Source organism: Acinetobacter sp. CIP 102529, assembly GCF_000368325.1.
Taxonomy (GTDB): domain Bacteria; phylum Pseudomonadota; class Gammaproteobacteria; order Pseudomonadales; family Moraxellaceae; genus Acinetobacter; species Acinetobacter parvus.
Window position 1 is genome coordinate 814,840 of record NZ_KB849355.1, and the last position, 49,558, is coordinate 864,397.

Annotated in this window: 44 protein-coding genes and 3 pseudogenes; 21 read left to right on the forward strand and 26 right to left on the reverse strand. The window is 40.3% G+C overall.

What is annotated here, in order from left to right; all coding sequences use genetic code 11:
* The 3 genes from tolA to pal form a co-directional block, all read left to right on the forward strand.
* The coding region (tolA, locus tag F972_RS16295) for a cell envelope integrity protein TolA (protein WP_004682680.1) at positions 1 to 411 on the forward strand (411 nt) is incomplete at its 5' end.
* Between the two features lie 99 nt (positions 412 to 510).
* A complete protein-coding gene (gene tolB / locus F972_RS09165) occupies positions 511 to 1,794 on the forward strand; it encodes a Tol-Pal system beta propeller repeat protein TolB (RefSeq protein ID WP_010589505.1) in 1,284 nt (427 codons plus the stop codon).
* A 22-nt stretch (positions 1,795 to 1,816) separates the two neighbouring features.
* Positions 1,817 to 2,383 (forward strand): peptidoglycan-associated lipoprotein Pal, encoded by a 567-nt coding sequence (gene pal / locus F972_RS09170; RefSeq protein WP_004676838.1) that lies wholly within the window; start codon positions 1,817 to 1,819, stop codon positions 2,381 to 2,383.
* A gap of 38 nt (positions 2,384 to 2,421) precedes the next feature.
* Here pal and F972_RS09175 read toward each other — a convergent pair whose 3' ends face one another.
* Entirely contained in the window at positions 2,422 to 2,616 is a 195-nt protein-coding gene (locus tag F972_RS09175) for an NF038105 family protein (RefSeq protein WP_004682682.1), read from the reverse strand.
* 173 nt (positions 2,617 to 2,789) lie between these two features.
* On the opposite strand from F972_RS09175, the gene F972_RS09180 reads away from it, so the two are divergent.
* The 5 genes from F972_RS09180 to F972_RS09200 all read left to right on the forward strand — a co-directional run bounded on the left by F972_RS09180 (position 2,790) and on the right by F972_RS09200 (position 6,061).
* On the forward strand, positions 2,790 to 3,764 hold the full coding sequence (locus tag F972_RS09180; RefSeq protein WP_004682684.1) for a class 1 fructose-bisphosphatase: 975 nt from the start codon (positions 2,790 to 2,792) through the stop codon (positions 3,762 to 3,764).
* A 56-nt stretch (positions 3,765 to 3,820) separates the two neighbouring features.
* Positions 3,821 to 4,597: a TrmH family RNA methyltransferase gene (locus F972_RS09185; RefSeq protein WP_004757656.1), complete on the forward strand. Its 777-nt coding sequence runs from the start codon at positions 3,821 to 3,823 to the stop codon at positions 4,595 to 4,597.
* A 157-nt stretch (positions 4,598 to 4,754) separates the two neighbouring features.
* Positions 4,755 to 5,372, forward strand: a complete 618-nt coding sequence (locus tag F972_RS09190) for an RNA polymerase sigma factor (RefSeq protein WP_004676830.1) — start codon at positions 4,755 to 4,757, stop codon at positions 5,370 to 5,372.
* Positions 5,359 to 5,682 carry a hypothetical protein gene (locus F972_RS09195; RefSeq protein ID WP_004682686.1) on the forward strand — a complete coding sequence of 108 codons (324 nt, stop codon included), beginning with the start codon at positions 5,359 to 5,361 and terminating at the stop codon, positions 5,680 to 5,682. The genes F972_RS09190 and F972_RS09195 overlap by 14 nt, the downstream gene beginning before the upstream one ends.
* On the forward strand, positions 5,672 to 6,061 hold the full coding sequence (locus F972_RS09200) for a DUF3106 domain-containing protein (protein WP_004682687.1): 390 nt from the start codon (positions 5,672 to 5,674) through the stop codon (positions 6,059 to 6,061). The genes F972_RS09195 and F972_RS09200 overlap by 11 nt, the downstream gene beginning before the upstream one ends.
* 89 nt (positions 6,062 to 6,150) lie before the next feature.
* On the opposite strand, the pseudogene F972_RS09210 reads toward F972_RS09200, so the two are convergent.
* From F972_RS09210 to cxpE, 6 genes and pseudogenes are all read right to left on the reverse strand, one after another.
* A pseudogene (locus tag F972_RS09210) lies at positions 6,151 to 8,708 on the reverse strand (CSLREA domain-containing protein).
* Positions 8,709 to 8,722: 14 nt separating this feature from the next.
* Positions 8,723 to 10,180: pseudogene (gene rbtA, locus F972_RS09215) on the reverse strand (rhombotarget A); the annotation flags it as partial.
* Between the two features lie 10 nt (positions 10,181 to 10,190).
* A complete protein-coding gene (locus F972_RS09220) occupies positions 10,191 to 11,012 on the reverse strand; it encodes an IS5 family transposase (protein WP_004757650.1) in 822 nt (273 codons plus the stop codon).
* Between the two features lie 41 nt (positions 11,013 to 11,053).
* Positions 11,054 to 11,506: pseudogene (locus tag F972_RS09225) on the reverse strand (CSLREA domain-containing protein); the annotation flags it as partial.
* Between the two features lie 438 nt (positions 11,507 to 11,944).
* Positions 11,945 to 12,643 (reverse strand): DnaA regulatory inactivator Hda, encoded by a 699-nt coding sequence (gene hda / locus F972_RS09230; RefSeq protein ID WP_004676821.1) that lies wholly within the window; start codon positions 12,641 to 12,643, stop codon positions 11,945 to 11,947.
* Between the two features lie 20 nt (positions 12,644 to 12,663).
* Positions 12,664 to 13,857: a chloramphenicol efflux transporter CxpE gene (gene cxpE, locus F972_RS09235; RefSeq protein ID WP_004757648.1), complete on the reverse strand. Its 1,194-nt coding sequence runs from the start codon at positions 13,855 to 13,857 to the stop codon at positions 12,664 to 12,666.
* A gap of 133 nt (positions 13,858 to 13,990) precedes the next feature.
* Between cxpE and purM the strand changes: the two genes are divergently transcribed.
* Complete coding sequence (purM, locus tag F972_RS09240; protein WP_004757646.1) at positions 13,991 to 15,061, forward strand: phosphoribosylformylglycinamidine cyclo-ligase; 1,071 nt, start codon at positions 13,991 to 13,993, stop codon at positions 15,059 to 15,061.
* Positions 15,058 to 15,699, forward strand: coding sequence for a phosphoribosylglycinamide formyltransferase (purN, locus tag F972_RS09245; protein WP_171062534.1), 642 nt, complete (start codon positions 15,058 to 15,060; stop codon positions 15,697 to 15,699). The genes purM and purN overlap by 4 nt, the downstream gene beginning before the upstream one ends.
* A 37-nt stretch (positions 15,700 to 15,736) precedes the next feature.
* Here the strand turns inward: purN and F972_RS09250 are convergent, their stop codons facing one another.
* From F972_RS09250 to F972_RS09260, 3 genes are all read right to left on the reverse strand, one after another.
* A complete protein-coding gene (locus tag F972_RS09250) occupies positions 15,737 to 16,528 on the reverse strand; it encodes an alpha/beta fold hydrolase (protein WP_004757643.1) in 792 nt (263 codons plus the stop codon).
* Positions 16,529 to 16,693: 165 nt separating this feature from the next.
* Positions 16,694 to 17,716 carry a signal peptide peptidase SppA gene (sppA, locus tag F972_RS09255; protein ID WP_004757642.1) on the reverse strand — a complete coding sequence of 341 codons (1,023 nt, stop codon included), beginning with the start codon at positions 17,714 to 17,716 and terminating at the stop codon, positions 16,694 to 16,696.
* Between the two features lie 103 nt (positions 17,717 to 17,819).
* Positions 17,820 to 18,848, reverse strand: a complete 1,029-nt coding sequence (locus F972_RS09260) for an IS701 family transposase (RefSeq protein ID WP_081399031.1) — start codon at positions 18,846 to 18,848, stop codon at positions 17,820 to 17,822.
* Positions 18,849 to 18,963: 115 nt separating this feature from the next.
* Between F972_RS09260 and F972_RS09265 the strand changes: the two genes are divergently transcribed.
* Positions 18,964 to 19,920 (forward strand): lysophospholipid acyltransferase family protein, encoded by a 957-nt coding sequence (locus F972_RS09265; protein WP_004757640.1) that lies wholly within the window; start codon positions 18,964 to 18,966, stop codon positions 19,918 to 19,920.
* A gap of 1 nt (position 19,921) precedes the next feature.
* Here F972_RS09265 and F972_RS09270 read toward each other — a convergent pair whose 3' ends face one another.
* The 3 genes from F972_RS09270 to F972_RS09280 form a co-directional block, all read right to left on the reverse strand.
* Positions 19,922 to 22,348 (reverse strand): DNA internalization-related competence protein ComEC/Rec2, encoded by a 2,427-nt coding sequence (locus F972_RS09270; protein ID WP_004757638.1) that lies wholly within the window; start codon positions 22,346 to 22,348, stop codon positions 19,922 to 19,924.
* An 87-nt stretch (positions 22,349 to 22,435) separates the two neighbouring features.
* Positions 22,436 to 23,122 (reverse strand): lipoprotein-releasing ABC transporter ATP-binding protein LolD, encoded by a 687-nt coding sequence (lolD, locus tag F972_RS09275; protein WP_004757636.1) that lies wholly within the window; start codon positions 23,120 to 23,122, stop codon positions 22,436 to 22,438.
* Positions 23,115 to 24,350, reverse strand: coding sequence for a lipoprotein-releasing ABC transporter permease subunit (locus tag F972_RS09280; RefSeq protein WP_004769594.1), 1,236 nt, complete (start codon positions 24,348 to 24,350; stop codon positions 23,115 to 23,117). The genes lolD and F972_RS09280 overlap by 8 nt, the downstream gene beginning before the upstream one ends.
* A gap of 25 nt (positions 24,351 to 24,375) precedes the next feature.
* Here F972_RS09280 and F972_RS09285 point away from each other — a divergent pair, with 25 nt between their 5' ends.
* Positions 24,376 to 24,960 carry a PilZ domain-containing protein gene (locus F972_RS09285; protein ID WP_004682700.1) on the forward strand — a complete coding sequence of 195 codons (585 nt, stop codon included), beginning with the start codon at positions 24,376 to 24,378 and terminating at the stop codon, positions 24,958 to 24,960.
* A 19-nt stretch (positions 24,961 to 24,979) separates the two neighbouring features.
* Here the strand turns inward: F972_RS09285 and F972_RS09290 are convergent, their stop codons facing one another.
* Both F972_RS09290 and F972_RS09295 read right to left on the reverse strand, forming a co-directional pair.
* The gene (locus F972_RS09290; protein WP_004757634.1) at positions 24,980 to 25,873 is read right to left on the reverse strand and encodes a DMT family transporter; all 894 of its coding nucleotides are present in this window, start codon (positions 25,871 to 25,873) and stop codon (positions 24,980 to 24,982) included.
* A gap of 10 nt (positions 25,874 to 25,883) precedes the next feature.
* Positions 25,884 to 26,357 carry a YaiI/YqxD family protein gene (locus F972_RS09295; RefSeq protein WP_004676796.1) on the reverse strand — a complete coding sequence of 158 codons (474 nt, stop codon included), beginning with the start codon at positions 26,355 to 26,357 and terminating at the stop codon, positions 25,884 to 25,886.
* A gap of 200 nt (positions 26,358 to 26,557) precedes the next feature.
* Between F972_RS09295 and F972_RS09300 the strand changes: the two genes are divergently transcribed.
* Positions 26,558 to 27,496, forward strand: coding sequence for a hypothetical protein (locus tag F972_RS09300; protein ID WP_004757633.1), 939 nt, complete (start codon positions 26,558 to 26,560; stop codon positions 27,494 to 27,496).
* 36 nt (positions 27,497 to 27,532) lie between these two features.
* On the forward strand, positions 27,533 to 27,676 hold the full coding sequence (locus tag F972_RS16030) for a hypothetical protein (protein ID WP_004769597.1): 144 nt from the start codon (positions 27,533 to 27,535) through the stop codon (positions 27,674 to 27,676).
* A gap of 74 nt (positions 27,677 to 27,750) precedes the next feature.
* Here F972_RS16030 and serC read toward each other — a convergent pair whose 3' ends face one another.
* Positions 27,751 to 28,830 carry a 3-phosphoserine/phosphohydroxythreonine transaminase gene (gene serC, locus F972_RS09305; RefSeq protein ID WP_004769599.1) on the reverse strand — a complete coding sequence of 360 codons (1,080 nt, stop codon included), beginning with the start codon at positions 28,828 to 28,830 and terminating at the stop codon, positions 27,751 to 27,753.
* A gap of 292 nt (positions 28,831 to 29,122) precedes the next feature.
* Between serC and F972_RS09310 the strand changes: the two genes are divergently transcribed.
* From F972_RS09310 to F972_RS09330, 5 genes are all read left to right on the forward strand, one after another.
* Positions 29,123 to 30,151 (forward strand): IS701 family transposase, encoded by a 1,029-nt coding sequence (locus F972_RS09310; protein WP_081399043.1) that lies wholly within the window; start codon positions 29,123 to 29,125, stop codon positions 30,149 to 30,151.
* Positions 30,152 to 30,249: 98 nt separating this feature from the next.
* Positions 30,250 to 31,746 carry a TolC family protein gene (locus F972_RS09315; protein ID WP_034428158.1) on the forward strand — a complete coding sequence of 499 codons (1,497 nt, stop codon included), beginning with the start codon at positions 30,250 to 30,252 and terminating at the stop codon, positions 31,744 to 31,746.
* 12 nt (positions 31,747 to 31,758) lie between these two features.
* Positions 31,759 to 32,919, forward strand: coding sequence for an HlyD family secretion protein (locus tag F972_RS09320; protein WP_004769606.1), 1,161 nt, complete (start codon positions 31,759 to 31,761; stop codon positions 32,917 to 32,919).
* Between the two features lie 3 nt (positions 32,920 to 32,922).
* The gene (locus F972_RS09325) at positions 32,923 to 34,053 is read left to right on the forward strand and encodes an ABC transporter permease (protein WP_004757624.1); all 1,131 of its coding nucleotides are present in this window, start codon (positions 32,923 to 32,925) and stop codon (positions 34,051 to 34,053) included.
* Entirely contained in the window at positions 34,050 to 35,162 is a 1,113-nt protein-coding gene (locus F972_RS09330; RefSeq protein ID WP_004757623.1) for an ABC transporter permease, read from the forward strand. Before F972_RS09325 ends, F972_RS09330 begins: the two co-directional genes overlap by 4 nt.
* Positions 35,163 to 35,186: 24 nt before the next feature.
* On the opposite strand, the gene gyrA is transcribed toward F972_RS09330, so the two are convergent.
* From gyrA to F972_RS09380, 10 genes are all read right to left on the reverse strand, one after another.
* Positions 35,187 to 37,922 carry a DNA gyrase subunit A gene (gene gyrA, locus F972_RS09335; protein WP_004757621.1) on the reverse strand — a complete coding sequence of 912 codons (2,736 nt, stop codon included), beginning with the start codon at positions 37,920 to 37,922 and terminating at the stop codon, positions 35,187 to 35,189.
* Positions 37,923 to 38,218: 296 nt separating this feature from the next.
* Positions 38,219 to 38,734: a DinB family protein gene (locus F972_RS09340; protein WP_004682708.1), complete on the reverse strand. Its 516-nt coding sequence runs from the start codon at positions 38,732 to 38,734 to the stop codon at positions 38,219 to 38,221.
* Positions 38,735 to 38,819: 85 nt separating this feature from the next.
* A complete protein-coding gene (locus F972_RS09345) occupies positions 38,820 to 39,755 on the reverse strand; it encodes an electron transfer flavoprotein subunit alpha/FixB family protein (protein WP_004682709.1) in 936 nt (311 codons plus the stop codon).
* Positions 39,756 to 39,772: 17 nt separating this feature from the next.
* Complete coding sequence (locus F972_RS09350; protein ID WP_004682710.1) at positions 39,773 to 40,522, reverse strand: electron transfer flavoprotein subunit beta/FixA family protein; 750 nt, start codon at positions 40,520 to 40,522, stop codon at positions 39,773 to 39,775.
* Positions 40,523 to 40,950: 428 nt separating this feature from the next.
* Positions 40,951 to 41,838 carry a site-specific tyrosine recombinase/integron integrase gene (gene xerA / locus F972_RS09355; RefSeq protein ID WP_171062533.1) on the reverse strand — a complete coding sequence of 296 codons (888 nt, stop codon included), beginning with the start codon at positions 41,836 to 41,838 and terminating at the stop codon, positions 40,951 to 40,953.
* A gap of 37 nt (positions 41,839 to 41,875) precedes the next feature.
* Positions 41,876 to 42,478, reverse strand: coding sequence for an alpha/beta fold hydrolase (locus F972_RS09360; RefSeq protein WP_004757616.1), 603 nt, complete (start codon positions 42,476 to 42,478; stop codon positions 41,876 to 41,878).
* Positions 42,479 to 42,553: 75 nt separating this feature from the next.
* Positions 42,554 to 43,408, reverse strand: coding sequence for a diaminopimelate epimerase (gene dapF / locus F972_RS09365; RefSeq protein WP_004676767.1), 855 nt, complete (start codon positions 43,406 to 43,408; stop codon positions 42,554 to 42,556).
* Between the two features lie 6 nt (positions 43,409 to 43,414).
* Positions 43,415 to 44,665, reverse strand: coding sequence for a diaminopimelate decarboxylase (lysA, locus tag F972_RS09370; RefSeq protein WP_004769610.1), 1,251 nt, complete (start codon positions 44,663 to 44,665; stop codon positions 43,415 to 43,417).
* A 22-nt stretch (positions 44,666 to 44,687) separates the two neighbouring features.
* Positions 44,688 to 44,900 carry an LPS translocon maturation chaperone LptM gene (lptM, locus tag F972_RS09375; RefSeq protein WP_004682713.1) on the reverse strand — a complete coding sequence of 71 codons (213 nt, stop codon included), beginning with the start codon at positions 44,898 to 44,900 and terminating at the stop codon, positions 44,688 to 44,690.
* Between the two features lie 121 nt (positions 44,901 to 45,021).
* Positions 45,022 to 46,437, reverse strand: coding sequence for an amino acid permease (locus F972_RS09380; RefSeq protein ID WP_004682714.1), 1,416 nt, complete (start codon positions 46,435 to 46,437; stop codon positions 45,022 to 45,024).
* A gap of 282 nt (positions 46,438 to 46,719) precedes the next feature.
* Here F972_RS09380 and radA point away from each other — a divergent pair, with 282 nt between their 5' ends.
* Positions 46,720 to 48,108 carry a DNA repair protein RadA gene (gene radA / locus F972_RS09385; RefSeq protein WP_004682715.1) on the forward strand — a complete coding sequence of 463 codons (1,389 nt, stop codon included), beginning with the start codon at positions 46,720 to 46,722 and terminating at the stop codon, positions 48,106 to 48,108.
* Positions 48,109 to 48,212: 104 nt separating this feature from the next.
* On the forward strand, positions 48,213 to 49,205 hold the full coding sequence (locus tag F972_RS09390; protein ID WP_004682716.1) for a Tim44 domain-containing protein: 993 nt from the start codon (positions 48,213 to 48,215) through the stop codon (positions 49,203 to 49,205).
* The last annotated feature ends 353 nt before the right edge of the window (positions 49,206 to 49,558 follow it).

A 49,558-nucleotide genomic window follows, 5' to 3' on the forward strand; every position in this document is an offset into this window, starting at 1 on the left:
GATGCTAAGGCAAAAGCAGAGGCAGACGCAAAACGTAAAGCCGATGCCGACGCTAAAGCAAAAGCGGATGCAGAAGAAGCCAAAGCTGCTGCCGCTAAAAAAGCTGAACAAGAAGCTGCTCAGAAAAAAGCGGAAAGTAAAAAAATCGCTGATTCAACTAAAGCAGCTTTTAAAAATAAGATTACCAGAGCTTGGGAAGTCCCTTTAGCCTCTCGAGGAAAATCTATTAATGTTAATATTACACTTGATGCTAATGGGAACGTAAAATCTGTGGTTGCCAATAGTAGTGATTCTGATTTGAAAGCAAGCGTAGAGGATGCTGTTAAACGAGCGTCACCTTTACCAATGCCTGATGACCCTGATATTGTGAGTCAACTTCGCCGAATTTCCATCACATTTATTGCACAATAGTAATTTATCGTGAATAGTTACATGCCTGTCATAGCACAAAGCATGTAACTATGTTAAATAATCAACAGCCACAACAATACTATGCAAATTATTGTAATTATGGACAAGACTCGTAAACATCTCATCTCCTTAGCAGTTTTTACTGCCATTAGCACCGTTGTTCCAGCAACAACTTTTGCACAACTCCATCTTGAAATTGCCAAAGCCCCTGAACAGGCTCCTAAAATTGCGATTGTGCCATTTACCAATGACAAGGCGATTTATCCAATTGTTGAAAGCGATTTAAACCGTTCAGGTCGTTTTACCAGTGCATCACAAAATTTACCTGCCACTGCAAGTATTGATCAGATTCAGGCTGGCGACTGGCAAAATGCTGGCGTTCCCTATGTCGTTGTCGGACAAATGAAAGCTGTTGATGCCAATACATTTGAAATTCAATACCAGTTGTATGATGTACAAAAACAGCAATACCTACTCAATGAGGTCCTGACTGTACCAAGTTCACGCATCCGTCAGGCGGGACATATGATCAGTGATGCGATTTATCAGGCACTGACAGGTATTGCAGGTGACTTTAGTGGGCGTATTGCCTATGTACTGCGAAATCAGGCAACCCCAGCTCAACGTTATACCCTACAGGTTGCTGATACCGATGGCGAACAACCTAAAACCGTCCTTTCGTCACGTGATCCAATCCTTTCTCCTGCCTGGACCCCAGACGCAAAGAAAATCGCTTACGTTTCTTTTGAAACCAAACGTCCTGCAATCTATCTTCAGGACTTGGCTTCAGGACAGCGTGAAGTTTTAGCAAGCTTCAGGGGCTTGAATGGCGCACCAAGCTTTTCACCAGATGGCAAGTCCATGCTCTTTACCGCTTCAATGCATGGTAACCCTGAAATCTATCAAATGGACTTAGCTAGCCGCCAAGTCAAGCGGATGACCAACGATTCAGCGATTGATACCGAAGCACGTTATGCACCAGATGGCAAGTCATTTATCTTCACTTCTGACCGTGGTGGTTCTCCACAAATTTATAGCTATCGTTTTGATGATGGCTCGGTTAAACGCCTAACATTCAAGGGTGCGTTCAATGCCCGTGGCACCTTAAGTGCGGATGGTAAAAAAATTGCATTAGTTCATCGTCCAAGTGGAAGCAATTATAAAGTTGCCATTCAGGATATTAATACAGGCATTACCAATATCCTGACACCAACCAGTCTGGACGAATCACCGAGCTTCTCACCCAATGGGCAAATGGTGGTTTATGCGACACGTGAGGGAGAGCGCGGCTTACTCTCTATCATGTCAACAGATGGTCGTTTCCGTATGAACTTACCAAGTGAGCAAGGTGAAGTTCGCGAACCAGCTTGGGCACCCAAATAAATTTGATTGATTGGAGAAACATATGAATATTAAATATCTGACACTCCCCCTACTCGCAGCGACCTTGGTTTTTACAGGCTGTGCCAGCCGTAAACCTGCTGCTGAAATTACCGCAGGCAATACACCAAACAGTGCAACAACGGTAAGTACCGATGGTCTCAGTGAAGATGCTGCATTAAATGCACAAAACTTGGCAGGTGCGTCCTCAAAAGGCGTAACCGCAGCGAATAAAGCATTTTTAGCAAAACGTGTTGTACATTTTGACTATGACAGCAGCGACTTATCCCAAGAAGATTATCTAACATTACAGGCACATGCTCAATTTCTTGTTGCAAATGCCAATTCAAAAGTTGCTTTAACAGGCCATACCGATGAACGCGGTACACGTGAATATAATATGGCACTTGGCGAACGCCGTGCTAAAGCGGTAGAAAGCTTTTTAATCACCAATGGTGTAAACCCACAGCAGCTTGAAGCTGTAAGCTATGGTAAGGAGGCTCCTGTCAATCAGGGCCATAATGAAGCTGCATGGAAAGAAAACCGCCGTGTGGAAATCAACTATGAAGCCGTTCCGCCATTATTAAGATAATACTTTAAGAAAAAATGCTCACATGATGTGAGCATTTTTTATAGCTGTTGTTGGATATTATCATCCTGTTTAGATGACTGCATCGACTCAATCATATCGTGCTTATTAAAATTCTTATACTCAGGCTTGGCTTCATAATCTTTCCAGGCATCTTTCACATTTTCCTTGGAAATTTCATCCAAACTAATTGGTTCACTTGGGGTTGGGGTTGCTTCAAAATTCTTGATTGACATTTTATTCTCCAAACATCCTGTCTAATATGCATCCAACATAGCATGTAAATGAAGACTTGTAATCATAAAAGCAACATAAATAAAGTAAGATAATTTTTATTTTTTGGCATTCTCATCTAGAATAGCGGCATTCTTTTATCAATTTTGATGCAGCAAAATCGGAGCTATTCAATATGTCGTCAAACCTTACTTTGTCCCAATATTTACAACAACAAAATGGGAATTTGACACCAGAGTTGGCTCAGGTCATTGAAACAATTGCAGACACATGCAAGACCATTGATCAGGCTCTGCAAAAAGGTGCTTTGGCAGGTATTTTAGGCAGTGCGGGTAATGAAAATATTCAGGGCGAAACACAAAAGAAACTGGATGTCATTTCAAATGATTACCTGATTGATGCCCTCAAAGTTCATCCACAGGTGGGTGGCTTGGCTTCTGAAGAGCTGGATGACTTTACGCCTGCACAGGAAAATGGTAAATATCTGGTTTTGTTTGACCCACTTGATGGTTCGAGCAATATTGACATCAATATGTGTGTGGGTACGATTTTCTCAATTTTACCTGCTAAAAATGCCGTAACCCAATCTACTGACTTTATGCAGGCAGGCACAGCACAGGTCGCTGCGGGTTATGTACTGTATGGGCCATCCACCATGCTGGTTCTTACTGTAGGTGCAGGTGTTACTTTCTTCACATTTGATCCAACGACACAAACTTTCCTGCTTACGACTGAACAAGTTCAGGTTTCAGTAGATACTCAGGAATTCGCTATCAACTCATCAAATCAACGCCACTGGGAAAATCCTGTAAAACGTTATATTGATGAACTACTTGCTGGAAAAACCTCAGTCCGTGAAAAAGATTTCAATATGCGTTGGGTAGCCTGTATGGTGGGTGATATTCATCGTATCCTGTGCCGTGGTGGTATCTTCCTTTACCCTTACGATTTAAAAGATCCGAAAAAAGCTGGACGTTTACGTCTGATGTATGAAGCAAACCCGATGAGCATGCTGATTGAACAGGCTGGTGGTGCATGTACAACAGGCCGTGTTCGCATTATGGACATCCAGCCAACTGAGTTACACCAACGTGTGCCTGTAATTATCGGTTCTAAAAATGAAGTGGAACGCGTAACAAGTTATCATTAATTATTTTTAATAATCAGGGCATTATAAATTGTAATGCCCTTTTGGATATTTACCCTATGGCGGTTATTTTTTTAGAATCAAAAGACAATGCAAAAATCAAACATTTGCGTGGACTCATCGAACTCAACAGTGCCCGAAAAAAACATCAACAAACGGTACTCGAAGGAACACATTTGTGCCTAACATGGTTACAACAACAAAAGAAAATCTTTTCCTTATTTACCACTGAACAGGCCTTAGCCCATCCAGATTTGCAAAAGATAATTGAATTGCACAAGGGGCATATCTTTGTGATCAGTGAGGTTTTATATAAAGACCTTAGTACACTGGGTACAACTCTACCCTGTTTGGCCATTATTGACTTACCCTCAAATATTCAAACTATTGATTTTAGCAAAGACACCCTAATTCTTGAAAATGTTCAGGATCCAGGTAATGTGGGTACATTATTACGCTCAGCAGCAGCAGCCAATGTTAAACAGGTCATTTGTACCCAGGGTTCAGCATTACTTTGGTCTCCTCGGGTGCTACGTGCAGGCATGGGCGCACATTTTAGTTTAAATTGTTTTGAGAATTATCAACTTACAGATATTTTACCAAAATTTAATATTCCCGTGTTTGTCACCAGCTCCCACCGTTCCACCAGTTTATATGGTAAGGATTTAACCCAGCCCTGTGTCTGGATTCTAGGTAACGAAGGCCAAGGTGCAAGTGACTATGCCCTTGAACATGCCCAGGCTGTCACCATTCCCCAACCTGGTGGTCAGGAGTCCTTGAACGTTGCAATTGCGGGATCAATCTGTCTGTTTGAGATGGTTCGCCAACGTCAGTAAAAGGTTAAATTATTTTAAATACACTTTCTCTGCTGAGAAAATCCATTACACTACTAAAAATAATTGCTTGAGTTGTCAACGCATCCACCCTTTTCAACGTTATAGAATTAATGAATTGAAATAATGGTGGGTATCCATGACAGGATTTTCCATCTCTATGGATTTAGCACCGAAACAGGCCCGAACCGATAATGGTACTGACCGCAGTACTGTTGAACAACGTCTGCGTTTTTTTATGCAAGACGTGACAGGTCGTGCGCTTGTGATGATGGAAAGTGCAACCCAGGGACAACAAGGCATTGCAATGGATCTGGTTCAGGAAGCCTTTATCTCATTGCATAAATCATATTCAGATAAAAGTACCGAAGAATGGTATCCGCTATTCTATACCATTTTAAATAACAAACTTCAGGACTGGCGGCGCAAAGAAGCACGCCGTGCAAACCCATTTTCATTATTTAAAAAAATTAATTTGGATGATGACGAAGAAATTATTGATGTTGTAGATGAATCCACCCCTAATCCATTCGATTTTCTAGATCAGGAAGTCACAATGGAAGAAATTCAGGCTGCAATCAATCAATTACCAGTACGTCAACAACAGGCATTTATGCTAAGAGCGTGGGAGGGTTTTGATACCATGACCACAGCTCAAATCATGGATTGCAGTGAAGGCAGTGTGAAAACACATTATCACCGTGCAATTCAGGGACTCAGAATCGCTTTAGAGCATTTAAACCCACATACGGGAGGATCATCAAATGAAAAAAGATGAATTCACCAAACAAGTGACTTCCAAGCTTGATCAACTCGCAAGAGAACAACATCACAATAAAATGTTGGTGATGAATCATGTTCTCGATTCTGTTCAAAAGAAACATACGTCTTTTTACAGTATCTGGAAAATGACTGGTTTTGCATTTGCCGCTGCAATTATGGGTATTGTGGTTCTTCCAAGTTCTTTGCAACTTACAGATAAACCACAAAATCAGGTCATCGTAAATCCAAAGCTTTCGCCACAAATGGTTGAAGATATGGAAATGTTAATGGTCTTGGGTGAGGGTAAAGTTCCACATGGCAGCTAGAAAGTTAGCACTTGTTGTGTGTACATTGGGTTTATTACAAACCAGTTTTGCTGGTTCAGAACGGTTTTGGGTTTTCTCTAAACTCAGCAAACCGACAACTGAAGAAGCATGGGATGATTTATCCCCTGAAGAACAGCGTATCTTAATTAAACGCTACCAAACATTGAAAGAAATTCCAACAGACCAAGGTTCACAACTCCAGCAAAGAATGGAATGGTTTACGCAATTACCAGATGATGAAAAACAAAAAATGCGTGACATCTGGCAGAAAATGAGCACTCAGGAGCGAAATAACTTACGTAAACGCATGCAAAATGCAAGTTTGGAAGAACGTGTAACAATTAGAGATGAATATCTAAGTAAATATTCTGAGCACTGACTATAATTTAAACTTAAGCTTATCCCTAGAGGATTACTCAGAATATAAAAAATAGCGCTACTTTAGCGCTATTTTTTGATTCATTGTTTCTACTTTCTGAATCGGCGATAAGCCAGTAAACTTAATAACCCAAATATTGAGAAAATACCCATACTGCCACCACCGCTACCCGCAGGACGAGTATCATCAGTTGTTGTGGCTGTACTAATGACACTCACTGTTGCAGTATTTGAAGCAGTACCATCTGCGTCATACACTTGATAATTGAATGAGAAATTAAATGGGTTAAGTGTATTTACTTCCTGAACATAAATATTACCGCCATAACAGATTTCTTTATCATCTGGTTCAGGACAAGCCCCTTTACGATCTGCTGTTATGGTCAAATCTCTGTTTGGTATATTAGTTAAACGAATTGGTAACTCAACTCCATCTGCATTTTTCCAGAAAGCAGGTTTATTTGGATTGCTGTCAGGTCCTTTGCCCCCCTCACCTGTATCACCGTCATCATTGGCAAAACTTAATAAATTTAAAGTCGCTTTTTCATGCTGTCTGTACTTTAAAGTTACTGATGTATCTTTAGCCAAAGGAGCCATATTAACAAATGCAGCTTGAATCAAACCAGAAGACTTTACGCTTTCGTCATTTTTAGATTGAATCGTATATTTACAAAAAGCTTTATCACCAGCTTGAGTAATTGCATCATCAGTTCGGCTTTGTTGCACAAAGATTTCATAACTATATGATTTTAAAAGTTTTGATTATTTTTTGATCTAAAATTAAATTTATTTAAATCAGATGCTTACATATTTATGCAACAAAGCCCATCAGTTCTATAAACAAGAATTTGCTCTAGGTCCTCATTCCATTCACAATGTAGTTTTGGATCAGGTTTTACTGTTTCACCAGTATCATTGATTTGTCCAATCCCCAATGCTTCAACAGTTACTTTGTAATTTTCTGGACTAAAGAAATTTAATTGATGATTACCATCCGTTAATTCAACTTCTTGTGGCAATGGAAGCTTATATTTCTTTAAATCTATATAAATTCCACGATATTTTAAATTTCCCTTAGTTTTTTCTAATAAATCTTTGTATTCTTGCAAACGAATTTTATAATAAGTTAAAAAATCAGGGTTATTAGGCTTTTCAACTAAATTTTCGAAAAAGTCATATTCTTGTTGATAACCAGCAATAAGGCTTAATAATGAACCATTAGATAAATCCGCTAGATCTCCAGCAGTAAGCTCCATTAACTCAATTGAACCAATATCACAACTATTTCGTGCATCTGGATCATAATATAAAGTCCCATCCGTAATACGTGCAATACCACGTTGATCTGTAGAACTACAGCCTATTGCCCCCGTATTAATCATATCTGTCTGAGTATTATTGTTTTTAGGATAATATAAAGGTAGGAATGCCGTATATTCAGAAGCATTCTGTAGAGGACTGAGTAATGTTCGGATATCATTTGTATTACTAATATCAATATTCGTTTTATTATCACTTAAGGATTGATCTGGAACATCGCACTTATTATCACCTTTAAGAGACAAGATATTATAAACTATGTTAAAACCAACTTTTTCTTCTTTAGCTGCATCACCCAATAAATAACGACAAGCATAACTTCCATTATTATAGGCCAGCACATTAAAGCCAAGTAGTTTTGTTCCCAACTTATCATATAATAATGCTGTATTTACCGTATTCTCGACAATCGTATTATTCAATAATTCCAAACTACTGCTATTACTTAATACACTAGAGTTATTATTTGGCGTATCACTTGCTTTGGTATTTCCTGAAAATTGAATTAAATTACCGATTGCTATATCTGCAATATTTTTAGCAATTGTATTGGTTGATAAAGTAACTTTGGGCTCCCCACAGAAATCCAACACGCTCTTTGAACTATTAGAACCATTACTAATTAAACTACTTCCAGTAATACTAATATCACGCTTTGAATAAACATTATCATTAAAGCAACTCATAGCCAGTACACTACCAATTGGTGACTGGTTATCCTGAATTAAGCTATTTGTTATAGAAAGTGAGGCTGTAGGTCCCGCCAAAAATATGGCTCCTCCGCCCAGACCAGCCTGTGAATTTAAGATTTTAGTATTTTGCAATGTAACATTGGCGCCTGCATAGATTGCCCCTCCCCGATCTGGAGTTTTACCATTTCTTAAGATAATATTGCTTAAGGCTAAAGCTTTATTAGCTAAAGTCGTATTGAAAATACGACTATTATTTTTGACTTCAATCGTAGTTTTTAGGTCAGTTTGAGCTGGATAATCATTAGTAAGAACACTCTTTTTCTGCCAATCTACAGGACTTTCCCCCCATATTGACACATCAGCTTTTGGAGTCAGCTCTGTATTTAACACATATGTTCCAGCCTTAAGCTGAATCACTTTCTGAGTAGTTGAAAGTATATCAGTAACTTCACATCCACCAAACGACTTACGTGTTTCTGCAGTTTTCAATGCTTCCCTTAAAGAACAAGCATTTAGGTTATCACCATCCTCATCATCGAAAGTTGTAACATTAATTGGGGTATTACTTGTTGCAGCCAAAAGGGGCATAGCAGCAATTACCATAGTTGCTAATAGAGCTTTTTTATAATTTTTCATCTCATCATCCTTGATTATGATTTAAAACGGCGTATTCCAACTAAACCTAACAACATAAATATTGCACCAAAACCCATACTTCCCCCAGAAACATTCACGGTTTTACTTTTAAAGTTATTTGGTGGATCTTGTACAATCGTTGTTGGGATTTCAATATAATAATTAGAAACATCATTTAAACGTGTTGTTGTAGTCATTACACGTAAATTAAACTTATCCGCCCCATGCCAATTACTGTCTGGCACATAAGTAATGTTGCCATCTTGATCCAAAGTCAGTTTACCTTTAGATGGAGTGGCAGTTTGTTTTATTTCTAAACATCCCCACTGCCATGCTTGCCCATCAGAACGTTTACCCAAGACTTGTTCACAGGAAGCTGGATCTAATAATTCACCATCCAATAAACTGTCTGCAATACTAAACTTCGCAATCTCACCGTACAGAATATCTTGACCAACAATTGGGATATCCCCTCGGTTAATGACCAATTCAATTGCCCCTAAATCGCATAATTCATCATAACCACTACGATTCTTTCCACGCTGATCACTTCCTTCGCAACTTGCTAAACCAACAGCACCACCATCACTATAAATTCGGCCTTTATTAACAATTAAAGAGTCTGACAATTGATTATAAGCCATTAATAAACGTGGTTTAAAGAATCCAAGCATTTGATCTTTAGGTGTATAATACGGACATAACAGACCACTTGCAGGTGGGGCGTCACATTTCTGATCTACAATATTATTCCCTGCAATCAGTTTATTGTCTCCCACACTAAAGTTTCTACGATCAAGTAACTTATCAAATTTGCTAAAATCGCAAGTTGAGTCTATTAAATTACTCTGTACAATTGTTGAGTCTTCTGGATCTGTTTTCAAACCACATGTGTTCTCACCATTTCCAACAATAATGCTATTTGAAATAGAAGCACTCACTAAATCAGTATTTGTTTCTTTTTTCTCATCATTTTCATCTGTTGTTGTGGTTTTAACGATCCATTTAGGTGCTTGCAGATATAGACCAGCATCGTTTCTGATCATGGTCACATTATTTAAAACCATCCCCTCACGAATATTGGCAACATATCCACCTGTATTATTAAATATAGTTGAATTACGCAAACCAGAAGCGCCATTGTATAAAATATTTACTCCAATGGTTGGATCTTTAAAACCTATATTTGTATACAACAATGAACCATTTTTTGTCGTAATGGTATTATCTCTAATTACAGATTGAGTGATACGGTAATATGGCATATCTGTATAAAGTGCAGCACCTTGATCAGCCTTATTATTCTGAAGAATACTATTACTAATTGCTACGGTTCCTACAGTTTTCTGTGTATCAGATAAAACACCTGCATTATAAATTGCACCACCATTATTAGCATTACCGCCAGTCAGACGAGAATATTGAATTGTTAATGCTTCACGATTTAGAATTAAACCACCATTAGACCTCTTGCGAAAGTCGTTATTGCAAGTTCATCCGGTTTACCAGTGCGGCAATTAAGTTAATGCGCAAACCGAATCTTTTCCGTCTATTTCGATAGCGTTCACTGAGTATTCTAAATCTTTTCAATTGACTATTAATGTGTTCGATCACAACTCGTATTTTTTCAATCATTTTATTGTACTTTTTCTCAACTTTAAATAATGGAAATTTTTTCTTTTTTTTGATTGGCATCAACAATTTAAAGCCATCTTGCTCTAATCCGTAATACCCTAAATCGGTCATAACATATTCACAATTTTTGAATTTCTTAACTGTTTTTCTTGCCAATTTAATATCATGCTGACTGCCAGAAGATATATCTACTCCTATGATTTGTTTGCTCTTCGGATGATAGATCACTTGGGCTTTTAGCGTATGTTTCTTCTTTTTACCACTGTAGAACTTACTCTGATTTTTTTTGGGACGTTCTATTGAACATTCTGTAGCATCAATAATGACCCAGTTAAATTGTTCGTCTGCTGTTGTAATGCTTCGTTTTGGCAGGGTAAAACGCCTTGATTTCATTAATGCATCTTCAACCTTTTTAATGGTTCGATTCACATTACTTTCAGCGATATGGTAATTTGCAGCCAATTCCAATTGAGTGCTGTAATTCCGTAAGTAATTGAGTGTTAATAATAATTGATCCTCTATAGCTAAAGTATGAGGACGCCCAGATTTCTTTTTAAGTGATTCTGCTTCTTTTAAAACTTCGACCATTTCACTAAAAACTGGTCGAGGTACGCCAACCAAGCGCTTGAATTCAGAATCTGAAAAACGGTTTAATTTCTGATATTTCATGGAATCTATATTGAGGCAGTTTTTACTTTCGCAAGAGGTCTATTATTTACTTTGGTGGATGAACCTTGTAAATTTAACTCAATAAGACTAACCGCTAGCAAACTATTTTCGACACTTTCATCATCAACCGTAAATAAGCGTTCTGTACCAACCATTTTAATAGTTGCATTATTTAATCCTTTCTTATCATTATTAAAATCCCCACTGGCAGCAGTACTAATGGTCATAGATGTTTTAATTTGTAGAGCCTTATTTAATATATATTCTTTATCACGCCCCAATAAAATAGTAGAGGAAGCTTCCTTGTTACCACAACCATGGTAACCATTCTCAAAAGCTGTCTGGCTACGTTTATTTAAAAATTCTACGGCTTCTCGTAATGAACAAACGGTATCATCCTTGTCTTCATCAACCAACGTTGTGACTTGAATATCCGCAGAATAAACATGCCCAGTAACCGCAAATAAAGCGCAGGCAAGCGTCCGTTTGAGCATACCGATCTCCTTCTATTTTTCATTTTTCTTGGTATTGCAAAATTTAAATTTGCAACCACATCCTTTGTGCGTACTTTGTCATAGCTCTCACAATTTCTCAAGAAATTTTATCCGAATAGCCGTAAAACCTCGGGGTTTAGCCCGAGGATATAAGGCTGCAATCCGCTAGTCCCCCTTGTGGGGATTAGCTAGGATTGCTAAAAACATTTGGATCTAGTAATCCATGTGCTATGATAATTATGTTGTATATTTTTAGTCAGCAGACTGATACAACACGAAAAAAACAGTTTTCCCCATTGTAATCCGTGCGCTCTTTGCAATCCGAAAGGTAGGACTACATTGGAATAAGAAGCAGAGAACTATAGTATCTGTTTCGTGGCAGGACATTGCCATCTAGCAGTAGGAATCCCCCTCCTTTAGGTCGGGGAGGATGTCAAATTATTGACGATATTCATCAATCAATGCATAGATTTGCTTGAGTGTCATATTGGAAAGCCTGGTTTTTTCGCCTTTTAGCATTTTTTCAAGTTGGGCCAGCGTTTGTAACAATACTGACGCTTGATGCGGGCCATTATTCAATAAATAGTCAACGATTTGCTGATCAAAATGAATACCCCGTCTTATCATAACAGACTGAAGTAAGGCTTGTCGGTCTGCATATGAACTTCCATTTGGAACTTTTACGCTTACCGCCTGCGTTAGTCTGGACTGCAAATCAGGTAGTTCAAGTTTTAATTCAATAGGTGCCACACGGGAAGAAAATACCAGTTGCCCTTCATGATTATTGATTAAATGGAAAACTGCTTTCTGCCAATGAGGGACCCCACTGATTGCATCAATATCATCTAAAGCAACCAATTCGTAAAACTCTAAAGAGGTAATGGCCTCTATAGGCGCATCCAATAGTTCCAGCAAAGATACTTTTATTGCTCGGCGGCCTAATTCCAGATATGAATCACAAATTGCAGACAGCAAATGGCTCTTGCCTGTTCCAGCTCCGCCATAGACATAAAATCGGCTGACCAAGCCTGCATGTAACTGTCGGACCGCATCAACCACATTTCCCCAGCCTGGACCTGAAAAATCGCTGATTCGGGCATCCAGTTGTGGTTCTATATCCAGTTGCAGTTGACGCATATCGTTAATGTGTTCCCCAATTACTTAAAGTCATTTGAATTTGAAGTGCCTGTATCTTGAGAGTTTTTAATTTCAATATCAATTTCTACATCACCCGCATCAACATTGATGTGCTGAATTCCACCCTGGGAAATACTCATCTCAATCGGTAACCCATAAAAACGGCTTTTTTCGTAATTATCACGCGCATGCTTTAACAACACCACAATCACTGCTGCGACAGGCAATGCAATCAACATCCCAAGGAAACCACCCAGTTGTGCGCCAGCTAATACTGCAAACACCACCGCAACTGGAGATAAACCAATTTTATCGCCCAACAAGAAAGGTTGCAGAATATATCCTTCAACCATTTGTCCAATCATGAACACAACACCCACCAAGAGAAGCTGTGTCCAGTCCAATCCAAATTGGAACAAGGTGGCAACAACCGCTGCAATAATACCAACCGCAAAACCTAGATAAGGAATGATACTCGCCAAACCAGCGATCATCCCAATAATCAGGCCAACCTCCAGCCCAATCAACTGCAATCCAACAGCATATACAATTCCCAGTAATAACATCACCAGAAACTGCCCTTTCACAAATGCACCCAATACACTGTGACATTCACCCACAATTCTCAAGGTCGATGCTTCGTAAGGCCGAGGAATCAAGCGTCTAAAGCTTTGCAACATTCTTTCCCAATCAAGAAGGAAATAGAATGAAATTATTGGAATTAAAATCACCACCCCGCCCAGTTGAATAAAATTCAGACCTGATTGAGCTAGACGTAGCAACATGGTTTGAATACTATCCGCACTATAATTGGTCTGGACATATTCCATGATCGTTTTGGAAATTTGTTCGGTATCCAGTTCCATTGGAATAACATTAAAGGTTTTGGATACCCAAGGCAGAAAGGTTGAGTTAATCCAATGAATCCCTGCTGGAATACTGTCTCGCGCATACATGAGCTGTTTCCAGACCAAAGGCACAAGAAACCATAACACCACAGTTAAAGTGGTACCAATCCCAACAAATACAATACTAATGGCCAGCCAGCGTGGCAGCCTAAACTTTACAAGGGTATCGACAAGCGGACTAAACAGGTAGGCAATAAAGAATGCCCCTACAAATGGCAATACCACTGGCTTCAACAGATATAATACCCAGAGTAGTAATGCGAGTCCCGCGAGAATAAAGATACGACGCAATACCTGATCTTGCATAAAATCTAGCCTTTCTTGGTGTAATCGTTATAAATAGAAAAAATTTTTAATAAAGATAGCATTTTCGGGCATAAATAACAGAAGAGTTTCGTATATTCGGGTTATAATCTGCCGCCAATGCGGAGACTTCACTATGAGCAACTCAACTTCTACCCCAAATACTGGTTTAAGCTATAAAGATGCGGGGGTCGACATTGAAGCGGGCGACGCACTGGTCGATCGTATCAAATCTGTCGCTAAGCGTACTACTCGTCCTGAAGTCATGGGCGGTTTAGGTGGCTTTGGTGCCCTATGCAAAATTCCAAAAGGCTATGAAGAACCTGTATTGGTTTCAGGAACAGATGGCGTAGGGACTAAATTACGTTTGGCACTGAATCTCAATCGTCACGATACCATTGGTCAAGATTTGGTGGCAATGTGTGTCAATGACCTGCTGGTGTGTGGTGCTGAACCATTGTTCTTCCTGGACTATTATGCAACGGGTCATTTGAATGTTGATGTGGCTACAAATGTAGTGACAGGTATTGGTAAAGGTTGTGAGCTTGCTGGCTGTGCATTGGTCGGTGGTGAAACTGCCGAAATGCCAGGCATGTATGAGGGCGAAGATTACGATCTCGCTGGTTTTGCAGTGGGTGTGGTTGAACAGAGCAAAATTATTGATGGTTCCAAAGTAAGATCTGGTGACGTGTTGATTGGCGTTGCTTCAAGTGGTGCCCATTCAAATGGTTACTCATTGCTACGCAAAATTTTAGATGTTAAGAATGTAGACTTAACTCAAATTGTTGATGGTCGTCCACTTGTAGATGTTGCAATGGAACCAACCCGTATTTATGTAAAACCAGTGTTAGAGCTTTGCAAACAAGTCGATGTTCATGCTATGGCTCATATCACGGGTGGTGGTTTACCTGGCAATTTACCGCGTGTACTTCCGAATGGCGCTCAAGCAGTTATCAATGAATCTAGCTGGGAATGGTCAGAGTTATTCCAGTTGTTACAACGTGAAGGTAATGTAGAACGCTTTGAAATGTATCGTACCTTTAACTGTGGCGTTGGTATGGTGATTGCTGTTGATGCAAGCGAAGCGGATAAAACCATTGAAGTATTAACAGCTCAAGGCGAAAAAGCCTGGAAAATTGGTCACATTCAGGAAAATGCTGAATCAGTTGAGGGTGCAGACGAAAAAATTCGTGTGATCTTTGCATAATGAGAATTGCGGTACTTGTTTCTGGTAATGGTAGCAACTTACAAGCCCTGATAAATGCCCAACTTGGTAAACAGTTGTCAGGGCAAATCGTTGGTGTTCTCTCCAACAAAGCTGATGCCTATGCATTACGACGTGCCGAGGACGCCAATATTGCCACCGCTGTGATTTCCCATCAAAACTTTCCCAATCGGGAAAGTTTTGATGTAGCCATGCATCAGCAACTGTTGGCATGGCAAGTTGATCTTGTGATTCTTGCGGGTTTTATGCGGATTTTAACACCAGAATTTGTCAGTAAATGGCAAGGCAAGATGTTAAATATCCATCCATCCCTGCTTCCTTTTTATAAAGGGATGAATACACATCAACGTGTGTTAAATACAGGAGATCGATTGCATGGTTGTACGGTTCATTTTGTAACAGCCGAACTGGATGCGGGACAAAGTATTGCCCAGTCTGTGATTCAGGTGAGTTTACAGGATACAGCAGAAAGTTTGGCACAACGTGTACATCAGCTTGAGCATTTTATTTATCCTCAAGTAGCACAATGGTTATGTAATGGTCAGCTCACCTGGGAAAATGGTCAGGCTTATTTCAACCAGAAACTATTAGAAAAACCAATTCAGTTTGCCCAGTTTTAAAAATAAAACGCATCTTCGGATGCGTTTTTTATTTGCGTTAAATAACCAGATTTTTAATTTTTTCGGCAGTTTCCACAGGATGCTCAAGAGGAAACATATGCCCCCCCTGCTCAATTGAAAATGGAATGCCTAGTTTTCTTTTTGCCACTTGCGGAAATTTTCCCTTTAAAAACACACTGTCGCTTCCAACCACCAGATGTACAGGAACAGGCGGTTTTGGCATTGGTAACCACCACATTGACGGTGTGGTTCTAAACATCGCCACTTCATCATCTTTTGGAATGGTTAAAGTCACACCACCACGCTGTGGATCATTGGTCAACGCATGATCAATGTAGGCTTGAAAACAGTCTGCATCAAAATGTTGATAAAACCCTCTCGAACCTAGTAGCTCAGCCGCTTGCTCACGGGATTCCCAGTGATCGCGTCGGCGTACCGACAACCCTGCTGGCGTAATTTTATCGACCAGCTTCGGTTTGAAGATTTTTGCAAGATGAAAAAATAACGAGGCCTTGCCAATAATCAGGGGTGGATCCAGCATAATCACTTGTGAAAAAAGTTCAGGTCGGCGATACGCTGCCATCAGCGTCAATACCGACCCCAGGGAATGTCCCAGACCAATGACTTTTCGTCCCTGGGCCTGCCTCACAATGCTATCAATGATCTGGTCAACCAAATATGCCCAGCCATGTGTAATTGGATAACGCTTATCTGTTCCAATTTCTGCCACATAAATAATGTCATATTGATCTTTGAGCTGATCAAACAGTTTTTGATAGACTTTTGATGGAACACCATTAGCATGGGCAAAATGAATCAAAGGTTTCATAAGCTTGTCTTTTATTTTCACTGATTGGTCAATTATCTCGTTCTACACATGTATTGCAAATAAAAGGGAGAACTGTACAGTTATTTTTACAATAAAAAGGCTGTGATATACACAGCCTGATTAAGATCAACACAGCGCTTTTATCGAAGCGATGCATCAGATATGTTATTGTATTTTCGCGTTTTGCTGAGTTTCCAGTTGTGCTGCAAGAGAGCTACTAATCCCCTCGCCAATCTTTGCACCCATACGCCCCAAAACAGACTCTAAAGGATTACGTTGAACGGTATAATCCACTTTTTGATCAACCTTTAACTCACGCATCAGGGTGGTAATGCTACCACTACGATCTGCAACACCAAGTGCAATTGCCTGTTCACCCGTCCAGAATAAACCAGAGAAAACCGCTGGATCATTCGATTTTAAACGTTTGCCACGTCCCTCTTTAACCGCATTGATAAAGTGACCATGAACATTATCCAGCAACGCCTGAACGTGCGCACGCTGTTCAGGATTAATCGGTTTGGTCATACTCAGGATATCTTTGTTGTTGCCCGATGTTAAGGTACGGTCTTCTACACCCAATTTCTGTGCTAAACCACTTAAACCATAGTTCGGCATGATCACACCAATTGACCCGACCAAGCTTGATGGATTTACAATGATTTCATCCGCAGCCGAGGCAATATAGTAGGCACCAGAAGCCCCCATATCGCCAATGACAGCATAGACCTTTTTATTCGGATGCTGTTTTTTCTGATAACGAATTTCTTGCCAGATTTCATCCGACTGCACAGGTGATCCACCAGGTGAGTTGATATTGAGGACAATTGCCTTGCTGCCACTTGCTTCAAATGCCCGTTTTAAAGCCTTGTTGGTATCTTCACTGTTCACTGTAGACTGACCCGCAGAGGAATCAATGGTGCCAACAATATCAACAATTGCCAAATGACTGCTGCCAATGCTGCTGGTTGATTTTTCTGTGCTGGTCGAACATCCCTTACTCATTGCAATCAGCACAATCAGTAAATAAGCAAAACCCAAACATTTAAAAAAGATACTCCAACGGCGGCTACGGCGTTGTTCTTCGACAGAAGCCAAGACAGCTTTTTCTAAAATCTGCCATTCTTTGCCTGTCACATTATTTAAATTTGTGGATTCATTTTGTGGTTTTGGTGGCCAATCGGACATAAGATTCCAATCCAATGTATTTTAAAAGTGGCCTTATTATATACGCTGATGGGCACAAAACTGTTTAATAACTTGTTTGAACTTATATAGGACTTACGCACTGTTATTTATAGACTCTCTGTGGTAGCAGATGATTTTTATCGAGAATAAAGTCATCAATGAAGTTTTTGATCATTGGTCTAAATAATTTCTTCTGCCAATGATATACATTTTCAAAGATCCCCTCAAACTGGTTCTTTTGTATCTCAACGTAGGCCATCAAGGCTGAAAAAATATGATTCAAAATCAGTTTAGACCGTCTTACTTGAAACTTTTCAATATGACAAACCTGTTTAATCACTCGGTGATATTGTTCTATTTTCCAATGACTTGAATGTAATTCATGAAAACCCTCAAAGGACAATAAATCATCTTCATCTTGATACACAATATAAAACCTCTGCTGTTCTTTTAACTGAGTCTTAAATAATTGTACAAAGCCAAAATCTTTGAGCCAGACCACTTGACCCTGATGGAAATTCGGCAATAAACGCAGTTGAAACCATTGTCCTTTCTCTGGGGAAACCTTACGGTTACAGTCGATACCAAACATAAATCGAATACCATGTTTTCTTATGGTTTTTAGATTTCCAGTCGATGAATACCAACTATCACCTGTAATAAATTGAATCTTTGCACCCCAACTGAGTACTTCACTTAACATATCCATAAAGTAATCATTCTTGGTTTTACCCTCAGATTTGTCATAAATTCGGAAATTAATTGGAATATTTTGACCATTCTGATCTGTCGCATACAAGGTAATGAGATTAATCCCCTTGACGGATCGGTGGTGTTTGCCTGACCAAAAATAGCTAACTAAGTCCATATGTTGACTATATGGTTTATCTAAAACAGTATCATCAATACTGACTATAAGTTTATTATTATCAATATGTTGAATTGCTTCTTGATATAGGTCGTGAGGTGTGTAGTCTTCACGCTCTAGAAAGCGATTTACACTATCATGCGAGATATTATAAGTCTCGGCAAGTTGTGTGCAGCTAATAGAGTTCGGTTCTGTCATGAGAAAGCCCATATAAATGGGTAATGTACAAGTTGCTGTAGAAGCATGTTTAGTTCGTCTGATCACAGATACTTTATAAACTATTTTAATACTTTTTTGAATCCGTCAATGCGTAAGTCCTATTATAATTATTTTTTGCATTATACTGGTCTCTTGTAATTTTCCAATCTGCAATAAATAAATGACTCAGCCAAATTCAAACCATTCAAGTTATCGCCTACTCAAGCTCATTAGTCGCCAGCCGATTCAGTTAGGACGTTTTTTTGCACGTTTGGTTGCAGTCTTACTTACCACATTTCAGCTTTCCAAACTTTCAAAAATCATTCGACTCAACATCCAGATTGTGTTTCCTGACTTGGCTGAACCAGAGAGAGAACAACTGACCAAACAGGCAATTCGCAATGAATTGACCTCTTATTTTGAGTTTGTCAGTATTTGGGGAGCTTCCAGTCAAAAGAATATTCAACAAATTCACAAGATTCATGGTGAACATTATTTCCATGCAGCATTGGCAGAACAAAAAGGTCTGGTTTTGATTATTCCTCACTTTGGAACTTGGGAAGCGATGAATTCATGGCTCTCAAAATATACACAGATGACCATCCTGTATAAACCTGTCAAAAATCCTGATGCTGACCAATTTGTCCGTGACGCGCGCAGTCGTGAACAGGCTCATCTTGTCCCTACTGATGAAAGCGGTGTTCGGCAGATTTTTAAGGCCTTGAAACAAGGTGGGACAACTATTATTTTGCCTGATCACACACCTGATCATGGCGGTGAAATGATCAACTATTTTGGTATTCCACTCGCCTCAAGCAGTCTGAGTGCAAAACTCATTCAAAAAACCAAGGCCAAAGCGCTCCTACTCTATACCATGAGAAATAAGCAAGATGGTTTTGACATGCATATTGAACCGATCAATCCGCAGATTTATGAGGGAAGTGCTGAAGATGGCACGCTGATCATTCACCAGACTCTGGAGCAACTGATTCAACGTTACCCTATGCATTACCATTGGAGTTATAAACGTTTTAGTGCCAACCCCGCCCTCAAGAAAATTTATGATATTGACGAGAATGAAGCTTTGGTTAAAGTTGCAGAAGTTCGTCAACAAAACCTATCTCAGGAAAATGCTTAGGCTATTTTCTTTCCAGCCATTTCACCTGTTGACGTTGTTGTCTTAGCTCCATTTTGCCATTTTCAAATACAAAACTGATGGTTCCTGCCTGTACTGTCGTAAGCAAAGGAATATTTAACGCCTGCAAACGGTTTTGTAGTTCCTGAGTCGGATGCCCATAACGGTTATTAAAACCAGCCGAAGCAATCGCAAGTTTCGGTTTTAATGTTGCCAGAAAATCATAGGCTGAACTGTGTTTACTGCCATGATGCCCAAGTAGCAAGACATCCACTTTCAAATCAGGATATTGTTGCAACAATTTATATTCAGTTTCCCAGCCTGCATCGCCCATAATGAGGAAGTTTTGATACGGCTGGGCATCTAAAAACTGTAGATACACCACACAAGACTGTTCATTTTGCTGATCTTTTGCATAAACCAATTCTTCAGGGCGTGGAAATAGAATTTCAACTTTTACATTTGCATATGACCAGTTTTGACCCTGCTGACAAAATGAAAAATTATCCTTAAACGGCATTTTGTCACTGCGTTCATTGGACTGAACCTGGGTGATTGCAAAGGCATTTTGAATCGCAGGAAATGCGCCACTATGGTCTTGATCGAGATGCGATAGAATCACATGATCCAGATGTCGAACACCCTGTTGGCGTAAGAATGGAATCACCACCCGTTCACCTAAACTAAACTTGCTCTCATCATATGACCCACCTGTATCAATCATTAATATCTGCTGAGGATGCTGTAAAAGAACCGATTGTCCTTGCCCCACGTCCAGAATATTTAAAATCGTGGGTTGTGATTTTACCCCCCATACAATAGGTAAAAAGCAAACCAAAGCCCAGGCTTTTGGCAGCGTCCCTTTGGGCATAAATAAAATGATTAAACCCAAAATCAAACTGACCATCATTAATGGTGTGCAACTGACACCATACATATCAGGAGAAATTTGCTGTAATCCATTTAAAATCCATATTAACAAAGATAATAAAATATCATTGAGCTGAAAAAATAATTGCCCCAATGCTGGAATGATCAGCCAGACACAAGCGGCAATAATATCCAAAGGCACAACCAAGCCACTTAAGACTGGAATGGCGATCAGATTAGTGAGTGGTGCAATCCATGAAACTTGCTGAAAGAAAATCAAGACCAAAGGCAATAAGGCAACGAATATTTTCCATTGAGACTCGATCAAAACTTTTATTGCAAAAATAGCTTTTTGTTTTTTTGTTGCCACCTGATCTTTGGGTAAGCTATTGATGGTTTGATAAACCCTGAGCAGAATAAAACATGCGCCATAAGACAACCAAAAAGCTGCCGATAAAATGCTAAATGGATCATAAATTAATAACAAACTTGCGCTATACACCAGCAATGCAAAAGGTTGAATCTCTTGCCGAAATAAAATAAAAAGGCTGGCAACGATGACAGTTAACAAAGTTCTAATTGCTGGAATTTCAAAACCGACAAAAGCGACATATAACAGAACACTTAACCCAAATGGCAGTAGCACTAAAATCTGTCGTGGTTGCCACAAATACAACTTCGGATAATAACGTTGCACCAATCTTTGCAAAATCCAAGTCAACATTAAGGCAAAAATCAATACATGAGGCCCTGAAATCGCCAATAAGTGAGAGATGCCGATCAGTTGAAACTGTTGTTTTAAAGTATTGGATAATAGACTTTCATCACCTGTCAGCAACGCCAAAAGCAGACCTTTGTGCTGTAGGTTTGAATTTTCTAGCATCTGCCGAAATGCCAAACGTTTTGTTTCAACATTTAACAGTAACTTAGCCCGAAAGCCCTGTTGCTGCTTTAAGTGCTGCTGATAACCCAAGGCATAAATCTCGTCAGGGCTTAAAGGCTGAATCTGCTGTACGGAAAATGCAGACATCACATTTTGCTGTAAAAACCATTTTTCCTGATCAAATGCGCCTGCAACTGCATAACTATGTGCTGGCTTAATCTTGCCGTAGACTCGGTAATAATGACCAAGCTGTAAGGATTGAGACTGAACAGTTTGATCTTTATTTTTCTTTAAATACAGAAACCAATTTACGGGTTGAGCATGCCGATTGAGCACCTCCGCAATTTGTTTGTGTCCATCTTCTGTCAGTTCATCTAGGTTTTTAATATAAACAATGGCCTCAAATGGCTGTGGTTCAAGCTCCCTGAGTTGCAACCGATGTTCTAAAGCCGTATCTGCAAAATGATATCCACCGCAAAAGAGTGCCCAACTGGCACTGATCAGGATAAGAAATTTATATAAAGTCTGATTCAGATAGAATCGTTTTGCATATAAGCCAAAACTGAATATTGCGATTGCCAAAAGCAGCCAGATCCACCATGTCTGGTCCACAAAAGGCAGACTTTTGCCCATGATTGCAATACCAGCAATCCAGCCCAATAAAATAATTTTTAACATGTGATTTTTTAATTAAGTTTTTGATTTTTCTGAACGCAAAATTAAAGCCCGTTTTCAGGGCTTTAACAAGAGATTAAGCAAAATAAATTATTTTGGATTAATCCATAAACCATCCTGCATATGCAGAATTGAATCGGCTGACTGTGCCAACTGCTCATCATGCGTCACAATCAACATTGCCATATTCAGCTCTTTTTTCAAGTCAGTCAGTAACTCAAAAATACTCAAGGCTGTTTTACGGTCAAGGTTGCCTGTTGGTTCATCCGCAAGCACTACAGCAGGCTTGGTCACCAAGGCACGAGCTAAAGCCACACGCTGGCGTTCACCTCCTGAAAGCTCACCAGGTTTATGGTCCATGCGGTGTGACAAGCCCACACGATCAAGCAAGTATTCAGCCTGTTTCTTAACATCCTTGAAATTACTTTCACGACGCAACATTAACGGCATTGCCACATTTTCCAGCGCCGAAAACTCAGGCAGTAAATGATGGAACTGATAAACGAAACCCAGATATTGATTACGCTTATAGCCACGCTCCGCTTCACCTAGATTATCAAAACGTTGTCCTTGTAAAAAGACCTGTCCCTGTGAGGGTTGTTCCAAGCCACCTAACACATGCAGCAGTGTACTTTTACCTGAACCACTCGAACCGACAATAGAGACGAACTCACCCGCGTTCACTTGCAGTGACAAGCCTTTGATCACTTCAACCTTAGTTTTGCCATCATCAAAATGTTTATAGATGTCTTTGGCTTCTAAAACAATCTTACTCATAACGCAACGCCTCGGCTGGTTGAACTTTGGCTGCACGCAATGCAGGGTAAATAGTGGCAAGGAAGCTTAACAATAATGAAACTGTGACAATCACCACCACATCCTGCCATCTGAGATAGGATGGTAGGTAATGCACAAAATAGGCATCAAACAGGTTCAAGCCTAAAGCAGTATTGAACCATGAAATAATATCACTGATGGTCAAGGCCAAGGTCACACCTAAAATTGTCCCTGCAATCGTTCCAATAACCCCAATCACTGTCCCCTGCACCATAAAGATTTTGGTAATCATGGAAGGTGAGGCACCCAGGGTACGCAGGATTGCAATGTCAGATTTTTTATCAGTCACGACCATGACTAACGATGAAACGATGTTAAATGCGGCCACTACAATAATCAGCACCAATAATAAACCGACTAGAGTCTTTTCCATCTGGATCGCATTGAACAAATTGCCATGCGTATAGGTCCAGTTGGATGCATAGAAGTTGCTTGGCAACTGGTTCACAATATCATTGGCCACTCTAGGGGCAGCAAAAATATCATCCAGTTTTAAGCGCACGCCCTGCGCACCATCTGGCAGACGCAACAAGGTTGAGGCATCATTCAGGGCGATATAGCCGACCATTGAATCCACCTCTGCCCCCACACTAAAAATACCCACGACCTTAAAACGTTTAAAACGCGGCACCACACCTGCTGGGGATGGTGTCGCCTCTGGCAGAACCAAAGTCACGTTGTCATTTAGGCACAAGCCCAGTGCATCAGTCATATCCTTACCAAGGACAATACCGAACTCACCTTTTTTCAATGCATTTAAATCACCAGAAACCATGTGGTTTTGGATGATCGAAACCTTTTTTTCATATTCAGGCTCAATCCCTGTTACCATAATGCCAGCCACTTGTCCCTGGGCAGTCAACATGCCCTGTAACTGGGTAAATGGCGCGACTCCAGTGACATGCGGATGGCGTTCAACTCTTTTTACAAGCTCAGGCCAATCTGTTAGAATTTGAGTAGAAGAAACAGTGGCTTGTGGAACCATTCCCAGAACACGATTTTTTAATTCGCGGTCAAAACCATTCATGACAGATAACACTGTAATGAGGACAGCAACGCCCAAGGTTAAACCAATCATGGAAACCAGAGCGATGAAAGAAATAAAATGATTACTCCGCCGAGCACGAGTGTATCTCAACCCTATATACAGCGAAATTGGTTTAAACATACCATCTAGTCCGAGGTGATTTATTATGGAAAATACACTGCATCATGTTGCTGACGACAAAACTGAACGTCGCACGATGTCCCGTATTGATGCCGTGTTAAGAATCAATTATCAAATCATTCCAATAGATGCTGCCTTGAATGATCCCTATGATTCTCATTTTGTATTGCCTCGCTATTTTCTACTACTTGCTGAATTAGATCAATTTGATCATGCGCTTGGCTACGAATTAGAACAATTAAATGAAAAAGATCAACAAATTGCCCGTATCTTATCCCTTTTTAATCAAAAACTGAACCTGATTACAGGCTCTTTTTATGACAATATCGTGCAGTCGCTATTGCCTGTACCTGAGCAGGTTAATGTTTCTGAACATGGTCTAAGCTTTTTTAGCTCGCAGCCGCTTGCACAAGATGCCTATATCCATATTACTCTGAGCCATCCTGAAAATTTCTTTCATATTGCAGCAATTGCCCAAGTGGCTTATTGCAATGAAACAGAAGAACCACATGAATTTCGTATAGGTGCCTATTTCATCACCCTGCATCCGCAGGACCGTGCCAAGCTGGCTGCCAGTATTCAACAGGCGCAACAGGATGAGCCGAATTAGTCACAATGTGAGATATAACTTATATCTTTAAACGGCGATACAGGCCTAAATCTTTATAGAAATAAAGGAATAGGCCAAACAAAATTACCACAGCACCTACAAATACCTGAGCTGACAATTGCTCATGGTTCAGGTAAGCCCCGATCAATATCGCCAGCATTGGCGTCATCACCGTTGTTAATGACAGTGTGGTCGCCTTTAGGTTCTGCACCAGTTTAAAATAGCAGAACATGGCAATCAGTGAGGCCATAACCACAGTATAAGCAAGTGCCAATAGCGATTTGACTGAGGGCAAATGAGTGGGTGCATACTGCCAAATCCACGGCAAAAGCAAAGCTGCCAACACAGTTGAGACGAGAATTGAACCTGTCGCCTGCGCCATAGGCTGCACATCCGCATTAATCTTTTTCACCAGAAAAATTGAGAGTGAATAGGCAAATACACTGATCAGCATCAGGACAATCCCTATCGGCTGTACATGCTTCTGGCTACCGCTGAGACAGATCAAGGCTAACCCAGCAATTGATGTACCCATGCCCAGCCACTGCAATCCTGCCAGTTTTTGCTGGAAGGCAAAGCGTCCTATAAGTCCCGCCATAATCGGTGCCAACCCAAACATCAGTGCGATTAAACCTGAGCTTAGATAGGCGGTGGCGGCATAGGTAAAGATCTGTGAACCAATCAGGCTTAATGAACCTGCGATATAGCTGAATAATGCAATTTTATGCGTGGGAAACTGAATCCTTAACAGCATTAAAATGGTTGCAGCCAGAGGCAAGGCAATAAAAAAGCGTAACACCAATGCCCACATAGGATGCAAATCAGCCACACTCCAGACAATTGCCAACGGTGTGGTTGCCCAGATAAACACCAGCAATGCATAGCTAAGCATGAGATTCATACGTGATGGCATAATGGCAGGCTCAAGAAGAAGCTGTTTTCCGTTTTTGCTTTAAAATGGTCTGGTCCAATGAGCTTGAAAACTCACGTTTATCCCGTTCCGAGATTGGCGGTGGACCGCCTGTCTGCACACCTGCGCCACGCAGTGTGTCCATGAAATCGCGCAAATGCAGACGGGCTTTAACATTCGCAGTAGTATAAATCTCACCACGAGGATGAATGGCAATACCCCCCTTTTCAATTACCTGGGCGGCAAGCGGAATATCCTGCGTAATAACAATGTCATTTTCCTGCATCCGTTCTACAATTTCCTGATCGGCTCGGTCTGCCCCACTCATCACCTGAATTGATTTAATCCGCACCGATGGGGTAATCCCCACATTTTGGTTGGCTACAAAAGTCACTTCCAGTTGGTAACGATCAGAGGCACGTAAAATCACCTCACGCAAAATTTTAGGCAGCGCATCAGCATCCACCCACAATTTAAATGGCAGCACGTTGGATAGGCTCAACAAGGAAAAAATATAGTGTAACAGATTGCCATAACAGTGGAGTGAACAATACTGCCAATGTTGAGACAGGTATTTTTTTCATCTAAAAATGAATTAAATTCCATAGAATTACATATCCAGACTTGAAAAAACGCTGTGACCCTCGATTTAATAGAATAAGTTCAATCTCTTTGTATTATATTTTTATGAAAAATCAGAACAGTCCAGAAACCATTAAAATTCAAGATCAAAATTTCGGTCATCATGTCGAGCATTGGAACCTATTGACAGAAACACCCGAAACAGATGTACCACAATGGTTAGGACTGGCGCTGGATGCACCTGTGATGCCCATGGGTCTATGTGAAGATGAACAGGAAATGGATCAGTCATTCTGGCTGATTCAGGGGCCAAGCGGTGAGGCGATCTCAATTAATCAGATTATTGCGGTTGAGGACCAAAAGCCACGCGCATTAAAAACTGCGTTTCCAAGTTTTGAAAGCCCATATAAATACGATGCAAAAATTGAACGAGTAATTACCTGTGATTCCGCAACTCAGGCGGTATTAAGATTAAGCGTAAATAAAAATACGGTTATTTATGCCTTTGATAGTTTATTTAGTGTAAATCGCTGTCAATATGACAAAAACCAGAGTTATCAGGTTCAACTTAATGCCTGGGCATATGAATTGGAAACCGTTTCTAAAGATGAAAAAATCATTGTTGATGATCCAGCCTCAATTAAGCACCACCGCGCATTAAATGCAATTCTGGCGGAACATAACGGCATTGCCCCCGATAACCTACAGGAACTGATTAATGAGTGGCAACCCAAAACCCCAGAAGATCAAGAACCTGTCACTGTCGACTTTTCTAAAATGGTCGCCTATCTATATGGTGAGACATTAGGTCAGGAAGATGAAGCATGGTTTCAGGGAAATATCGTGGGTAAAACCACCATGCAGTTTATGCAGGATGAATATACCCTGTATGATGTAACACTGGTATTGGAAGATGATTTATCTGCAATTTTAATACGTATTGCCACTAAAAATGTTTTGTATAAAAACTTTAACATTGGTGAATATATTCGCGGCAACATCTGGATTCAGGCGAATATTTATGCTAAAACTGCACTAAAGTGACAAAAAATCGCATAAGTGGCATTTTTAGGCTTTCTAATGAAAATTATACCAGAACAAACGACCACCAGTCTTATTCATTCAAGTGATCAAGGTCTTAAACTTGATGTTGGTGCTTTTTGCTTTTTTTTACTTGGTATTTTTTTAGCAGCACTTATTTTTCATCAAGTTGGCTTGTTCTAATTTTTGACCATATTCGTAACATAAAATAAAAGCCCTCAATTCTGAGGGCTTTTATTTTAAATAAGTTTTATTACTTAACCATGACGTTTAGCAAACTCATCCATAAAGCTCACGAGTGCTTGTACACCTTCCAATGGCACAGCATTATAGATACTTGCACGCATACCACCCACTGAACGATGTCCTGCCAAATTAAGCAGATGATTTTCTTCAGCTTCTTTCAAGAAGGTTTTTTCCAGTGCCTCATCTGCCAAAGTGAAAGGAACATTCATCATTGAACGATTTGCTACTGCAATCGGGTTGTTATAGAAATCGCTAGCATCAATATAACCGTAAAGTAGTTTTGCTTTTTCTTGATTCACTTTATGAATCGCATCTACCCCACCCTGGTCTAGCAACCATTCAAAAACCAAACCAGCCAAATACCAAGCATAAGTTGCTGGTGTATTCACCATTGAACCATTCTTGGCTTGGTCGCCATATTTTAGGATGCTTGGAATTTCAGGTTTTGCCTGATCCAGCAAATCATCACGAATAATGACAATGGTTAATCCCGCAGGACCAATATTCTTTTGTGCGCCCGCATAAATGAGTCCAAATTTATTTACATCTACAGGTGCAGACAAAATACTAGAAGAATAATCACAAACCAACGGCGCGGTTACATTTGGAACATCTGCGAACTGCAAACCACCAATGGTTTCATTATCAGCATAATGCACATACGCTGCATCATTTGAAAGATTCCAAGTACTTTGTTCTGTGATTGCATGTTTGCCATCAATCAAAGTGGCCGCATCTACAACATTTACATCGCCGTAGCGCTTGGCTTCTTTTAATGCCTTCTCAGACCAAATTCCAGTATGGATATAATCAGCTTTGTTATTCTTACCCAACAAGTTGAGCGGAATCGCCGAGAATTGGAGAGATGCGCCACCTTGTAAGAACAGCACTTTATAATTCTCAGGAATATTCATGAGTTTGCGTAAATCAGCTTCCGCCTTTTCCGCAACAGCAACATAATCATTGCTACGATGACTCATTTCCATGATCGACAGCCCCTTACCCTGCCAATCCAACATTTCTTGTTGAGCTTTTTCTAAAACGGCAGTAGGTAATGCAGCAGGACCAGCGCAGAAATTATAAGCACGCATGAATTTTCCCTTGTCAAAGTGAAACAAATTGAGATAGGAATTTAAGCACAGATTGACGTAGCTTGCAGCAGCTTATCCAATAAATATTTCAATCATCTTTGGGTATTTGACTGATTTTAACAACAACCGTTTCTATTTATTTATGAGCAAATTATCTAATTTTCGGGAAATATATTTAGACTAAAAACTCTATTTTTTACAAATTGAATACACCAATCAGAGCGATATAACTATTTTAGGACTTACGCATTGACGGATTCAAAAAAGTATTAAAATAGTTTATAAAGTATCTGTGATCAGACGAACTAAACATGCTTCTACAGCAACTTGTACATTACCCATTTATATGGGCTTTCTCATGACAGAACCGAACTCTATTAGCTGCACACAACTTGCCGAGACTTATAATATCTCGCATGATAGTGTAAATCGCTTTCTAGAGCGTGAAGACTACACACCTCACGACCTATATCAAGAAGCAATTCAACATATTGATAATAATAAACTTATAGTCAGTATTGATGATACTGTTTTAGATAAACCATATAGTCAACATATGGACTTAGTTAGCTATTTTTGGTCAGGCAAACACCACCGATCCGTCAAGGGTATTAATCTCATTACCTTGTATGCGACAGATCAGAATGGTCAAAATATTCCAATTAATTTCCGAATTTATGACAAATCTGAGGGTAAAACCAAGAATGATTACTTTATGGATATGTTAAGTGAAGTACTTAGTTGGGGTGCAAAGATTCAATTTATTACAGGTGATAGTTGGTATTCATCGACTGCAAATCTAAAAACCATAAGAAAACATGGTATTCGATTTATGTTTGGTATCGACTGTAACCGTAAGGTTTCCCCAGAAAAAGGACAATGGTTTCAACTGCGTTTATTGCCAGATTTCCATCAGGGTCAAGTGGTCTGGCTCAAAGATTTTGGCTTTGTACAATTATTTAAGACTCAGTTAAAAGAACAGCAGAGGTTTTATATTGTGCATCAAGATGAAGATGATTTATTGTCCTTTGAGGGTTTTCATGAATTACATTCAAGTCATTGGAAAATAGAACAATATCACCGAGTGATTAAACAGGTTTGTCATATTGAAAAGTTTCAAGTAAGACGATCTAAACTGATTTTGAATCATATTTTTTCAGCCTTGATGGCCTACGTTGAGATACAAAAGAACCAGTTTGAGGGGATCTTTGAAAATGTATATCGTTGGCAGAAGAAATTATTTAGACCAGTTATCAAAAACTTCATTGATGACTTTATTCTCGATAAAAATCATCTGCTATCACAGAGAATCTATAAATAATAGTGCGTAAGTCCTATATTTAATTAAAAAATATTATTTTAATTTTATAAAAATAATTTAGACTCACTCAGGATATTATTAAAGTGCGACATACCATAATGTTGAAACGACATAATCGACCGAGTTTTAAGGTCAAACGGTTTCCAAAACAGCTAAGCCTCTGTATTAGTTTAATCAGTTATGCCTTATTTTCTACATCTACACTTGCTCAGACACTCAGCTATAGTGAAGCAGAGAAATTTGTCGTTGAAAATGCTTATTCAACTCAAGCTCAACAAGCACTTCAACAAGCATCACGCTTAGAGATGGAGGCAGTCAAACATTTAGGACTTCCACGCATTGATTTAAATGCGCGAGCTTATTCTTTTCATAGTGAAACGAGTGTTCCTTTAGAGTCGAGTAAGCGTCGATTAGAAAATTCTCTCACACGCGGTTTTGATGACAAATTATCTCAATGGGAAAATGTGTTCCCACCAGAAGTCATCGATCAAGTCAGCCAAGGCTTTGATCAAACCGTCAGTGATGGATTAAACAAAGTACCCAATAATTTAGATGTCACCATTAAAGATCATGATGTTAGAACATCTGTTTCTATGGTCATGCCACTTTATACAGGCGGAAAAATTAGTAGCGCCAAACAAATTGCCAGTATTCAATCCAAGCGTTCTGACATCAGTGAGAAACAGCAACAAGATTCTCAGCGTTTTGAAATGATTCAGGCCTATTTTAATGTGCAATTGCAGCAACAATTATTAAGCACCAGTTTATTTAATCTAAATGCAATGCAACAACATTATGACAATGCATTAAAGTTAGAAAAGCAGGGTTTTATAAATAAAGGACAACGCATGCAATTTGAAGTTGCTCGTAATAATGCGCAACGTACCTATCAAAATGCACAATCGAATCTACAAGCGAGTCAGTTTAGTTTACAAAATTTATTGCAAACTAAAGCGCCATTAAATCTCAGCACTCCCCTATTCGTAAATACAGATCAAAATCATTCATTAGATAAGCTACTTGCAAACTACGACCAAAATTCAAGCCTCATCAAAAAACTGCAAATGGACACACAGCTAGCCAATGAAAATGTCCGAATTCAGCAAGCAGCTAAAAAGCCAAGTGTCTTTGCTTTTGGTGAATATGGTTTAGATGAGAAAGAAAATTGGATCATTGGCGTTATGGCAAAATACAATTTATTCTCTGGTGTCGATAAAAATAAAAACGTACATGCAGCAGAACTAAAACGTTATGCGGCAGAACTCATGACAGAACGTACCAAGCAAGAAATTGAAAATGTGCTGTACAAATCCTATAGCGAATTGAATGCTTCGCAAACCAGCCACCAACTATTGACACAAAACACCAAAGCAGCACAAGAGAATCTACGTATTCAACAACTTTCCTTTAAGGAAGGTATGGGAACTGCAACTCAAGTCATCGATGCACAAAATGCATTGAATGCATTGAGAAGTGAAATGGCAATCAATGCATATAAATATATTTTATCTTTAGCAACCCTATTACAAAGCTATGGCTCGATTGACGAGTTCAAGCTCTATGTTAATCAACCACGTACTGATTTTATCCGTTAATTGGAGACATTTATGAGCCAAAATCAATCATCATCCAATTCAAAACGCGATACAGATAACGTGGCAAAAGCGGATGAAACGCAAACGACTAACGTCGTAAATGAGCAAGCATCTTCAACAGAACAAATTGACACTAACAAGACTGCTACACCATCAAATACTCAGGAACCACCAGCGCAACCACCCCAGAAAGGTAAAGCTAAAATTATTGGTCTAATTATTGTATTTATTTTGCTTGGCTTAATTGCATATGGTTTATGGAAAGCATATCAACCCCAAGCAGTTGAATTACAAGGACGAGTTGAAGCTGAAACAATAAACATCAGCACCAAAGTAGCTAGTCGTATCGAAGAATTTTATGTAACTGAAGGACAAGCCGTAAAAAAAGGGCAAGCGCTTATTCGCTTTGTGAGTCCCGAACTTGAAGCCAAAAAAGAACAAGCCCAAGCCGCCTTGCAAAGTGCAATGGCATTCCAGTCAACCGTTTATCGTGGTTCTCAACAAGAAATTATTGAAACTCTGTATCACAACTGGCAAGCTTTAAAAACGCAAGCAGAACTTGCAGCAACAACCTATAAACGAGGTGAAAACCTCTATCAACAAGGTGTGATTTCTCGTCAACGTCGTGATGAGATGCTTGCGGCACAAACCTCTGCCCGTGAAACTGCTGAGGCGTCATATCAACAATATGCACGCGCTAAACGTGGTAGCACCGAACAACAGAAATCAACTGCCGATGCAAAAGTCGCCATGGCACAAGCTGCTGTCAAAGAAGCAAATGCATTGACAGAAGAAACCAAGCTCTATTCACCGGTCGACGGTACTGTATCGAAAACCTATGGCAAACCAACAGAGTTAGTCGCAACTGGTGTGCCTGTCGTCAGTATTATTGAAGACCATGAGATGTGGGTCAGTTTAAATGTCCGTGAAGATATGTATGAAAGTGTATATCAAAACAAAACTTTAGATGGTTTCGTACCTGCGCTGAATCAAAAAGTCACATTTAAAGTGAAGAACATTGATGTTGAAGGAGACTTTGCAACCATTAAAACCACACGTCAAACGGGTGGTTATGATATTCGCAGCTTTAAATTCCACTTAGTACCTGAGCAATCTATTCCAGATCTTAAAGTTGGAATGAGCGTACTTTTTAAAATTAAAGAGGCAAAATAACCAATGTTTGCTGCAATGCTTCGAGAGTTGCGTTATTTAAAATGCCATAAAGTAGATGCATTTATGGCAATCATTATGCCTTTATTGATCATCATCTTTTTTACCAGCATGCTTTCGGCTGGAAAAGCTGAGCACTTACCGATTGCCATTGTTGACCAAGATCAAAGCCAATTAAGCCGACAAATCATTCATAACCTCAGTATTAACCCAAGTCTAAGTGTAAAGACTATCAGTTCAAGTCAAGACGAAGTTGAACGTATGATTAATAGTACTCAGGTTTGGGGTTTTGTTTTCATTCCTGAAGGTGCGGAGCAACGACTTGTTCAGGCAAAAAATGCTCAAATTAGTATGGCGTATAACCAATCTTTTTTTACTATTGGCAATACCATTGCTTCAGCAATGCAAAGTAGCACCCTCAATGCCATTGGCGACTATTTAGGTAACAGTTATTTAGCAAATAAAATCCCTTATGCTGAATTCCCTACGCCACATGTCAAAGTCTCGATGCTATATAACCCCAGCATGAGTTATGAGCTATTTTTAGGACCGTTCATTGTTCCTGCAGTACTCCATTTATTGCTGTGTTGTTGTATTGCATTCGCAATCGGGCAAGAATTTAAGCGTCATACCTTTGCAGAATGGCTAGGTTCAACACAGATTGTTTCTCGATTTTTTGGAAAAATTTTGCTTTATGTGCTGATTTTTTGTTTCTGGACATGGTGCTGGATGTTCTGGCTCACCCAAGTCAAAGGTTATTTTATCGCAGGCTCACTTAGCTTTCTTTTGATCGCTCAGTTTGTGTTTTATTTTGCCTATGCCATGATCAGCAGTAGCGTTATCTTAGCTACCAAAGACCTGCCTAAAAGTTTTGGTTTTATCGCACTATATGGTGGTTCATCCATGAGTTTCGCAGGTGTCACACTCCCCTTAAATAATGCTCCTGCATTTACACAATTATGGTCAATGATTATTCCATTTACCCCTTACGCAAAATTACAAACTGAGCAATGGGTGATTGGAAGCGATGTCATTATTTCAGTTATACCTTTCATTATTCTGCTCGTTTTTGCAGTGATATTTAGCTTATTAAGTCTTCGTTTATTGAAGAAAAATGTTCAGGAGATTCACTCATGAAATCATTTTTCTTTTATTACAAACAAACTTTCAAAAATATTGTGAAAAATAACTCAGTGTTTACCACACTGATTGCCTCTATCCTCATGTATAGCTTTTTCTATCCAACTGCCTATAAAGCGCAAGTTGCAGAAAATATTCCGATCGTGATTGTTGATGAAGAACAAAGTGTTTTAAGCTCTAAAATTATTAGTCAAACTGCTAGTAGCCCCCATATCCAGATACAGGCTGTCACAGGGAACTTCCTTGAAGCAGAACAAATGGTGAAAAACCAAAAAGCTGAAGCGATCTTATTACTTCCAGAAAACCTGAGTCAAAGCCTCAGACGCGGGGAAATGGGAGGGATTGGGCTTTATCTCAGTACAGCATATTTTTTACAAACTAAAGAAGCTGCTACAGGTCTTGCGACCTCGATCGAATATACACTGAAAGAGCATTTGGAAAAGTTTGGCGAAGCCTCCCAATTTGAAATTGAGCTGCCAATCCACGATATTCCGTTATTTAATACTTTATCAGGTTATGGCAGTTATATTTTCCCTGCTGTTGCCAGTCTAATCATTCATCAAACTATTTTGCTTGGTTTAGCCATGCTCATTGCGAGTTATCGCGAGCAAGGCTGGTCTGCTGAACCCGTGGAGTTTTGGGCAATATTTGCAACCATCCTTACAATTAGTGGTTTAGGCAGCCTTTATTTATATGGTTTCACATTTTGGCTATATGAATATCCACATGGAGGAAATTTTTGGGGCATGCTCCTCGCAGTCCCTATTTATGTAAGTTGTGTTATCGGTCTTGGTATGTTACTTGGTTCGCTGGTGGATATGCCTGAACGCGTTGGACATTTGGTTGTCGTTACTTCAGTTCCCTTATTCTTATTGACTGGCGCTGCATGGCCACACGCAGCTATGCCCGAATGGATGCAGTGGTTTGCATGGACTTTACCATCTACACACGGTGTCCAAATGTTTGTTCAACTCAATCAAATGGGTGTACCCACCTCTATCGTTGTACCTAAACTTATTTACCTCAGCACAGTTGGCGCAGTCTTATTAGCACTATCCTATTATCGTTTAGTCATCATAAAGCCAATAAAAAAGGAAGCTAAATAGCTTCCTTTTTTAGGATGAATAGATTTACGCTTCAGGCGTATCATCTTTTGGTTCTACGGCAGCTTCCTCTGAAGTTGCTGTTTGCACCTCTGGATTTTCTACACCTTCGATCAGCTCTAATTCGTCCTCATCTTCTACTTCTACAGCATCAATTGAAACAACACCAACCAATGTTTCTGCATCGCTGAGACGAATTAAACGGACACCTTGTGCATTACGACCAGTCATCGCAACCTCGGCAGCACGAGTACGGACTAAGGTACCACCATCAGAAATCAACATAAGCTCTTTGCTTTCATCAATTGATACCGCACCGACAAGCTCACCATTACGTTCAGAGGTCTTAATCGCAATTACCCCCTTACCACCACGCTTCTTGGTCGGGAAGTCATTCACTGGAGTACGTTTACCATAACCGTTGGCACTCGCACACAGCACCTCACCTGTTTCAGGTACCACAACGAGAGATACGATACGGCTCAATACATTTGAATCAGACGAATCATCATTGTCATCGCTATCATCATTTTCAACGTCAGCATCTTCAGCTTCAATGGTATTGCTGGCAAAGCTGACACGCATACCACGCACACCTTTGGCAGTACGTCCCATCGCACGAACATCTGTTTCAGCAAAACGAATTGCTTTCCCTTCGTTCGAGAACAACATGATCTGCTGATTACCATCGGTAATTGCAACACCAATTAAAGTATCTTCTTCGTTCAACTCAATCGCACGTAAACCGTTAGAACGAACATTACTAAATTGTGCTAATTCAACACGTTTAACCGTACCTGATGCTGTTGCCATGAATACATAGTGATTTTCAGGGAATTCAGTCAACGGTAAGATTGCAGTCACGGTTTCATTTGCATCCAATGGAAGCAAATTAATAATTGGACGACCTTTTGCACCACGTGAAGCTTGCGGAACCTCAAACACTCTTAAACGATAGACTTTACCAACATTGGTAAAACATAGAACTGTTGCATGGTTTGATGCCACAATTAAATGTTGAATAATATCATCATCTTTCATCGATGTTGCAGACTTGCCACGACCACCACGACGTTGCGCTTGATAGTCAGAAAGTGGTTGAGTTTTCGCATAACCTGTTTGAGAAACAGTCAATACCACTTGTTCTTCTGGGATCAAATCTTCACGGCAGAAATCAACACCTGATTCAACAATTTCAGTACGACGCCCATCACCATATTGTTGCAAGATTAAAGCAAGTTCTTCACGAATCACATTCATCAATAAATTAAAATCATTGAGAATTGCTGTTAATTCAGCGATTTGACCTAAGATTTCAGAATATTCTGCATGTAACTTGTCTTGTTCTAAACCTGTTAAACGGTGTAAACGTAATTCTAAAATTGCCGCCACTTGCGTAGGTGACAAGCGATAAATCTCACCTGACAAACCAAATGGGCGAGTTGGGTCTTCGCCTTCAATTTCATCTGGACGAACAGAGATCGCACCTGCTTTTTCCAGCAATGCCACCACGCCACCGCCAGCCCACTCACCTACCTGTAAACGTTCACGCGCTTCGGCTGGGTTTGCAGAGGTTTTAATGGTTTCAATGATGGCATCAATATTGGCCAAGGCAACGGTTAAGCCTTCCAAGATATGTCCACGCTCGCGTGCTTTACGCAATTCGAACATGGTACGGCGGGTCACCACTTCCTGACGGTGACGGATAAACGCCGCAATGATGTCTTTCAGGTTCATCAACTTAGGCTGACCATTATCCAGACAGACCATGTTAATGCTGAACGAGTTTTGAAGTTGTGTATGCAGGAATAAATTATTCACTGCAACTTCTGCATTTTCGCCACGCTTCAGGTCGATCGCGATACGCATGCCTTCTTTATCAGACTCATCACGCAGTTCGGAAATACCTTCAAGTTTCTTTTCTTTGACTAACTCGGCAATACGCTCAATGGTTTTTGCTTTGTTAACTTGGTAAGGAATCTCAGTAAAGACGATGGTGGTACGGCCTGTTTTTGGGTCTTCCTCAAAGTGATATTTACCACGAATATGCAAACGGCCTTTACCAGTCCGATAGGCATCAACAATGCCTGATTTACCGTAAATAATACCGCCCGTAGGGAAATCTGGCCCCGTAATATGCTCCATCAAACCTTCAATAGAGATATTTGGGTTATTGGCATAGGCTAAACAAGCATTGACCACTTCAGTCATATTGTGTGGCGCCATATTGGTCGCCATACCGACTGCAATACCCGTCGCACCATTAATCAAAAGATTTGGAATACGTGTCGGCATCACTTGAGGAATACGCTCAGAACCGTCGTAGTTATCTTCCCAATCAACAGTATCTTTTTCTAAGTCTGCTAAGATTTCATGGGTCAACTTTTGCATACGAACTTCGGTATAACGCATTGCTGCTGCGCTATCCCCATCGACAGAACCGAAGTTACCTTGACCATCAACCAACATGTAACGCAAGCTAAAATTCTGCGCCATACGAACAATGGTTTCATATACCGCACTGTCACCATGAGGGTGATATTTACCAATCACGTCCCCGACAACACGAGCAGACTTTTTGTATGCTTTGTTATAATCATTGCCCAATTCGTGCATCGCAAACAATACACGACGGTGAACAGGTTTTAGACCGTCTCTCACATCTGGCAATGCACGAGATACAATTACGCTCATGGCGTAATCTAGATATGAATGCTTGAGTTCGTCCTCAATGGCAATCGGTCTGATTTCCGATACGCTCATGCATACTCCTTGTTTACAGGTCGATGGTTCCACCTGTTTTTATGTCTTCAATCTTGCAAAAATTTAATCCAAAAACTTGAACTAAAATTAAAAAATATAGCGAAAAATTATAGCATAAATGACAGGTTAACTGGGAGTTTGCTAATCTGAAAATAGCATTTTTTTACAATAAAAAATTTATTAGAATTAATAAGTTAAAAATCTAGTTTTCCATTTTTCAGTGAACAGAATAAAAGGTTACTTTTTAATCAAAATAAAGGCATTTTTAATAAAATCTTCAATCCAGTTTTTTAAAATCAGCGGTATAAATAGGCATATTCTCTTTGAAAGAAAATTAAGTCTAGCTCCAAGGACTTTGCTGTTAGCTCAAAGATCATGCTGTGCATTTGACCTCGATGATGCGTTTGATGGTTAAATAGGTGTGCCAATATCTCAATCAAAGGCTCAGTATAAATTTGACCTCGACGGACATAAGCAATGGTTTGATGGAATGAAACTTCATCATGTTCATGAATAAAATTTATCAGACTTTGATCATGTTCAATTCGAGCATTCTCTAATTGGGCGAGTTGATTATAAAGAATTTCATCCAAAGTATATGTTGATGCAACAACACCTTTGATACGCTCAAACCAAAGTATATCTCCTACCAACACATGATTTGCCGTTTGCATAAGGGATTTAAAATAAACTTTACAATCTTGATTTAATTGCTCCTCTGTTAAGCCGATGAGCGTAGAAAATAACTTTTGATTTGCCCACTGATTATAATGAGCCAGCATCAGAAAATAGGTCTTAAAAGTATAATTCATCGGTAATGCTCTCATTTATTTATTCTTATTTTTAACATAAAAAAACACCCCTTTCGGGGCGTTCTTCAACTTTATTCAGAGCGAATTAAAGTTTAGATACCAATTCAGGTACAACAGTGTTCAAGTCGCCCACTAACCAGTAGTCAGCAACGCTGTTGATTGGTGCTTCTTCGTCTTTGTTGATTGCAACAATAACTTTAGAATCTTTCATACCTGCCAAGTGCTGAATCGCACCAGAGATACCAACAGCAATATACAAGTCAGGTGCAACAATTTTACCTGTTTGACCTACTTGGAAGTCGTTTGGTACAAAGCCAGCATCTACAGCAGCACGTGAAGCACCTTGAGCAGCACCAAGCTTATCAGCTAATGGGTCAAGTACTTTATGGTAGTTTTCACCAGAACCTACACCACGACCACCAGAAACAACGATACGCGCAGCAGTTAATTCTGGGCGATCAAGTTTCACGATTTCTTCACTTACAAACTTAGAAATACCAGCATCTTTCACCTCAGCAACAGCTTCGACTACAGCAGAACCGCCTTCAGCAGCTACAGCATCAAATGCTGTACCACGAACTGTACCTACGATAATCGCTTCATCTGATTGAACAGTTGCAATCGCGTTACCAGCATAGATAGGACGCTTGAAAGTATTTGCAGATTCAACAGCAATGATGTCTGAAATCATGCTTACGTCAAGAAGTGCAGCAACACGTGGAAGAATGTTCTTACCAGTTGTTGTAGAAGCAGCTAATACGTATTTGTAACCGCCTTTTGCGATGTCAGCAACCAAGCTAGCAACGTTTTCAGCCAATTGGTTCGCATAAGCAGCATTGTCAGCAAGTAATACTTTGCTCACACCAGCAATTTTAGCAGCAGCATCAGCAACTGCTTGAGCGCCAGAACCAGCAACTAATACAGTAATATCACCACCGATTTTTTGAGCTGCCGCAACAACGTTTAAAGTTGCACCGTTAAGTGTCTGGTTGTTGTGATCAGCGATAACTAAAATACTCATGATTGTATCCTTCTGTATTAGATCACTTTCGCTTCGTTTTTCAATTTTTCTACAAGCTCGTCTACAGACTTCACTTGTACGCCAGCTTTACGTTCAGCAGGTGCTTCAACTTTAATTGTTTTAAGTTTAGTACCAGTTGCAACGCCATAATCAGCAGGAGACTTAATATCAAGCGGTTTTTTACGCGCTTTCATAATGTTTGGAAGAGCAGCATAACGTGGCTCATTCAGACGTAAGTCAGTTGTGATGATTGCAGGAAGTGCAAGCTCAACAGTTTGTAAACCGCCGTCGATTTCACGAGTAACTTGTACTTTACCACCGTCAACTTTAACTTCAGATGCAAAAGTACCTTGACCAGCACCAAGTAAAGCGCCAAGCATTTGACCTACCTGGTTAGAGTCATCATCAATTGCTTGTTTACCAAGAAGAATAAGTTCTGGTTTTTCAGCATCAACAACGCCTTTTAGAATTTTAGCAACTTCTAAAGCGCCAACTTCGTCAGCAGTTTCAACTAAAATACCACGGTCAGCACCTAAAGCCATTGCAGAACGGATTTGTTCTTGCGCGTCTTTAGAACCCACTGAAACAACAACGATTTCTGAAATCGTTCCTTTTTCTTTTAAGCGAACCGCTTCTTCCACTGCGATTTCACAGAATGGGTTGATTGACATCTTAACGTTGGTAAGGTCAACCCCACTATTGTCCGGCTTAACACGAACTTTAACGTTGGCATCAACCACACGTTTTACAGCGACAAGAGCCTTCATGTAATCCTCGGCTGTTCTAAGCAAGTAAATGTAGTGAAGAGCATTCTAACTCTTCGATCGAAACTTTTTAGGTGCTCTATCTTGCAATGTATTTGGCATTTCGGTCAAGTCACAATTTCCCATGTGGCTGTAAAAAAGATGAAATGCTCAGTTCACTAATTTAGAGCACTGAGAAATCAACTCAATTGAGCTATCCGCTCTTATCAATATTACATTTTGATTTTATTAATATTTTTATAAAATTCAACAAGCTAAAATAGATCTTGCAGACAAAAAGCAGATGTTCTGTAACTGATCATTTCGGGCAAATCCAAATACTCAGCACTTTTTGCAAAAAATGGGCAATAAAGTAAGAACATTGTTTAAGTGTGCTCTGTAAAATGAGTTGCCTATTTAACGTCCAATTTTGCAACATAATATATCAGGATTCAGCTTTTTTGTGCCCGAGGATGGCTTTTGTCATATACATTCATCAATTGCTCAAAGTCGAGATGGGTATAGATTTGGGTGGTGGATAAGTTACTATGACCCAACATTTCCTGAATTGCACGTAGATCGCCACTGGCAGAAAGCAGATGACTGGCAAAACAATGTCGTAATAAATGTGGATGCAAATCGACACTGATTCCTGCCCGTTGGGCCTGTAATTTGACCCGATTTTCAATCTGTCTTGGGGTCAGCGCGTTACCTTTCTGTGAAATAAACACGGCTGAATCTGCTACAAAACCACCCTGCCATATCCGATAGATTTTTAACCACTCAACCAGACTTTGTTTAGCTTTGGTTCCAAAAGGCACAATTCGGGTTTTATTGCCCTTACCTGTAATGCGTAATAATTGTCGATTAAAATCAATATCCTTGACAGTTAAACCCTGTAACTCGGCTAAACGTAGACCACTCGAATATAACAGCTCAAGCATCGCCCTATCCCTTAACCATAATTGCTGCTCAATTGGTTTTTCAGGTGCAGGCTGATCCAGAATCTGATTGATGGTTTCAATATCAATCATGCCTGGCAAGGGACGGGGTTGACGTTTTAACTTAAAATCTTCTGAGGGATTCTGCTGTAAATATTGTCCTTGCTCAGCCCATTTCATAAATTGGCGAATGGAGGTCAGGTGACGTTGCAGGCTACTGGAACTGAGTTGGTCGCATTCAACACGCTCGGCTAAATATTCTCGCAAGTCCGAAGCTTCAACATCATGTAGTTGTAATTGTTTATTTTCACAAAATTTAAAAAAATCAGTAAGATCACGTTGATAGGCCGTGATGGTATGTTCAGACTGATTTTGAATTGTCCGCTCTTTTAACCACATGGAAAGTAGTTGTAAAGCTGTCTGCACATTCAGCTCCCTAAAATTGCTTTATAAAAGCATTGATATAAATAGCAACTTCATCTGCATACTGTTCAGCAAAATCATGTTCTCCGTATTGAATCACATAAAGTTCAGATTTCTTAAAGATATGTTGTAAATGTTGTCCCACAGCAACAGGGCTAATCAGGTCCTGATCTCCCCACAATAATAAAACCTGTTGTTGAATATCTGCCAATTCGGCTTCATAGTCTACCTTTGCTGTGATAAACCAATCAGGATATTGCAAATATTCTTGCTGATACGCCTGTCGCCAATCCTGAACTTGAAACAGGTCTAAATTGATACCTCCCGAAGTTGCCATCAGAACCAAGCCTTTGACCAAATCCGTTTTTTTTAATGTGGCTGCGATGGCAAAAATACCACCCATTGATTGAGCAATTAAAATCGAGGGTTGTTGAATCTGTGCAACCACATAATCGGTTAAATCATCAAAACTATTTATATCTGGATGTGCAACCACACCATGAAAACCTGGATAGGCAATGACCTGTTTGGTATAGCTCTTAGGCAATTGTGCGATCAAAGGATTCCAGAATTGGGTATTACCTGATGCGCCTGGAAAGAAAACCAAGTTATTCATTGTTATCCTTTGAAATTATAATTTTATTTTAAAAAATAAACACCCTGCAACTCAGGGTGTTTAGTTATCATAATTTTAGCCTTGAAAATATCTTAAATCCAGACGCGCATCATAGACATGCGTGGTTGGACCTGTCATCCAGACCACATCACCCTCACGCCAGGCAATATGTAGCTTACCGCCTGCAAGCTGAACCTCAACCTCATTGGCAAGCAAGCCACGGCGCATACCACTGACCGCAGCCGCGCAAGCCCCTGTACCACAGGCCAAGGTCTCACCCACACCACGTTCATATACACGCAAACGGATATGCTTTTCATCAATGATTTGCATAAAACCCGCATTTACACGTGCAGGAAAACGTGCGTGTGATTCTACTTGTGGGCCGATACGCTCAACATCAGCAGTTAATACATCAGGTACAATAGTCACCGCATGTGGGTTGCCCATATTCACCACATCAATATTGATGCTTTTATTATCTGCAAGTTCCAGTTGATATAAGCCCTCAGCATCTTCATGTTCCTGAGTAATAAATGGGATTTCTTCAGGAAGAAATTTTGGCGGTCCCATATTGACCCGAACCCAACCATTTGCACCTAACTCTGGCTCAACAATCCCAGCCTTGGTCTGCACACGAATTTTGGTTTTGGTGGTCAATTGACGCTCATGCACAAAACGGGCGAAGCAACGTACCCCATTACCACACTGTTCCACCTCTGAACCATCAGCATTAAAAATTCGATATTTAAAATCAACATCTGGAAAATCAGGTGGCTCAACAATCAGCAGTTGATCAAAACCCACGCCAAAATGACGATCTGCCAAACGCTGAATAGTAACCGCATCTAAATAAGCGCGCTGCGTGATCAGGTCAACAACCATAAAATCATTGCCCAGACCATGCATTTTGGTAAATTCTAAATACATCTTAATTTACTCCTTAGGCAACAAACACTCTTTTTCCCAAAGTGATTCTATGCTTTCACGCTCACGAATTACATAGGCCTGATCACCATTGACCATGACTTCGGCAGCGCGACCACGGGTATTGTAGTTTGAACTCATGACAAAACCGTAGGCACCTGCGCCCAATACAGCGAGAACATCATTTTCCTGCAATGCCAAATCACGCTCTTTACCGAGAAAATCGCCAGTTTCACAGATTGCACCAACCAGGTCCCAGGTTTTGACTTCAACATCAGGATTTGGATTGACTGACTGAATATCCATCCATGCTTCATATAAAGCGGGGCGAATTAAGTCATTCATCGCTGCATCAATGATGGCAAAGTTACGGTGATTGGTTGGTTTAAGTAAATCCACCCTGGTGAGTAATACACCTGCATTGGCAGAAATACTACGCCCTGGCTCCATATAGACTTTTAAGCCCAATTTTTCCAAAGCTGGACGCATCGCATTGGCATATTCCTCAACGCTTGGTGGTGTTTCATCTTTATAACAAACCCCCAAACCACCACCAATATCAATATGTTTGAGGTTGATACCCAAGCCTTTCAACTGCTCAATCATGACAATGACCCGATCCAGCGCATCAACAAATGGTTTGGTCTCAGTCAATTGCGAACCGATGTGGCAGTCAATCCCGACAATCTCCAGATTCGGCAGTGAAGCTGCATATTGATAGGTCTCATTCACTGTATCACTTGGAATACCAAACTTGTTTTCCTTTAAGCCTGTTGAAATATAAGGATGGGTTTTCGCATCCACATCTGGATTAACACGTAAGGAAATTGGGGCTTTTTTACCAAGTTTCGCCGCTACTTTCTGGATACGATCCAGCTCGGCATGCGACTCCACATTAAAACAGGCAATACCTACGGTCAAAGCTTTTTCAATATCCGCTTCGGATTTACCTAAACCAGAGAACACAATTTTTGCTGGATCTCCACCAGCCGCAAGCACACGCGCTAATTCTCCACCCGTCACAATATCAAAACCAGCACCTAATTTTGCCAGAACATTCAACACTGCAATATTTGAGTTTGACTTCACTGCAAAACAGATTTGATGATCAATAAAATCAAAGGCACGGTGCATATCCAGATAATGCTTCTCAAAAGTTGCTTTCGAATAAACATATAAAGGCGTGCCGAATTGCTGTGCGAGCTGGTCCAATGAACATTGCTCAGCGTGCAATACCCCATTAATGCGAGTGAAACTCATGAAGATGTCCTTATTTACAAACTTAAGGTGAGGTGATCTGTGATTGTGTTGCCTGACTTTCAGTATTTACATTAGATGAAGCCTTGGCCTGAGCGGCTTCATTTTTATACAGCAGGTATGTTGCGCGTTTGTCATGGTTTGGGTCCGATGGCAATTGCAACGCCCCTGACTGACCACATGCCGTGAGTAGCATACTGCTCAATAATAAACTGATGGAACAAATGACTTTAAGCATCTGAGCACCTAACTTTTACAATTCGGAGCAGTATAGCGTGATCATTAGATTGGCTAAAGCCTAAAACCATAAAAAACGCCAGCGTTTCGCTGACGTTTTTAGAAAAAGATTCTGCTATTTGCTAGTTTTTCTTTTTATAAAAGATATAACCAATTGCCAAAATAACGAACCAGATTGGGCTGACCTTTAACGATTCCAGCGTGGTTTCATCCAGCGCAAGGAAATAGATGGTTGCAAGGAAGAATAAAATCACCACCCAACAGGTAAACACGCCACCTGGGAGTTTAAAAGTTGATTGTGCATGCAGCTCAGGTCTATTTTTGCGGTAGTTGATATAACTCCACATAATGATAATCCACACACAGATAAACAGGATGGTTGATAAAGTGGTTGCTAGAGTAAATGCTGTCACTTCATCATTGGTTCCCGTCTGTACTTTATAAATGAACTGTACAAATGCACCAATAAAGATACAGATTGATGAGAAAACCAATGCTTTTGAAGGAACGGCAGATTTAGACAATTTACCAAATAATTTTGGTGCCTGTTGATCCGTTGATAAACCAAACAGCATACGGCTGGTTGAGAATACCCCACTGTTCATGGATGACATGACCGAGGACAGCACCACCAGATTCATGATAATTGCAGCAGAGGCAACACCTGCCTGTGAGAAGATATTCACGAATGGGCTGACTTTAGGGTTAATTTGATCCCACGGAGTAACACACATCACCACAAACAATGCCAATACATAGAAAATAATGATACGGATTGGAATTGAGTTAATTGCTTTAGGTAAGTTGCGCTTTGGGTCCTGTGTTTCAGCAGCAGTTGTACCAACCAGTTCCACCCCAACAAAGGCGAAGATGGCAATCTGGAATCCAGCCAGAAAACCATCCAGACCTTTCGGGAACATGCCACCATGCGTCCAGAGATTTGAGACACTTGCAACAGTACCTGATGTGCTAGTGAATCCAGTAAAAATCATCCATAGACCAACGACGATCAACACAATAATCGCGGTGATCTTGACCATTGCAAACCAGAATTCCATTTCACCAAACAGCTTCACAGTGACCAGATTCAGTCCAAGTACAAATAGAATTGCAACCGTACTGATCAGCAATCCACCCATTGGTGTAAAGGATTCCCCCCCATTGAAAAATTCCAGATAGTAGATAATGGCAGACAGATCGGCGATACCAATGGTGACCCAACACAACCAATAGGTCCAGCCCACAAAATAACCCGCCCAAGGACCAATTAAATCAGTGGATAAGTCAATAAAAGATTTATAATTCAGGTTGGATAACAACAGTTCGCCCAATGCACGCATGACGAAAAACACCATCACACCAATTAGGCCATAAATGAACAGAATGGATGGACCAGCCAAACTAATGGTTTTGCCCGATCCCATAAACAATCCTGTTCCAATTGCTCCACCAATTGCAATCAACTGTAAGTGTCGGTTGGACAAACTACGGTGCAGCCCTCCATTTTCACTGGATGGCTCAAGAAACTCATTTGACATTGTTATATTCAACTCTCAGTTTTTATGTCACAAAATTAGCTTAAAAACTTTAACAATAGAAAAAGTTTTTGCAGATTTTCTTCAGATTTTTAAAATTTCAGGTTTTTTAGTTGCTTTTTCACTCAATTTTCCTCTCCTTTATATTTAAACTGGCATTCCTTGTGCCTAGCAGTTTACGTGCCAAACTCAACTTTGGCGACTGTCTGTAGATAAAATTTGTATTTCGGATACGCTATTGCTACATTTTCAATAATTTTGATTGATCCATCACGTATCTTAAATATGAGCAAAGTTAAAACAGTTTATCGTTGTGAACAGTGTGGCGCTGATCACCCCAAGTGGGCAGGACAATGTTCAGAATGTGGTGAATGGAACAGCTTGACCGAGGTACGTTTAGAATCAACAATTTCCCATCGTGCCCGCCCCAAAATGGGGGGGTATGCAGGTCAGCTCGCCAACATCACCACACTGAATCAAATTTCAGTCTCACGTGAAACCCGCCTCTCTACAGGAATCAGTGAATTTGACCGTGTGCTCGGCGGTGGGCTGGTCACAGGTTCTGTGGTGCTGATTGGCGGTGATCCTGGTATTGGCAAATCGACCATTCTGCTCCAGACCGCAACACACATGGCAAGCAAGAAAAGCAATGCCTTATATGTCACAGGCGAAGAATCCCTTTCTCAAGTCGCACTACGCGCACAACGCCTTGATCTTCCCACAGATCAGCTTAAGGTAATGGCAGAAACCTGTGTGGAACGTATTTGTGAGGTTTTGGCACAGGAAAAGCCTGTCGTGGCAATTCTGGATTCAATTCAGACACTTTATACCGAAACCCTACAGTCGGCGCCTGGTGGCGTGTCACAAATTCGTGAATCTGCCGCCCTACTCACCCGTTTTGCCAAAAATAGTGGTACAGCATTGTTTATTGTAGGCCATGTCACCAAAGAGGGTTCACTTGCGGGGCCACGTGTTCTGGAACATATGGTCGATTGTGTCTTGTACTTTGAGGGACAATCTGACTCGCGTTACCGCATGATTCGGGCAGTAAAGAACCGTTTTGGTGCAGTCAATGAGCTGGGTGTGTTTGGCATGACCGATAAAGGCCTGCGTGAAGTCGCCAATCCATCCGCCATCTTTCTCAGTCGTTATGATGAAGCCATTCCTGGTTCAATTGTGATGATTAGCCGCGAAGGTACTCGTCCCCTGCTGGTTGAAGTACAGGCACTGGTGGATGATGCACATGGACAGCCAAGACGTGTGGCACTGGGTCTTGAGCAAAACCGTTTAAATATGCTACTTGCCGTAATGCATCGTCATGGCGGTGTGCAAACGTCTGGTCAGGATGTCTATGTTAATGTGGTCGGTGGTTTAAAAATTACCGAAACAGGTTCAGACCTTGCCGTGTTACTAGCCTGTGCCTCCAGCCTACGTGGTAAGGCCTTGCCACAACAATTGGCCGTTTTTGGTGAAGTGGGTTTGTCTGGCGAAATCCGTCCTGTTCCCAATGGACAGGAACGTTTAAAGGAAGCCGCCAAGCATGGTTTTAGATATGTGATTTTACCAAGGGCCAATGCACCACAAAAATCAGTTGACGGTGTTCAGATCATTGCTGTGGCACGTTTACATGAGGCCTTGACTGAGGCCATGCAACTGAGCGATGAATTAGGCTAGGCTAAAACAGGCTTTGACATAAAAAAACATACTTTTCTGGTTGAAATTACGCATAAATACCTGCATAAATACATTTACAAATTGGATTTAGATAGGAATTTTCGATGCAAGTACACCAGCGTGGCTTGATGACAGCTCTTTTAATGGCAACCTTGGTTGCTGCCCCACTTGCGGAAGCAAAGCGTGCAGGCGGTGGTAAAAGCCATGGGATGAGCCGTTCTAGCTCAACTAGTCAGTCTTATAACCAGTCTTACCAACAACCACGTCAAGCAGCGCCAGCACCTCAGCAAACCGCACCTCAACGATCAGGTCCTGGTGTAGGTTCAATGGTTGCTGCTGGTGTGGCAGGTGCTGCTGTAGGTGCTGTTGCTGCAAATGCGCTTGCTGATGATAAGAATCCAACTGCAACAGAACAACAAGCTGCTGAACAAGCTGCTGAACAAGCTCAACAAGAAGAAAAAGGTGGCATTCCTAGCTGGCTTTGGGTTCTTCTTGCAGCTGCTATCGCTTTCTTTGTGTTCCGTAAATTGGGCGCAAAAAAAAAATTAGCGGCGAATAATCCTTATGCACCAAACAATGGTGGTCAGAATAATTTTGGCCGCCAAACGCCACCTCAGGCCAATGCCCGCCAAACAGGCGACAATACCAATATTTTTGGTCAATCCGTTGCTGGTGGTGCAGCAACTCAAGCGCCATTTGGTGGTGCTTCAATGAGTAATGGCAATCAGCTTCCTGATGGTACTGAACCTGCTGCATTCCTGCGTGTTGCACGTCAGCGTTTCAACCACATTCAATCTATCAATAGTGCAAGTAATGTTGAAGAAATTCGTCGTTATTTAACACCTGAGCTTTTTAATTCAATGTATCAGGACATCATGGCCAATCAGGATCAGGATGTTGCTGAATTTAGTAACCTGAATGCAATGGTGGCAGACACTGCAACTGAAAATGGTCAATATGTTGTCAGCGTGCGTTTTACAGGTACAGTCAGTGAAGATTTAAACAGCCTGCCTCAACCATTTACTGAAATCTGGCATTTTGTTAAACCTGCTGGTTCACAACAGGATTGGGTTGTTGCCGGTATTCAACAAGCTTAATTTAATCGAAAATCATGTAATACATGCAAAGAGCTGTTTCGACAGCTCTTTTTTTGTCGATTTTTTAGAGATCGAAATAAAAAAAGCCACTCTTTTTTGGAGAATGGCGGAGTGTAAACTCTAATTTCGATTGTCTATATTTTTAAATAGATTTAAACAGACCGTTAAGTAAACTGTATATCTTAGTTATCTTAGCGGATAATCAAGAGTAAAAATATTCCTCGTTTGGGGAATGAAACTATTTTTGTAATAGGTTCAAGTAAATCTTCTTAGCTTATTCAGGCATTCAGGCATTCAGGCATTCAGGCATTCAGGCATTCAGGCATTCAGGCATTCAGGCATTCAGGCATTCA

What these genes read in the sequence shown, in the direction of transcription:
- F972_RS09345 (WP_004682709.1), bottom strand. Translation starts at nt 39,755, where the DNA reads ATGAGTATTTTAGTTATCGCTGATCACAACAACCAGACACTTAACGGT.
- radA (WP_004682715.1), top strand. Translation starts at nt 46,720, where the DNA reads ATGAGCAAAGTTAAAACAGTTTATCGTTGTGAACAGTGTGGCGCTGAT.
- lptM (WP_004682713.1), bottom strand. Translation starts at nt 44,900, where the DNA reads ATGCTTAAAGTCATTTGTTCCATCAGTTTATTATTGAGCAGTATGCTA.
- F972_RS09200 (WP_004682687.1), top strand. Translation starts at nt 5,672, where the DNA reads ATGGCAGCTAGAAAGTTAGCACTTGTTGTGTGTACATTGGGTTTATTA.
- gyrA (WP_004757621.1), bottom strand. Translation starts at nt 37,922, where the DNA reads ATGAGCGTATCGGAAATCAGACCGATTGCCATTGAGGACGAACTCAAG.
- dapF (WP_004676767.1), bottom strand. Translation starts at nt 43,408, where the DNA reads ATGTATTTAGAATTTACCAAAATGCATGGTCTGGGCAATGATTTTATG.
- F972_RS09315 (WP_034428158.1), top strand. Translation starts at nt 30,250, where the DNA reads ATGTTGAAACGACATAATCGACCGAGTTTTAAGGTCAAACGGTTTCCA.
- F972_RS09320 (WP_004769606.1), top strand. Translation starts at nt 31,759, where the DNA reads ATGAGCCAAAATCAATCATCATCCAATTCAAAACGCGATACAGATAAC.
- F972_RS09270 (WP_004757638.1), bottom strand. Translation starts at nt 22,348, where the DNA reads ATGTTAAAAATTATTTTATTGGGCTGGATTGCTGGTATTGCAATCATG.
- F972_RS09300 (WP_004757633.1), top strand. Translation starts at nt 26,558, where the DNA reads ATGAAAAATCAGAACAGTCCAGAAACCATTAAAATTCAAGATCAAAAT.
- F972_RS09350 (WP_004682710.1), bottom strand. Translation starts at nt 40,522, where the DNA reads ATGAAGGCTCTTGTCGCTGTAAAACGTGTGGTTGATGCCAACGTTAAA.
- F972_RS09325 (WP_004757624.1), top strand. Translation starts at nt 32,923, where the DNA reads ATGTTTGCTGCAATGCTTCGAGAGTTGCGTTATTTAAAATGCCATAAA.
- lolD (WP_004757636.1), bottom strand. Translation starts at nt 23,122, where the DNA reads ATGAGTAAGATTGTTTTAGAAGCCAAAGACATCTATAAACATTTTGAT.
- F972_RS09360 (WP_004757616.1), bottom strand. Translation starts at nt 42,478, where the DNA reads ATGAATAACTTGGTTTTCTTTCCAGGCGCATCAGGTAATACCCAATTC.
- F972_RS09180 (WP_004682684.1), top strand. Translation starts at nt 2,790, where the DNA reads ATGTCGTCAAACCTTACTTTGTCCCAATATTTACAACAACAAAATGGG.
- lysA (WP_004769610.1), bottom strand. Translation starts at nt 44,665, where the DNA reads ATGAGTTTCACTCGCATTAATGGGGTATTGCACGCTGAGCAATGTTCA.
- F972_RS09265 (WP_004757640.1), top strand. Translation starts at nt 18,964, where the DNA reads ATGACTCAGCCAAATTCAAACCATTCAAGTTATCGCCTACTCAAGCTC.
- pal (WP_004676838.1), top strand. Translation starts at nt 1,817, where the DNA reads ATGAATATTAAATATCTGACACTCCCCCTACTCGCAGCGACCTTGGTT.
- F972_RS09380 (WP_004682714.1), bottom strand. Translation starts at nt 46,437, where the DNA reads ATGTCAAATGAGTTTCTTGAGCCATCCAGTGAAAATGGAGGGCTGCAC.
- cxpE (WP_004757648.1), bottom strand. Translation starts at nt 13,857, where the DNA reads ATGCAAGATCAGGTATTGCGTCGTATCTTTATTCTCGCGGGACTCGCA.
- F972_RS09330 (WP_004757623.1), top strand. Translation starts at nt 34,050, where the DNA reads ATGAAATCATTTTTCTTTTATTACAAACAAACTTTCAAAAATATTGTG.
- tolB (WP_010589505.1), top strand. Translation starts at nt 511, where the DNA reads ATGGACAAGACTCGTAAACATCTCATCTCCTTAGCAGTTTTTACTGCC.
- xerA (WP_171062533.1), bottom strand. Translation starts at nt 41,838, where the DNA reads ATGTGGTTAAAAGAGCGGACAATTCAAAATCAGTCTGAACATACCATC.
- serC (WP_004769599.1), bottom strand. Translation starts at nt 28,830, where the DNA reads ATGCGTGCTTATAATTTCTGCGCTGGTCCTGCTGCATTACCTACTGCC.
- F972_RS09250 (WP_004757643.1), bottom strand. Translation starts at nt 16,528, where the DNA reads ATGAAACCTTTGATTCATTTTGCCCATGCTAATGGTGTTCCATCAAAA.
- F972_RS09175 (WP_004682682.1), bottom strand. Translation starts at nt 2,616, where the DNA reads ATGTCAATCAAGAATTTTGAAGCAACCCCAACCCCAAGTGAACCAATT.
- F972_RS09285 (WP_004682700.1), top strand. Translation starts at nt 24,376, where the DNA reads ATGGAAAATACACTGCATCATGTTGCTGACGACAAAACTGAACGTCGC.
- F972_RS09185 (WP_004757656.1), top strand. Translation starts at nt 3,821, where the DNA reads ATGGCGGTTATTTTTTTAGAATCAAAAGACAATGCAAAAATCAAACAT.
- F972_RS09280 (WP_004769594.1), bottom strand. Translation starts at nt 24,350, where the DNA reads ATGTTTAAACCAATTTCGCTGTATATAGGGTTGAGATACACTCGTGCT.
- purM (WP_004757646.1), top strand. Translation starts at nt 13,991, where the DNA reads ATGAGCAACTCAACTTCTACCCCAAATACTGGTTTAAGCTATAAAGAT.
- F972_RS09390 (WP_004682716.1), top strand. Translation starts at nt 48,213, where the DNA reads ATGCAAGTACACCAGCGTGGCTTGATGACAGCTCTTTTAATGGCAACC.
- hda (WP_004676821.1), bottom strand. Translation starts at nt 12,643, where the DNA reads ATGCGTCAACTGCAACTGGATATAGAACCACAACTGGATGCCCGAATC.
- sppA (WP_004757642.1), bottom strand. Translation starts at nt 17,716, where the DNA reads ATGTCCGATTGGCCACCAAAACCACAAAATGAATCCACAAATTTAAAT.
- F972_RS09190 (WP_004676830.1), top strand. Translation starts at nt 4,755, where the DNA reads ATGGATTTAGCACCGAAACAGGCCCGAACCGATAATGGTACTGACCGC.
- F972_RS09220 (WP_004757650.1), bottom strand. Translation starts at nt 11,012, where the DNA reads ATGAAATATCAGAAATTAAACCGTTTTTCAGATTCTGAATTCAAGCGC.
- F972_RS16030 (WP_004769597.1), top strand. Translation starts at nt 27,533, where the DNA reads ATGAAAATTATACCAGAACAAACGACCACCAGTCTTATTCATTCAAGT.
- F972_RS09290 (WP_004757634.1), bottom strand. Translation starts at nt 25,873, where the DNA reads ATGCCATCACGTATGAATCTCATGCTTAGCTATGCATTGCTGGTGTTT.
- F972_RS09195 (WP_004682686.1), top strand. Translation starts at nt 5,359, where the DNA reads ATGAAAAAAGATGAATTCACCAAACAAGTGACTTCCAAGCTTGATCAA.
- F972_RS09340 (WP_004682708.1), bottom strand. Translation starts at nt 38,734, where the DNA reads ATGAATTATACTTTTAAGACCTATTTTCTGATGCTGGCTCATTATAAT.